We start from the raw sequence: 56,171 nt of genomic DNA, 5'->3' as shown, positions 1-56,171 counted from the left end.
CAGCGACTACCGCGTCGAGGCCGGCGGCCAGGGCTCCGGCACGCGGGTGCACTGGCGGTTCGCCGCGACGTCGAAGCGGGTGCGCGAGCAGGACGTCGAGGTCACCGAGCCCGACGGCACCCTCGTCGAGCGCGACACCCGCTCCTCGATGGTCACCACGTGGACGGTCACCCCGGCGGACTCCGGCAGCAGCACCGTGCGGGTGCGCACCACCTGGACCGGCGCGGGCGGCATCGGCGGCTTCTTCGAGCGGACCTTCGCCCCCAGGGGCCTGCGCCGGGTGTACGACGACCTGCTCGGCCGACTGGAGGGCCGGCTCACCTGACGACGGCGGCGCGGCGTGCGGCCACGGAGGACGATGGGCCGGTGACCGCCGCCCTCCCCGCCGTCCAGACCGCGGACGGCCTCGACGAGCTGGCCGGCCTAGTCGCCGACGGAGACGTCCTCGTCCTCTCCGGCGCCGGCCTGTCCACCGACTCCGGCATCCCCGACTACCGCGGCGCCACCGGCTCCCTGCGCCGGCACACGCCGATGACCTGGCAGACCTTCCGCCGCGACCCGCGCGGGCGGCACCGCTACTGGGCGCGCAGCTACGTCGGCTGGCCGCAGATGGCCGCCGCCCGCCCCAACGCCGGGCACTCCGCCGTCGCCCGGCTGCAGCGCGCCGGCCTGCTCGCCGGCGTCGTCACGCAGAACGTCGACGGGCTGCACCAGGCCGCCGGCGCCCGGGACGTCGTCGAGCTGCACGGCGGACTGGACCGGACGGTGTGCCTGGCCTGCGGGGACGTCGCCCGGCGGGACGAGCTGCACCGCCGGCTGCGGGCCGCCAACCCGGCCTTCGGCCCGCGCGCGGACGAGGTCAACCCCGACGGCGACGCCGAGCTGCCCGACGAGGTGCTCGACGGTTTCGTGATGGTCGGGTGCACCGCGTGCGGCGACGGGCCGCTCAAGCCCGACGTCGTGTTCTTCGGCGAGACCGTCCCCCGCGACCGGGTGGACACCTGCTTCCGGATGCTCGAGGAGTCCGCCGGCCTGCTCGTCCTCGGCTCCTCGCTGACCGTCATGAGCGGCTACCGGTTCGTGCTGCGCGCCGCCGAGCTGGGCATCCCGGTGGCGGTGGTCAACCTCGGCCCCACGCGCGGCGACGCCAAGGTCGACGTGAAGGTGGACGCGCCGCTCGGCGAGGTGCTGCCGGAGCTCGCCCGCCGCTGCGGCGCGTGACCCGCCGCGAGGTCGAGCACACCGACGACGGCCGCTGGGTCGTCGTCGACGGGCGACGGTGGCGGAAGGCGGACCCGTCCCTGCCCGACGACGTCCGCGCCCGGCTGCTGTCCCACCTGGGTGCGGCGCGCGCGGCGGTGCGCACGGCCCCGGACCCGGCCGCCGTCCGGGCCGCCCGGGACCGGGTGCAGCTGGCCAAGACCGGGCTGGGAGAGCGCGGTCCCGCCTGGTGGGAGCAGGACGGCGACGCCCGCCGCGCCCGCTGGGAGGCGGCGCTGGAGGCGCTCGGCGGTTGACCGCGCGCCCGACCGGGCAGGAACCGCCGCGATGCAGACCTTCCTGCCGGTGGCCGACTTCGAGGAGAGCGCGCGGCTGCTGGACTCACCGCGCCTGGGCAAGCAGCGGGTCGAGACGCTGCAGGTGCTGCGCGCCCTGGAGCTGCCCGACTACGGCTGGTCCTCGCACCCGGTCGTGCACATGTGGCGCGGGCGGACGGCGGCGCTGGTCGTCTACGGCCTGGCGATGGTGCGGGTCTGGCGCGAGCGCGGGTTCGCCGACAGCACGCACACGCTGATCGCCGAGTTCGCCCCCGACGTCGAGGGCGCCACGCAGGACGAGCTCGCCCGCGCCGGGATGCTGCCCTCCTGGGTCGGCGACGAGGCGCTGCACCTGTCCCACCGGTCGAACCTGCTCGCCAAGGAGCCGGACTTCTACCGGCCGCGGTTCGCCCCGCTGTTCGGCGACGAGCCCGACGACCTGCCCTACGTCTGGCCCGGTCCCGACGACGTCCCGCCGGCGGCCGAGCCCGAGGGCACCCGGGTGTGGGTCGTGCGGCCGCGGGCGCACAACGAGCTGGGCGCGTGCCTGGCCGCGGGCGTCGTGGGGCTGGGCACCCAGTCGGGGATCGACGTCGACGCCACGGGCCTGTCGCCGGCCGAGCTGCGCGCACTGGCCAAGGAGATCTCCGGGCGCCGGCCGAGCAAGGACCTGCGCCAGCTGTCGACCTTCCTCGACGAGATCCGCCCCGGCGACCCGGTGGCGCTGCCGATCGAGCACGGCGCCGGCCTGCTGGTCGGCGAGGTGCTCGGCGACTACCTGTTCGAGGGGCGCGAGCTGCTGCCGCACCGCCGCCCGGCCCGCTGGGACCACGTGGTCCCGCGCGCGGCTGCCCGCCCGCCCGCGACGCTGCAGGACCCGCGCGCGCTGTTCTCCGTGGTGCTCGACCCCGACGTGCTGCCGCCGTCGCTGGCCGGCACCACCTACCGGGAGCCCGCGCTGCCGCTCGTGTGACCCGCGCGGACGACGCTCGTCCACGCCCGCGCGTGCAGCCGGCGCAGCTCCAGCCACGGCGCGAGCTCGGCGTCGGACGGGCCGCCGGCCGCGTCGAGTGCGGCCCGCCCGTCCAGCCGGGAGGTGAGCCGCAGACAGGCGAGGTCCCACTTCGGCGGCCCGGCGCAGGTGTCCTCGAGGTCGGCCCACCGCCAGCCGTCGGGGGTGGCCAGCAGGTTGCCGGGGTGCGCGTCGCCGTGCAGCACCTGCACGCGCCCGCTCAGCCGGGGACGGAGGACCTCCACCTGCTCCGCCGTCCGCGCGCGGACGGCGGGCTCGACGCCCCAGGCGCCCGCCCGCTCGCTGAAGACCGCGAGGTCGTCGAGCGGGGTGTCCAGCGGGCGCCCGGTCACCGGCAGGCCGGCGAGCACCTCGTGCAGGCCGGCGAGCGCGGTGGCCACCTCGGCCGGGGTCGGCGTCCGCGGCAGCACCTCCACGCGGGTCCAGAAGGTGAGGGTCAGCCCGTCGTGCACGTGCGGCCCGGGCGGCAGCAGGTCGCTCGGCGGGACGACGGCGGCGCCGGCCGCGGCCAGGGCGCCGGCCAGCGCGACCTCCCGGCCGGACGGGCGGGCCGGGTCGGGGCGCAGCAGCGGCGTCAGCGTCGCCACCCGCGCCACGACCGGCGCCGGGGCCAGGTGCACGACGACGTTGACGCCGTCGTGCAGCACCCGCGTCCCGGCCGACCGGAGGCCGTGCGCGGCGGCCACCGCGGTGGCGGCGGCCGCCGCGCGCCCGGCCCGGTCGTTCACGCCCCCGGGAACGGCACGTTCTGCAGGCGCACCTGGCCGCGGGCGACGAGCTTGCCGTCCTCGGCGCGGGTGAGCTGCACCAGCCACAGCTGCAGGGTGCGGCCCTGCTGCACGGGCTCGGCGACGACGTCGAGCCGGCCGGCGGTGACCGGCCGCAGGAAGTCGGTGCTGTTGTTCACCCCGACGGCGAACTGGCCGCGGTCGGCGACGGCGGTGCTGGCGCCGATCGACGCCGCCGACTCGATCACCGCGCAGTAGACGCCGCCGTGCACGACGCCCCACGGGGTGTGGTGGTCCGGCCCCAGCTCGACGGTGCCGGTGACCCGGGTGCCGCTGACCTCGGCGACGTCGAACCCGGTGGCCGCGACGAACGCGCTGGCGGCGCTGCGGTCGACGTCGGGCACCTCGGCGCTCACGCGGCGTCCCACACCAGGCAGAACGGGTGACCCACCGGGTCGGCGTAGACGCGGAAGTCGCCCCCGCCGCCGGGCAGCTCCCGCGCGCCCAGGGCGAGCACCTTCGGCTCCGCCTCGTCGACGTCGGTCACGTAGACGTCGAGGTGGAACTGCTGCGGGCGCTGCGGGTCCGGCCAGTCCGGCGGGACCAGGTCCGGCGCCTGCTGGAACGCCAGCCGGTGCCCGCGGCCGCTGATCACGACCCAGTCGTCGCCCGGGCCGCCCTTGCTCACCTCCAGCCCCAGCAGCTCGGCGTAGAAGGTGGCGAGCGCGTGCGCGTCGGGTGCGTCGATCACGACGGAGTGCAACTGACCGATCATGGGCCCCATCCTGGCCGGTCGGCGCCGTCCCCACCGCCCGTGATCAGGCCGTCCGTCGCAGGGATCCGGCCAGGGGGCAGGATCGGGACGTGCCCGACCCGACCGACCAGCCCCCCGCCCTCGGCTCGCTGACCTGGGTGCCCGCCGCCTCGCGCCCCGACCTGCTCGCCGGCCCGGTCGCGGCCGCGCTTCCCGGCCTGCCCGGGCCCGCGTGGGTCGCCCCCGTCGACGACGCGCTCGCCGACACCGCCGCCTTCACCGAGGCGTACGGGGTGCCGCCGGAGGCCTCGGCCAACTGCGTCGTCGTGGCCGCGCGCCGGGCGGGGCAGACGACGCTGGTGGCCTGCGTCGTCCTCGCGACCACCCGCGCCGACGTCAACGGCCTGGTCCGGCGGCACCTGGGCGCGCGCAAGGCGTCGTTCGCGCCGCAGGACGTCGCCGTCGCCGAGAGCGGGATGGCCTACGGCGGGATCACCCCGATCGGGCTGCCCGCGTCGTGGCCGGTGCTGGTCGACGCCGCGGTGGCCGCCGCGGGGCTCGTCGTCGTCGGCTCGGGGACCCGTGGCGCGAAGCTCGCCGTCCCGGGGCCGGTGCTGGCCGGGCTGCCCTCGGCGGAGGTCCTCGACGGGCTCGGGGTGCCGGTGGCCGAGGCGCCCCCGCCGGCGCCGGCGGCCCCGGCCGAGCGGGCACCCGACGACCGCGACCTCGGCTGGGGCGAGCGCCCCGACGACCGCGACCCGGACCGCCGGTACCTGGAGGACCGGCCGCCGCACTGGGGCTCCGACTAGTCGAAGGACCCCGTCCTCCCCACCCCTCGCTCGCTCGGGGCGGTGCCCTGGACGGGGCCGTTCCGGAGCAGGTCGCGGATCTGGGCGAGCAGCTCCACCTCGGTCGGCTCCGCGGGCCCGGCCTCGACGCCGCGCCGCCGCGGCTCGGTGATGCGCTTCATCGGCACCACGACGACGAAGTAGACGACCGCCGCGGTCAGCACGAACGTGACCACCTGGCTGACGAACGCGCCGTAGGTGAACGTCTCGCCGTCGACGGTGAACTCGCCGCCGACGCCGCCGCCACCGGTGACCAGCGCGATCAGCGGGGTGAGGAACGAGTCGGTGAACGCGGTGACGACCGCGGTGAACGCGGTGCCGATGACCACCGCGACGGCCAGTTCGACGACGTTGCCGCGCAGCAGGAAGTCCTTGAAGCCCTTGAGCACGCGGCCATCCCCTCACGGCGACCGCGGCAGGCTCAACGTCAGCGTGGCGGTGGTGGCCGCAGCGGCGAGAGTGGCGGCCGTGGCCTCGTCGACGGCGAGCACGAGCAGCCCGCCGTCGTCCCCGCCGGACCGGGGTGCGGCCAGGACCAGCGCGCCGCGGGCCACCGCCTCGGCCCGCACCGCGCCCGGGGCGGTGGCCAGCACGTCGACGCGGTCCCCGGCGGCGGCCAGCCCCGCGACGGCCAGGTCGGCGAGCCGGACGGGCGCGGCCACCTGGCCCGCCGGCAGCAGCGCCGTCAGGCCCGGGCCGAGCAGCCGGACGTCGGTGACCGGCTCGCCGGCGCGCAGCGGCGCGGCGAGCACCCGGCCGGCCAGCTCCGCCGGGTCGGCCACGACGCCCGCCGGGACCGTGCCGGCCGGCAGCTCCGCGGTGGCGAGCAGGTCGGCGCCCAGGACCGTCCCGGCCGGCAGGTCGCCGGCGGCGGTGACCACCGGCGTGCCGGCGGCCGGGGCCGCGACCGGGGCCGGCGGCGGGCGCAGGGCGAGCAGCAGCGCGCCGACGGCGAGCGCCGCCGCCAGGCACCGGCGCAGCAGGAGGGCGGGGGAGCGGGGACGGCGGAGGCGGACCACCGGCCCAGGTTCGCCGCCCGGCGGCCCCGGCGGGGCCGGGGCGGGGGAGCTGTGGAGCGGCCGTCCGGCTGTGGACGGCCCGGGCTCAGCTCGCGGCGGCCTTGCTCCCGCCGCCCGAGGACGAGGACGAGGACGACGACGACGACGAGCCGCTGCCGGACGACGACGTCGAGGAGGACGACGAGTCCGAGGACGACGGGCTGGTGCTCTTCGACGAGTCGCCGGCGGACGAGCCGGACCGGCTGTCGGTGCGGTAGAAGCCCGAGCCCTTGAAGACCACGCCGACGGAGCCGTAGACCTTGCGCACGGGGGCGCCGCAGGTCGGGCACTCGGCCACGGCCGCGTCGGTGAAGGACTGCACCACCTCGAACTGGTGCTTGCCCTCGGGGTTGGTGCAGACGTACTGGTACGTGGGCACGGCGTGGCACTCCTGGTCGAGCGGGGGTGGGACGGGCCGACGCCGGCGGAGGCTGGCACTCCGGACCCTCGACTGCCAATGATGCGCCACGCCGCGACCCGCCGTCCACGGATGTCGGCGAGCGTCACGATTGCGGCGCGCGAGCACGGGATTGCGGCGGGCGCCGACCACCGGCTCTGGTCGGTGCTTGGCGAGGACCCGGCCGACGACCTCACCGGACTCCTGCGCGCCCACTGCGACCCGTGGCTGCCGCTGACCACCGCGACCGACCACTGGCGTGCGCAGCCGGCTGCCCCCCGCCCGCGGTCGACCCTGCGGGCCCGCCTGACCACCCGACGTCTCGAGCCCGACCGCGCCCCGCCACGCCATCGTCGAGGCGCCCGCGACGCCACCCCCGCCACCGCCTGGGCGTTGGAGGACGCGTACACCCGGGCCACCGTGCAGCCGGCATCCGGGCACTTCACCAGCTCGGCCTCACCGACGAGCGGCCCCAGGCCCGCGTGAAGGTCCGCGACCTCGCCGCCGACGCCTCAGAGCTCGCCGTCCCCGGTGGGCACACCGTGGCGGTCCCACACCGGCTGGGCGCCGCGCTGCTGCGGCAGCGGCTGCACGCCTGCATCGTCGGGCAGCGACCCAGTGATCAGCTGCTCACCTTTGACGGCTCCCCGACCGCGCCTTCGGCGCTGCTCCGGTACTGAGCCACAGGCGGCGTCATCCCGTCCGTGCCCACCGACGCGCCACACCGCCCGTGACGTGTTCCGGACCGTCGGACGAGCTCAGGGAGCCTCCTCATGGCCGTCGACGAGATGACCTCCTACGGCGTCCGGCACGGCACTCCGCCCGTAGCCGCTTCCGTAGGGGGCGGCGCGGCACGGTCACACGGCGGACCGGCCGGCAGTGTCGGACGTCGGCCCATCCGGTGTCCCTGGTGCCGCGGGGCGCGGCGTATCCGCCTCCTGGGCACGGAGCAGGCGACGCAACAGGAGCAGCCCGATCAGCGTCACCCCCGCTCCCATCGCGGTCGGCAGCACGTCGGGACCCAGCGGGGACGTGGTCGCGATGTCGAACCAGGAGTGGAACACCGCGACGACGAGCAGGCTGCCGCGGCCAATCCCGGACAGCCACGCGAAGATCCACGACGCCACCCAGATGCTCGCGGCGAACCCGACGAACCCGACCGCGGGCATCGCCCGGTAGCTGGGCGTGATGCCGAACAGTGGCAGATGCCAGCCCGCCCACACGATCGCCACGACGTTGGCCGCGGTCACCAGCGGGTAGCGACGCTCCAGCTGTGGCTGCAGGAACCCGCGCCAGCCGATCTCCTCACCGAAGCCGAAGAACACCAGGTTCGCGACCCAGAACACGCCCACCGGCAGCGCGGCGAACTCCTCCGACCGCCCGAACGCCGCCCAGTTCAAGTCCGTCGGGGACTGACTGGTCGCCCACGCCGCGGCGCTGCCGAAGACCAGCAGCAGCGCCGGCGGCACGCCGACCGCGAAGGCCCACGCCCGGCCCCGGCCGCGCCACGCGACCAGGCGCCGCCCCAGAGCGGCTAGCCCCGTGCGGCCGGTGACCGCGGCGGTGACCACGACCGCCGCGACGGCCGGGCCCAGGCTCCCCAGCAGGTGCAGCACCGGCCACGGACCGCCGCCGATCCAGCCCTGTGTCTGGGCGAGCAGCGGCAGCCACACCGCCCAGGACAACCCCACCGCCGACACCACGTGCGCGGTCACCGGCCGCCGCCGCATCCACCCGCTCATCGCCGGTCATCCTCACCCGACCGGACCCCGCTGCAGCACGAACCGAACTCCGCACAGGTCCGGCGTCACCCGCCGGCTGCGCCCCGCGAAGCACCACGACGGCGGAGCAGCGCCGCGCCGCCGGCGGCGCCGGCCACCAGCCACGGGTGGGCGCTGGCCCAGAGGGCGGCGCGCAGGGCACGGCGCAGCAGGTCGGCCTGGCGCGCCGAGGCGGGCGGTGCGTCCGCCGGCGTCCAGTCGAAGGTCCGCAGCCGCGCGAGGAAGCCCTGCCAGACGCAGCCCTCGAGGCTGTGCACGTAGATCTGGTCGGTGAAGCGCCGGGCCAGACGCAGATCGCGGGCGAACTCGTCCCAACTCTGGGTGGGCATCTGCGGATGCCCGGGGATGTCCGGGCCACCGCCGGTGGTGCCGACTGCGATGGCGGCCGCCTCGGGTCCGTAGCTCCACAGCAGCCCAGGCCCGATCCCGCGCATGAACGAGGTGTACTGCATGTACACCTCGCGGTCGGTGCGCACGTCGACCAGGCCGAGGAGGCGTTGCAGCAGGGTGGAGCCGGCCCGGCGCTCGTCGGCGATCGGCGGGAACTGGTAGTTCTCCACCGGCCAGCCGTCGGCGTGGATGCGCTCGACCAGGGCGGCGTAGTCGGCCCCCGCCCGGGCCGGCCGGGAGCGGTCGGTCAGCCGCGGGGCCAGCAGCGGGATCACCCCCCAGGGATTGCGCATCAGCTGCTGGTAGAAGGAGGCGTCGGGTTCGATGTCGAGGCCGACGGCATCCCAGGCCAGGCCGTGCTCCTTCGTCCAGGCGGTGAACCGGGCGTAGCTGGCCCGGGCCTGCGGCACGTTGTCCGGCGTGAAGTAGTAGCCCTGATCGGCCGGGAGCAGCGGCACGCCGACGACCGGGATCCCGGCGTCGTTCAACTGCGTCACGACCTCGGCCCGCTTGGGGTGGTAGTCGGACAGCATGAGCACGACGCGGGCCCGCAGAGCCTGCAGATCGGCGAGCACCGCGGGCTCGTCGAACAGGGCCGTGAGCCGGGTGACGTCCAGCTCACAGGCGAAGGTCAGGGTGGGTGGCTGCAAGCGCTGGCCTCCTGCGGTCGGTGGGGCGGCGTCCCGCTCGTGGGGCGGCGCGAACGCCGCCGCTTCCTGGGACGGGTGCCCGTCGGTGGCGCCGGGAGGGTGGAGTGCTTCCACGGTGTACCTCCGGCGTCGTCCGGCGCGGTCCGCGGGTCAGCGTCACACGCTGGCCGGGGCGGCGCCCCCCCACGAGTTGATCAGGGGCCGGCCTCAAGCCCGACCTCCGTGGCCGGGCTCTCCAGGCGGCGGCGGAGGTCGGCGCCGAACCGGGTGGCGGGGGCGCCGTCGACGAAGTTGTGGTCGACGGTCACCGTGAGGTCGAGGACGTCGCGTACGGCGATCTGCTCGCCGACGACCCGGGGGCGCCTGCTCAGGCCGCCGACGACGACCAGCACCGACGCGAGCATGGGGGCGCGAGGGCGAAGGCCCCGGCGCCGGCGCCGGCGCCGGCGAAGATGCCTACCTCGGTCACCTGCACGGTGCCGGTGAGCTGGTGGGCCTGCACCGAGCGGCGCATCACCGCGTACATCGCCGGGAACGACCCCTCCGCCGCCCGGCCCGAACCGCGGCGGTGACCGCCCGCCGGCTGGACGGGAACGGCAGCACCTCCACGCCACGGGAGCGGCCGGGGCCGGTCACCGGACCGGGCATCACGTCGACCTGCCCGACAGTTGCAGCCGGGTCACGTGCCGGCCTGCTCCGGCCTGCTCCGCACCCGCCAGCCGGCGGTGGCGGTCCGCCGTTCGGCCCGCTGCCGGATGCCGTGCAGCATCCGCCGGGTCATGACCAACGTCACCGGCTCACCGATCCGGGTGGCGATGCGCAGCCCTGGCTGCGGGGCGACCTCGGTGCGGGAGCGGGCCAGCAGCCGGCACCGCCCGTCGCCGACCGGAACGATGTGGAACGACCACACGCCGTTCCATGGGTGCTCCGGCGGCGCCTGACGCAACACCAGCGCCCGCGGCGGGTCGACCCGCGCGACGGTGAAGGCGTACCCGGCCGGCATCGGGCCGTAGCCCTCGGGAACGACCACGACGCGGTCGCCGGCGGCCAGGTGCTGCCACTCCCCGCGGATCTCCTCGGCGCTGTGGATGTGCAGCCCGATGAGGTTCTCCAGCCAGTCGTAGCTGTACATGCCGCCGCGGTTCTGGCCCATCTGCACCAACCAGGCCCACACCTGCACGGGAGGGGCGGCGACGGTCACCGCCAGCGTCGTGTTCTCGGCCGGAGGGGGCACGAGCTCGTCGCCGGGCAGCACCGCGGCCACCTCGTCGGCGGTCGCGCCCCAGTGCCGGCGGGCGTGCACGACCTGCAGGCCGACCGCCGCCGCGCCGGCGGCGAGGAGAAGCGGACGCAGCATGCGGGTCACCTCTACGGCGACACGTCGAGGTCGAGGTTCTGCAGGGCCATCTCGGCGTAGCGGTACTCCCCGTCGGGCAGGTGCCACACCGCCGCTCCGCCGGTCATCTGCGGCCGGCCGTCGACAACGGTCCAGCCGGCCACGGGAGTGCTCCACGGCGCCCGTACCGGGCCGCCGGGCAGGTCGGCCCAACGGTCCTCGCTGCGGAAGTCCCGCGGCCGGCCCGCCTCGTCGAGGAACACCTCCGCGCTGACCGTGTGGCCGGCGTCGGTCACCGCGACCCGGAAGCTGTGGTCGCCGGCGGCCTCCCAGGCGGTGCGCGGGTGCAGCAGCATGCCCGGGGCGAGGAGCACCGCGTCGTTGAGCCAGGTGGTCAGCTCGCCGATGTCGAACTCCGGTCCGGACCCGTCGGCGACGGTCACCAGGCCCAGCGCCTTGCCCATCATCCGCCCCGCGCCCGCCCGGTAGGTGTCCCAGCCCCACATCGGTAGCACGCGGGCGACCAGCAGTCGCATCCGGAACAGCCGGGCCACCTCAACGCCGGAGTTGTACTGCCAGGCGTTCAGCGGCAGCCACGGCTGATCCGGTCCGCGACGGAAGCGGCCGATGAAGTGGGCCCGTAGCGACCAGCTGCGCGGCCGGCCGACCACGCCCATCGCCCGCAGGTACCGCGCGACCACCGGTAGCAGCCCGGCCAAGTCGTCCTCGGTCACCGGGGCGGCGGTCGCCGGCCGGCCAGGCAGCCTCGCGGCGGCCAGGCTTCGGCGAAACGCCGGCGGTGGCCGGACGGCGGTGGCCCGTTCAGGCGTGAATGTCGACATGCTCCCCCGTCTGACCTGCCAGGAGTCGGTGCCTGGTCCGATCAGACTGTCTCGGAGGACCCGGGCAGCAGCAAGGCCTGACGGTCCTGTGCCGGGCTGAACCTCCGCCTCCAGCAGCGGCGGCCGGCTGCGTCCCCGGCCTCCCGTGGGCAGGGGCGCAGCAGTGACGGCCATCCGCGTTCGCGGCCGCCGGGTCAGACGCCCATCGCCGAACTGGCCGCCATCTGACACTCCCCGACGCAGAGCGAGCACTCGTGCAACCGCGATCCCGCACTCGCGACCGCACACCGGAGGCACACACCGATTGCGGTCGTCCTCATCGCGTACGCGAAGGTGACGCTCGCCGACAACGGATGTCGGCGAGCGTCACGTCCGCGTGGGTGCGCGGCGGGCCGATCCGTCGTCCCCCGGTGGCAGGGTGCCGGTGCCGCCGGGGTGGCGGCAGCAACGCGAGGGGGCGAGGCGGCATGCGGGACGTGGAGGTCCGCCGGCACGTGGCGGCGCCGGCGGAGCGGGTGTGGGCGGTGGTCACCGACCTCGCGGGCTCGCCGCAGGTGGTCCGGGGCATCCACGCGGTGGAGGTCCTGACACCGGGGGAGTTCGGCGTCGGGACGCGGTGGCGGGAGACCCGCACGGTGCTGGGGCGCTCGGCCACCGAGGAGATGACGGTCACCGCCGTGGAGCCGCAGCGGTCGTACACCACCGAGGCGGTGCGGCCGGGCGTCCGGTACCTGTCGACGGTCGCCGTGACGCCGGCCGGCGACGGCGGCAGCGACCTGGTGATGACGTTCGGGGCCCGGCCGACGTCCACGGTGACGCGGGTCCTCGGGGCGGTCACCGGCCCCCTGGGCCGGCGCGCGGTGACCCGGGCGCTGGAGGCGGACCTGGCCGACCTCGCCGCCGCGGCGGAGCGGTCCTGACGCGCTCGGCGCTCAGCGGCCGACGAAGCGCAGGACGGCGTCGTTCACGACCGCGGGGGCGTCCTCGTGCACCAGGTGGGAGGCGCCCGGCACGACCACCTGCTCGGCGGAGGGCAGCAGGTCGGCGAGCCAGTCGCCGAGTGCCCGGTTCACCGCCGGGCTCCGCTCGCCGGTGAGCAGCAGGGCCGGGGCGCGCACGGTGCGCAGCTCCGCCTCGGTCACCGGCAGGAACCCCGCGCGGAACTCGGCCTGCAGCGTGTCCGCGCTCTCCCGCATCTGCTGCCGGCGCTCGGGTGTCATGGCGGCCAGGGCCCGCCGGCCGAGCACGCCGCGGGCGAACAGCTCCAGCGCCCGCTCCGGGTCGCCGCGCCGGTACGCCCAGGCCACGGGTGCGGAGGTGCGCAGCCCGAACCCGAGCACCGCGAGCGTCGCGCGGGGCCGGCGGCGCAGGGCGCGCGCCAGGTCGGCCGGCCGCGGGCGGGCTCCCGGGCCGAGCACCAGCGGCAGCAGCGGCGGCTCCTCGAGGACCAGGCTGCGGACGACGTCCGGGTGCTGCAGCGCGGTGAGCAGGCAGACGTACGCGCCCCACGAGTTGCCGACCAGGTGCGCCGGCGAGGCGTCCAGCGCCCGCAGCAGCGCGACGAGGTCCGTGACGTGCACCGGCATCGGGTCCGGCGCGTCGGCGGGCAGCGGCGCGTTGGGGCGGGCGAAGCGGCGGCTGTAGGCGACGACCCGGCACCGCGCGCCGAGCGGCCCGAGCTGGGCGGCCCAGGTGCGCAGGTCACCGAGGCCGCCGTGGACGAGGACCACCGGCTCGCCGGTGCCCACCTCCCGGTATGCCAGCGACGCCCCGTCGACCGTCACGTGCCGCAGCGTCCCGAACCCGCTGCCCGGTGCCTGGATCCCGACCATGCCCGCTCCTCGGTCCCGCGGGCAGCCCAGCGTCCTCGCCGGCCGGTCCGGAGGGCAACCGGCGCGACCGCGGCTCAGCCGGGCAGCCGCGCCACCCGGCGCACCGCGGCCAGGCCGGCGTCGGTGCCCGGCCAGTGCCGGCGCACCGCGTCGGCGCCGGCGCGGCGGACCACGGAGCGCAGCACGAGGGCCACGGCGACCGCGTCGTCGGCGTACCCGATCACCGGGACGACGTCGGGCACGAGGTCGACCGGCAGCGCCAGGTAGCCCAGCAGCAGCCACAGCCGCACGCGGACCCCGCGGGGGAGGGACCGGTCGGCGGCCAGCCGGCGGACCAGCCGCAGCACGTCGGGCAGCAGCCGCACCAGCTCCCGCGCCCGCAGCTCGTCGGGCCGGGCCACCCAGAGCGCCGCGACCAGCGCCAGCCAGCACAGGAGCAGGCCCCCGCCGATCCCGACCAGCGTCCACGCCCACCCGGGCACCGCGTCCTCCTCGCGCCGGCGCGACGCTACGTCGCCGGCTGCGGCTCCACCACCGCGGACGGGCGGGGCGTCCCCGGTGCCGGCACGGGCACGGCCGGCTGCAGCCGCAGACAGAGCAGCACGACGTCGTCGTGCAGCCGCTGGCCGCCGGTGAGCTCGGCCATCACCGCGTCGCACCAGCCCCGGGGGTGGACGCCGTCGAGCCCGGCGGCGACCGACGCCAGGCGGGCGAGGCCGGCGTCGAGGTCGGCGTCGCGCCGCTCGACGAGGCCGTCGGAGTACCAGAGCAGCGTCGAGCCGGGCGGGACCTCGACCTCGTCCTCCGCGCGCGGCCCGGCGGCGGCCGACAGCGGCCGCGACCGCCCGCCGGTGAGGTACCGGGCCTGGCGGCCGGTCACCAGCAGCGGGGGCGGGTGGCCCGCGCAGGCGTAGCGCAGCCGGCAGGTGACCGGGTCGTACTCGCCGTAGCCGATCGTGGTGAGCGCCGCGCCGGGGACGGCCGCCGACGCCCGGTCCAGCGCCTCGAGGACCGCGGCGGGCCCGTCGTGCGGCGCGGCGGCCAGGACGCTCAGCGCCGAGTGCAGCCGGCCCATCGCCGCCGCGGCCCGCAGATCGTGGCCGACGACGTCGCCGACGGCGAACCCGACCCGGCCGAAGGGCAGCGGGAAGGCGTCGTACCAGTCGCCGCCGATGTCGTGCTGCTGGTCGGCGGGGCGGTAGCGGCCGGCGAGCACCGCGCCGGGCAGCTCGTCGGGCACGGCGGGCAGGAAGGCCCGCTGGAGCTGGTGGGCGGCGTCCCGCTCCTCCTCGTACAGCCGGGCCCGGTGCAGGGCGGGGCCCATGAGCTCGGCCAGCGTGCGCGCCATCGCCTCGACGTCGTCGTCGACCTCGTCGTCGGCGAAGCGGAAGCCGAGGGCCCCGAACGTCGTGCCGGCGACCCGCGCCGGCACCGCCAGCCCGGCGGGGGAGCGGGTCCGGACGGCGGCGCCGCGGCGGGCGGCGGTGGCCAGCGGGGACGGGTCGGCGAGCGGCAGCCCGGCCTCCCCGTCCCCGTCCGTGGTCCACACGCGCAGCCGTCCGCCCTCCCGGTCGACCACCCCGACGGTGCCCGAGTCGGCGAGCAGCGCGAGACCGGAGCGGACCAGCACCGCGGCGATCGCGTCGGTCGTCGCGGCGGTCGCGAGCCCGGCGGTCACCCGCTGCAGCGCCTCCACCCGGCGGCGGGCGGCGGCCTCGCGGCGGGACACCGACCGTGCCCGGTCCCGCTCGCCGATCTCCACGGCCAGCAGCCAGGCGCCGAGGACCGCGACGGCGATGAACGCCTGCAGGACGGCGGCCTCCACCTGCGGGGTGTCGTGGAACGGGGCCCACGGCCCGCGCCCGACCACGGTCATGACGTTGGCGGTGACCGCGACCACCAGACCGGCCTCGGTGACGACGGCGACCCCGTACCGGACCGCCAGCCAGGTGAGCCAGGGGATGGTCAGCCAGGCCACCGGCACGCCGACCGGCCAGAAGACGGCCGCCGTCACCGCGGCGGTCAGGAGCAGCAGCGCCGCCCGCCGGGCCGGGGCCGGCCGGCCCCGGCCCAGCCGCCAGGTCAGCACGGCCCCGCCCACGGTCAGCGCGCCGAGCCCGTCGCCGGCCCAGAACGGGACGAGGCCGTCGAGCACCGCGGGCCCCTGCGACAGGTGGATCGTCAGCGAGCCGACCAGCCCGCCGACCAGCGGGCCGGCCAGCACGCCGCAGAGCAGGAACGCCGTCAGGTCGCGGCGGCGGCCCAGGTCCGGGACCGGCGCGAACCGGCGCAGCAGGAGGGCGCCGACGAGGGGCTCGGCGGTGTTGGCCAGGGCGAACCCCCACGCGGCGACCGGGCCGATGCCCATGGCCCGGTCGATCACCACCTCGACCAGCGCGGCCGTGGCCAGGACCCAGGGCCACCGGCGCCGGTCGCTGAGCACCAGCGCGGAGAGGGTGACCCCGGCCGGCAGGAACAGGACGGCGCCGGTGCTCGACGCCTCGAACAGCAGGAACGAGGTGAGCGACCCGGCGGTGTACCCCGCAGCGACGGCGAGGACGAGCCGCCAGGGCACGGGCAGGCGCGTCATCCCGGCCTCCGACCAGTGGAGGGGCCCCGCGCGCCTGGTTCGACGGAGGCAGCCTCGGGCACGACCCTGGCAGGTGCGCGGCCGGAGCGGTAGGGGTGATCGTCGCGACCGGTCGGCGGACCGGGTCAGGCGACGGCGAGCTCCCCGCCGAGCTCCCGACCTGCGGTCCCGACGTCCCGGGTGGACCGGACGGCGGCGGCCACCGAGCCCGCGGCGGCCTGCAGCTGCTCGGCGGTGTGCGTGGCCATCACCGACAGCCGCAGCACCCCCTTGCCGCGCGGGACGGCGGGATAGGCGACGGCGTTGCAGTAGACCCCCGCCTCGTAGGCGGCCCGCCACGCGGCGGCGGTCGCCTCCTCGCTGCCGGTCGGGACCGCGATGACCGCGCCGCTCCCGGGCAGGGGCGGGGTGCCGGCGACGGAGAGCTCGACGCGCAGGCGGGCGCCGTTCTCCTGCAGCCGGTCCCGGCGTTCGGGCTCCTCACGGAGGATGCGCAGCGCGGCCAGTGCCGCGCCGACGCCGGCCGGCTCGTTGGCGGCGCTGAAGACGTAGGGCACGGCGCTGGCGCGGATGCCGTCGGCCACCGCCCTCGACGTCAGCACCGCCCCGCCCACGCTGGCCAGCGACTTGCTGAAGGCCAGCGTCACGGCGTCGACCCGGTCCAGGACGCCGCAGTGCTCGGCCGCGCCGCGGCCGTGCTCGCCGAGGACGCCGAGGCCGTGCGCCTCGTCGACCACCAGGCGCGCGCCGTACGCGGCGCAGAGGTCGGCGAGGCCGGCCAGCGGCGCGGTCGCGCCGGTCATCGAGTACACGCCGTCGACGACGACGACCGCGCCGGCCCGCGGGTCGAGCCGGTCCAGCCGCCGGGTCAGCGACTCGAGGTCGTTGTGCCGGAACCGGGTCACGGTGCCGCGGCTGGCGGCCGCCCCGGCGTGCACGCTGGCGTGCGCGTGCGCGTCGACCAGCAGCGCGTCGTCGGGACCGCAGGCGGTGGACAGCAGCGCGACGTTGGCGTTGACCCCGGAGGAGGTCAGCACGGCCGCCTCGACGCCGTAGTGGTCGGCGAGCTCCTCCTCCAGCTGCAGGTGCAGCCGGGTGGTGCCGTTGAGGACCCGGCTGCCCGAGGTGCTCGTGCCGAACCGGCGGACCGCGGCCACGGCCGCCTCGACGACCCGCGAGTCACCGGCCAGGCCGAGGTAGTTGTTGCTGCCCAGGTTCACCCGCGGGACGCCGTCGTCGTAGACGGTGACCGGCTCCGGGGCGCCCGCCGTCGGGACACCGTGGGTGCCCACCCCGGCGCGGTCGTGCTCGCGCAGCAGGGCGGCGAGGGGGTTGCCCAGCAGGGGGGCGAAGGCGTCGCGCCGCCCGGTCGCGGGGGTCGGTGCGGGCTTCTCGCCGTGGGGCACGAGGTCTCCGTTCAGGTGGTGCCGTTCAGGAACCGGCCGGTCCGTCGGCCGCTGCCCACCCTCGGTGGCCGGTGACTCTCCGTCAACGGTGCATCAGCTCACAGTCCGGGCGGGTGACACCCGTCCCCCGGCCAGGCGTCATGCGGTGGTCGGCCGCTCACAGTGCGTACCACCGGATCCGGTGGCGGGAGGATCATCCGGGTGACGACGCGCCGGTACCGTCGCCGCCGTGACCGCGCGCTGGCTCGACGACACGCAGCAGCGGGCCTGGCGTGCCTGGCTCACCCTCGCCGAGCTGCTCCCGCGCGAGCTCGACGCGCAGCTGCAGCGCGACGCCGGCCTCTCGCACGCCGCCTACGTCGTGCTCGCGATGCTGTCCGAGGCACCGGGCCGCAGCCGGCGGATGAGCGACCTCGCGCGGCGGGCCAACCAGTCGCAGAGCCGGCTCTCGCACACCGTGGCGCGGCTGGAGGACCGCGGCTGGGTCCGCCGCGAGCGCTCGCCCGAGGACGGCCGCGGGAACGTCGCCGTGCTCACCGACGCCGGCTGGGACCTCGTCCGCAGCGTCGCGCCCGGGCACGTGGACGCCGTCCGGGGTGCGCTGTTCGACCCGCTCACCGCCGAGCAGACGGAGCTGCTGCGCGAGGTGCTGGAGACCGTCGTCGAGCACCTCGACCCCGACCGCTCCCGCCGGGTGCCGCACGGCGCGGACGCCCCCGGCTGAGCGAGGGAGGCCGGGCCGGTCCCGGCGGCGTTGCGCGCGGTGGTGTCCGGGACCGCGCCCCCGAGCCGGCCGCGGCCACCGGCGCCGACGAGCCGGTGCTGTCGGCGTCCACCCACGGCGTCGCGGAGCGGGTCCGCAGCCTGAAGCTGGTCGCGGCGGCCTGGGCGCTGGTCCCGGAGGCCACCGCGGCCTATCGGCCCAGCCGGCGGTAGCGGTGCAGGCGGCTGCGGTGCCGCTCGGCGTCGTCGCGGCCGAGCAGCCCGGCCAGCTCCTCGCCGAGCACCCGCCCCAGCCGGCGGCAGAACTCGACCGGCTCGTCGGCGGCGTCGGGCCGCTCGGGCACCACGCGGTCGACGATCCCGGCGCGCCACAGGTCGGTCGCCCGCACGCCCTGGGCGGCGGCCATCTCCGGCGCCCGGTCGACGGTGCGGTGCACGATCGCCGCGGCGCCCTCCGGCGGCAGCGGGCCCAGCCAGCCGTTGGCCGCGGCGAGCACCCGGTCGGCGGGCACCAGCGCCAGCGCGCCGCCGCCGGTGCCCTGGCCGAGTAGCACCGCGAGCGTCGGGGCCTTGAGCGTCACCAGGTCCTCGAGGCAGCGGGCGATCTCCGCGGCCAGCCCGCCCTCCTCGGCCTCCACCGACAGCGCCGCGCCCGGCGTGTCGATGAGCGTCACCAGCGGCAGGTGCAGCTCGGCGGCCAGCCGCATGCCGCGCCGGGCCTCGCGCAGCGCCGCCGGGCCCAGCGGCGCCGACAGCGACTGCCCGCGCCGGTCCTGCCCGAGGACGACGCACGGCGCGCCGCCGAAGCGGGCCAGCGCCAGCAGCAGGCCGGGGTCCTTCTCGCCGGCACCGGTGCCCGAGAGCCCGACGACGTCGGTGGCCGCCGTCCGCAGCAGCCGCCGCACGCCCGGCCGGTCGGGCCGCCGGGACGCGGTGACGACGTCCCACGCGCTGCGGCCGTCCTCCGGGTCGTCGTCCTCGGTGCCGTCCTCCGGTGTCGGGCGCTCGGCGTCGCGGACGTCGGCGTGCCAGGTGCGCCGGGCCGACAGCACGGACAGCGCCCGGTCGGCGAGGTCGGCGACGTCCTCGTGCGGCACGACGGCGTCGATGAGCCCGCGCCGGGCGAGGTGGTCGGCGGTCTGCACGCCCGACGGGAACGGCTCGCCGTAGAGCGCCTCGTACACCCGCGGGCCGAGGAAGCCGACCGCCGCGCCGGGCTCGGCGATGGTCACGTGCCCGAGCGACCCCCACGAGGCGAGCACCCCGCCGAAGGTGGGGTCGCGCAGGTAGACCAGGTAGGGCAGGCCCGCGGCCTTGTGCCGGGCGATCGCCGCGGTGATGCCGACCATCTGCAGGAACGCGACCGTGCCCTCCTGCATCCGGGTGCCGCCGGACACCGGCGCGGCCAGCAGCGGCAGGCCCTCCTCGGTGGCCCGCTCGATCCCGGCGACCAGCCGCTCGGCCGTGGCCACCCCGATCGAGCCGGCGAGGAAGGCGAACTCCCCGGCGAGGACGGCCACCCGCCGGCCGCGCAGCCGGCCCTCGCCGGTGACGACGGCCTCGTCCTGGCGGCTGCGCTCGGCCGCGGCGCGCAGCTCGGCGGCGTACTGCGGGTCGACGTCGCGGGGGCCGATCGGCGCGTCCCAGCTCGTCCAGGAGCCGGGGTCGAGGACCAGGTCGCGCAGGGAGCGGGCGTCCAGCCTCCGCGTCACTGCGCCAGCCAGGCGCGGACCGCCTCGTCCGACCCGCCGAGCACCGGGGGAGCGGCGTGGTCGCGGCGGGTGGTCTCGGTCTCGCCGTCGGGACCCGCGGCGAAGAAGCGCAGCGGCGGGCCGGGCAGCTGCAGCCGGCCGAGGGTGGCGTGCTCGACGTCGACCAGCAGGCCCTGCGAGAGGGTCTGCTCCCAGCCGTAGACCTCGTCGATCGTGCGCACCTTGCCCGCCGGGACGCCGGCGGCGGCCAGCCGGGCCAGCAGCGTCTCGGCGTCGACGTCGGCGAAGGCGCGCTCGAGCAGCTCGATGACCTGCTGCCGGTTGCCCACCCGCTCGCCGTTGGTGGCCAGGCCCGGCGCCTCGGGGTCCAGGTCGAACTCGGCGCACAGCCGCCGCCACAGCGACTCCGACCCGCAGGACAGCTGCACGCTGCCGCCCTTGCAGTGGAACAGGCCGTACGGGGCGATCGAGGGGTGGTGGTTGCCCTGCGCGCGGCCGACCTGCCCGCCCACCGTCCACGCCGTCCCCTGGAAGGCGTGCACGCCGACGACGGCGGCCAGCAGCGACGTGCGCACCACCTGGCCGCGGCCGGTCCGCTCCCGCTCGTGCAGCGCGGCGAGCACGCCGTAGGCGCCGTACATGCCGGCCAGCAGGTCGCCGATCGGGACGCCGACGCGCTGCGGGTCGTCCGGGCCGGGGCCGGTCAGCGACATCAGCCCGGCCTCGCCCTGCGCGATCTGGTCGTAGCCGGCGCGGCCGCCCTCGGGGCCGTCGTGGCCGAAGCCCGAGATCGACAGGGTGACCAGCCGCGGGTTGAGCTCGGCGAGCACGGCGGTGCCGAAGCCGAGGCGCTCGAGCGTGCCGGGGCGGAAGTTCTCCATCAGCACGTCGGCCCGGCGGACGAGCTCGCGCAGCAGCTCCTTGTCGCCCTCGTCCTTCAGGTCGAGGGTCACCGACTCCTTGTTGCGGTTGGCCGACAGGAAGTACGTCGACTCCCGGTCGCCGGCCTCGGGCTGCACGAACGGCGGCCCCCACCCGCGGGTGTCGTCCCCGCCGCCGGGGCTCTCCACCTTGATCACCCGGGCGCCGAGGTCGCCGAGCATCATCGCGGCGTGCGGCCCGGCCAGCGCGCGCGTCAGGTCGACGACGAGCACGCCGTCCAGTGGTCCGGTCACGAGCCCTCTCCCGTCGGGGTCTAGAGCCAGCCGGGGACCACGAAGACCAGCCAGGCGAGGAACGGCCCGGCGGCCACGACGATCCCGGCGTAGGCCAGCATCTGCTTGTAGAAGCGGTCCCGGTCCACCCCCTGCGCGTTGGCCAGGACCAGCGCGCCGTTGGTCGAGAACGGGCTGACGTCGACGATCGTCGACGACACGGACAACGCCACCACGACCCCGACGGCGCCGATGTCCCCCGACTGCAGGAACGGCACCGCCAGTGCGATGGCGACGCCGATGATCGCGGTCGACGACGCGAACGCCGACACCACCCCTCCGATGTAGCAGAGCAGCAGCGCGATCAGCAGCGGGATCCCGAGGCCGATGACGGCCTCGCCGACGTAGTCGATCGTGCCGGCCTCCTGCAGCACGAACACGAAGGTGAGCACGCCGGCGATCAGCAGCACCGTCGACCAGCTGATCTGGCTGACCGCGCCCTTGTGCCGGGCGGCGGCGAACAGCGCGAGCACGGTGGCCACGGTGATCGACACGAAGCCGATGTCGAGGTCGAACACCAGCGCGAGGACGGCGACGGTCACCAGTCCGACCAGCGTGAGCACCTGGTCGAAGGTGACCGGCTGCGGTGCGGTCGCGCCGTCGTCCGGACCCTCGCCGGTGCCGTCGCCGCCGCCGGTGGTGTCGGGGCCGACGGCGGGGCCGGGGGGAGCGCCGTGCCCGCTGGCCACCGGCTCCTCGGCGCGCTCGGCGTGCGTGGGCACCGCCGTACCCACCCGGCGGCCGAGCAGCCGGCGCCCGCCGAACACGAGGAAGAGCACCACGCCGATCGCGAGGTTGAAGAACAGGCTGCCCAGGAAGACCGCGCCGGGGCTGGAGGGCAGCCCCTCGGCGTCGACGATCTCGTTGACGGTGACGCCGTAGACGCTGATCGGCGAGAAGCCGCCGCCCTGCGCGCCGTGGACGACCATCATCCCCATGAGCAGCGGGTTGATGTCGTAGCGCGAGGCGAACCCCAGCGCGATCGGCGCGACGATCGCCACCGCGGCGGGGGAGAGCGCGCCGATCGCGGTGAGCAGCGCGGTGACGGCGAACATGATCCACGGGATCGCCGCCACGTAGCCGCCGACCAGCCGAACGGCCCCGCGCACCAGCAGGTCGACCGTGCCGTTGTTCTGCGCGATCGCGAACAGGTAGGTGACGCCGATCAGCGTGACGACGAGCTCGGCCGGGAAGCCGGCGAGGATGTCGTCGGTGGTCAGCCCGACCGACAGCGTGCCCACGAGGAAGGCCGCGACGAACGCCAGCGCCCCCATGTTGATGGGCAGGAACGTGGCGATCGCGAAGATGGCGACCAGCGCCAGGATCGTGACGATCTCCGGGGACACGGGGAGCTCCTCGACGTCGGCGCTGACGGGTCGACCCACCGTGTCACCTACCGGCCGGTATCTCCTGCCAGCCGCCGGAGGGGGTGACGACGGCGGTCACCGGGCGGTCGTGCTCCAGGGCCGGCAGCCGGTCGACCAGCTCGTCGTCGAAGACCAGCGCCGCGACGACCGCGCCGGGGCGGGCGTGCTGCAGCGCGCGGTCGTAGTAGCCGCCGCCCCGGCCCAGCCGCACGCCGGTGCGGTCCACCGCCAGGGCCGGGACGACGACCACCTCCGCCGTCCCCAGCGCCGTCGGCCCCAGCCGCGGGCCCACCGGCTCCAGCAGCCCGAAGCGGCCCGGCGCCAGCCGGCCGGTGTCGACCGCCCAGCGCAGCTCGGCGCCGCTGTCCGGGACCACCGGCAGGAGCACCCGGGTCCCGAGCTGGGTGAACACCGCGGGCAGCCGCCCGTGGCCGGGCTCGGTCTCGTCGGGCACGAAGGCGGCCAGCAGCCGGACCCCGGCCAGGCGCTGGAGGAGCGCCGCGGCGACCGCGGCGGCCGCGGCGGCGCGCTCGGCGGCGGGACGGGCCCGGCGGCGGGCGGCGACCGCCTCGCGCAGCGCGGCCTTGGTCGCGTCGCCGTCCTGCGCGGAGGTCACCCGCGAAGGTTAGAGGCGGGGGACCGGGCCGCGGCCGGCTGGATAGGCTCCCACCCCATGTCGACCCCGACGCCGCGTCCGGCGCGCAAGGCCGTCATCCCCGTCGCGGGGATGGGGACCAGGTTCCTCCCCGCCACCAAGGCGGTGCCCAAGGAGCTGCTGCCCGTCGTTGACCGGCCGGCGCTGCAGTACATCGTCGAGGAGGCCGCCCGGGCCGGCCTCGCCGAGGTGCTCATGGTCACCGGCCGCAACAAGGCGGCGATCGAGGACTTCTTCGACCGCACCCCCGAGCTCGAGACCGCGCTGGAGAAGAAGGGCGACGCCGACCGGCTGGCCGCCGTCCACGAGTCCACCGAGGTCGCCCAGGTGCACTTCGTCCGGCAGGGCGAGGCGCGCGGGCTGGGCCACGCGGTGCTCCAGGCGGCCGCCTTCGTCGGCGACGAGCCCTTCGCCGTCCTGCTCGGCGACGACCTGATCGACGCCCGCGACCACCTGCTCGAGCAGATGCTCGCCGTCCAGGCCGAGCACGGCGGCTCGGTGATCGCCCTGCTCGACGTCGGCCGGGAGAACATCGACAAGTACGGCGCGGTCGCGGTCGAGCCGGGCTCGTCCGACGGCGTGGTGACGGTGACCGGCCTGGTGGAGAAGCCGCCGGTCGACGAGGCGCCGAGCAGCCTGGCGATCATCGGCCGCTACGTGCTCGCCCCCGAGGTGTTCGAGGTGCTGCGCGAGACCGCGCCCGGCCGCGGCGGGGAGATCCAGCTGACCGACGCGCTGGCCACGCTGGTCGAGCGCGGCGAGCCGCTGCACGGCGTGGTCTTCGACGGCCGCCGCTACGACACCGGCGACAAGCTCGACTACCTCAAGGCGGTCATCCGGCTGGCCGCCGAGCGCGAGGACCTCGGTCCCGCGCTGCGCTCCTGGCTGACCGAGTTCGTCGCCGACCTGCCCGCCGAGGGCGCGTCGCAGGCCTGACCCGCTCCCCGCAGGGGGGACGATCACAGCGATGAGCGAGAACGGCACGCCCGGGGCGCGGGACACCACGGCGCTGGACCTCCGCAGCGGGGCCACCCTCGACCCGCCGACGTCCTCGCGGTTGCCGGTGCACACCACCGCCGCGATCGGCCCCGACGCGGCGCTCCCGGCCCCGCCGGCGGCCGCCGAGCCCGAGACGCCGGCGCAGCGCACCGTCGAGACGCACCTGGACGAGATCCTCGCCGCGGTGCCGCAGCCGGAGCCGATCGAGCTGGCCGTCCTCGACGCCCAGGGCCTGCTCTGCGCCGAGGAGGTGGTCAGCGCCCGCGCGCTGCCCGCCTTCGACCAGGCCGCGCTCGACGGCTACGCCGTCCGGGCCGAGGACGTCGCCGCGGCCACCCCGGACGTGCCGGTGGAGCTGGCCGTGGTGGGGGAGACCGTCGCCGGCGCCGCGGGCCCGACCGCGCTCGCGCCGGGGCTGGCGCAGAAGGTGGGCGCCGGCGCGATGCTGCCCACCGGTGCCGACGTCGTCGTCCCGGCCGTGTGGACCGACGGCGGGCTGGTCCGGGTGCAGGTGCACGGCGCGCCCGAGGCCGGCAGCTACGTCCGGCGGGCCGGCGACGACGTCTCGCCCGGCACCGTCGCCGTCCGCACCGGCACACCGATCGGCCCGGCGCAGATCAGCCTGCTCGCCGCCGTCGGGCGCGACCGGGTGCAGGTCCGGCCCCGGCCGCGGGTCGCCGTCCTGTCCGCCGGCAGCGAGCTGGTCGACATCACCGCCCAGCCCACGCCCGGTCAGGTGGTCGACGTCAACACCTACGCCCTGGCCGCGGCCGCCCGCGACGCCGGGGCGGCCGCCTACCGCTGGGGGATCCTGCCCACCGACCGGCGCCGGCTGACCGAGGTGCTCGAGAGCCAGCTGCTGCGCAGCGACCTGGTGCTCATCGCCGGCACCTTCGCCGCCGAGGGCGACCTGGTGCAGGAGGTCCTCGCGGAGCTGGGCCCGATGCGCTTCCGTCAGGTGACGATGCACCCGGGACCGGTGCAGGGCTTCGGCCGGCTGGGCCGGGACGAGGTCCCGGTCATCTGCGTGCCCGGCGAGCCGGTGGCCGCGCTGGTGTCCTTCGAGGTCTTCGTGCGCCCGGCGATCCGCTCGATGCTGGGCAAGCGGCAGCTGTTCCGCCGCACCGTGCAGGCGATCTCGGCCGAGCGGCTGGTCTCGCCGCTGGGCTACCGGCAGTACCTGCACGGCCAGGTCATGCGCCACCCCGACGGCGGCTACGTCGTCGAGCCGCTCGGCGACGGCGACGAGGCGATGCTCGCCCGGATGGCGCGGGCCAACTGCCTCGTCGTCGTCGACGAGGACGTCACCGAGGTCGCCGAGGGCGGGCTCGTGACGGTCATGCCGCTGCTGCTGGGCGGCTGAGCTGGACCCGGCGCAGCACCCGGGCTGGCCCGCCCGCCTCGTCCACGGCCCGGTCGAGCTCCACCCGCTCCGCCGCGGCGACGCCGCCGAGTGGAGCCGGCTGCGGCTGGCCAACGAGTCCTGGCTGCGGCCCTGGGAGCCCTCGGCGGGGGTGGCCTGGTCGGTGCGGCACACCCCGGCGGCCTACCGCGCGATGCGCCGCTCGGTCGCCCACCGCGCCCGGGCCGGGGCGGCGATGCCGTTCGCCGTCCGGGTGGACGGGCGGCTGGCCGGGCAGGTCACGGTGGACAACGTCGTGCGCGGCGCGCTGCGGTCGGGGTCGCTGGGCTACTGGATCGACCGGGAGGTGGCCGGGCGGGGCATGGCCTCGCTCGCCGTGGCGCTGGTCTGCGACCACGCGTTCGGCCCCGGCGGGCTGCACCGGCTGCAGGCCGACATCCGCCCGGAGAACGGGCCGAGCCAGCGGCTGGTCGAGCGGCTGGGGTTCCGCCGGGAGGGGCTGCTGCGCCGGTACCTCGACATCGACGGCGACTGGCGCGACCACCTCGCGTACGCGCTGCTGGTCGAGGACGTGCCGCAGGGCGTGCTCGGGCTCTGGGCCTCTCGCTCACCTCGCTGACGCGTCGACATTCCATTCACGCTTCGTGAGCAGTCGACTACGAATCGACGCGCCGCTTGGCGAATCCCTTCCGTCACACGACCACTCGCGCGACACGCCCAGGAACCTCCCTCTAGCTGGGGATTCGCGTGCATAACCTGCCGCGGCAAGTGACTCGTGTGACGGGTGGTGTTCTCGATGGGGTCAGGCGTGCTTCTCGCCGCGCTGGTCGTGCTGTGGTTCGTCGTGCTGGTGCCGATGGTGGTGACCCGCGGCGACTCCTCGGCGACGCGCGCGGAGGTCACCCGGGGCCGGACGCTGCAGCGCCGGCGCGTGGGTGACCCGGTCCGCTCGGCGGAGACCGAGCGGGTCGCGGTGGACCGCGACCTGCTGCGGCAGACCGGCGAGCTGCGGATCGACGTGCACGCCGTGCGGCGGCGCACGCTGGCCGGGCTGCTGGCGCTGACGCTGCTGGCGCTGGTCGGCGCGCTGACCCTCACCCCGTGGCTGTGGGTGGCCCAGGGGGTGCTCGACGTCGCGCTGGTCGGCTACCTCGTGGTGCTGCGCGCCACCGTGCGCCGGGAGCGGGCCGCCGCCCGCCGGGCCGCGCGCACCGCCGCCCGCTCGGCCGCGCGGCCGGCCCCCCGGCCCGCGCCGAAGCCGGCGCCCCGGGTGGTCGAGCCGCTGGTCGCCGAGCCGGTGCTGGCCGACGAGCCGCTGCACCCGACGGTCGGCCTGCCGCACCCGAGCCTGCCGCTCGCGCCGGTGCACCCGCTGCGCCCGGCCCGCGTGGTGGCCGCCCGCCCGGTGCCGGCCGGCTGGCAGGACAGCGCCGTCGTCGGCCTGGACGACGACGACATCGGCTTCGCCGACATCGACCTGTACCAGCCGCGCGTGGTCAACGGCTGAGGCGCCGACCCCCCGGGTGCCACCCCGCTGGTGGCGCCCGGGGTCGCGGGCGGTAGTCTTGGGCCCGCAGTCAGGGGCTGTAGCGCAGTCCGGTAGCGCACCTCGTTCGCATCGAGGGGGTCAGGGGTTCAAATCCCCTCAGCTCCACCCAGACCGCACCACCGCCGACGCCGTCGGGGCACCCGCCCCGGCGGCGTCCGCCGTTCCGGGACCCGGACGACGGTCAGGCGGGCGTCGGCGCCATCTCCCACGGCGCCTCGGGCAGCACCTCGCCGGTCTCCAGCAGCGACTTGAGGTTGGCGCACACGGCCGGCCAGCCCTGGGAGACCTGGCCCAGCTCGGTCTCCCCGGCGAGGTTCTCGTGCGTCACCGTCAGCCGGACGATGCCGCCGTGCTCCTCGACGAGGAACGTCACGACCGAGTCCCCGCCCGGCGGCTCCACCCCGTCGGCCTCCCCGAAGGTCATCACCAGGCGCCGCGGGGGATCGGTCTCGAGCACCCGGCCGCCGGCGTCGGCGATCCCCGATCCGTCGGTGCGCCGGTGCTCCCAGCGCGAGCCGGGCTGCCAGTCCGAGACGTTCGCGTGGCCCCAGAAGCGGGCCGTGAGGTCGGCGTCGGTCAAGGCGCGCCAGACCTGCGCGGCCGAGGCGCGGACGTACGTGACGTAGACGTAGGTGGGGACCCGCTCGCTCATGGCGTGCTCCTCTGCTGCGGTGCGGATGGCGGACAGCGCCTGCAGGCGCGGCCGGTCGAAAGCCGCGATCCACCGCCGCTCGATCTCGGCGATCGGGACCGGGTTGAGGAAGTGCAGCCGCTCCCGGCCGCGGCGGACGGCGGTGACCAGCCCCGCGGAGACGAGGACGTCGAGGTGCTGCGTGGCCGACTGGCGCGCCATGCCGGTGCCCGCGCACAGCTCGCCGAGCGTCTGCCCGTCACGCTCCCGCAGGCGGTCCAGCAGGAGTCGCCGGGTGCGGTCGGCCAGCGCCTTGAAGACGGCGTCCTCGCCTCCGGGCTGCACGCCGCCGATCGTGCAGGCATCTACCTGCACGTGTCAACGCGCACGGACGCCGGGGCGCTCAGGCGCGGGCCCGCTCCGCGGTGACCTCGCGTTCGACCGCGGCCGGGGCGCCGCCGAACTCGTCGGCCAGCTCGCCGGCGACGTCGTCGACCGGGCCGTGCGCGTCCCCGACCGGGCCGGCGTCGGCGGCGGCCAGCATCCGGTGGCCGGTGGCCAGGACGCCGACGCCGAGGGCCACGGCACCCGCGCCGACGAGGAACGGCACGTGGATGTCCCAGGCGTCGACCATCTCGCCGGCGACGAAGGGGGCGAGCCCGCCGCCGATGAACCGCACGAAGCCGTAGGCGGCCGAGGCGACCGGCCGCTCCAAGGGCGCCACGAGCATGACCGCCTGGGTGGTCAGTGTGTTGTTGATGCCGACGACCGCGCCCGAGGCGATCACGCAGGTGATCAGCGCCCAGCGGACGTCGGTGAACAGGTCGATGAGCAGGAGCAGGACGGCGAAGGAGCCCAGCGCGCCGTAGAGCGAGGGGGCGGTCCCGAAGCGGGCCTGCAGCCTGGGGGCGGCCACCACGGAGAACAGCGCGACGAGCGAGCCCCAGGCGAAGAACACCCAGCCCAGGTCGATGGCGCCGAGCTCCATCGGGTAGGGCGCGTAGCCCAGCATCGTGAAGAAGCCCCAGTTGTAGAGCACCGCGGTGAGGCTCATGGTCAGCAGGCTGCGGTGCCGCAGCGCCCTGAGCGGCGCGGACAGCGGGGTCCGCCGCGCGGGCCCCGGCGTCTCGTCGAGCAGCACGACGGTGGCCAGCAGGGCGACCGCCATGAGGACGGCGACGCCGAAGAACGGACCGCGCCAGCTCACGTTCCCGAGCAGCCCGCCGACGAGCGGGCCGGCCGCGATGCCGAGGCCGAGCGCCGCCTCGTAGAGCACGATCGCGCCGGCGAAGCCGCCGGTGGCCGAGGCGACGATGACCGCCAGCGAGGTGGCGATGAACAGGGCGTTGCCCAGGCCCCAGCCGGCGCGGAAGCCGACGATCCCGTCGATGGAGTCCGACAGCCCGGCCAGGGCCGCGAAGACCACGATGATCGCGAGGCCGGTGATCAGCGTCCTCTTGGCGCCGATCCGGCTGGACACCCAGCCGGTGCCGAGCATGGCCACCGCGGTCACCACCAGGTAGCTGGTGAACAGCAGGCTGACCTGGCTCGGCGTCGCGTCGAGCTGCTCGGACAGCGCCGGCAGGATCGGGTCGACCAGGCCGATGCCCATGAAGCTCACGACGCAGGCGGAGGCGACGGCGTAGACCGCCTTCGGCTGCCTCCAGGTGCTGGATCCGGCGGCGGAGCTCACCGGGTCACCTCCGGGGTGGGTTCGTGCCGGCGCAGTGCTCCGGCGAGACGGTCGAGGGCCGGCAGCGCGTCGGCGACGCGGCGGACCTCGTCGGGGGAGAGGGCGGCCAGGGCGGCGTCCACGCGACGGGCCCGCCGGGCACGGCGCTGCGCCAGGCGGTGGGCACCCTCGGCGGTGAGGCCGAGCAGGACGACCCGTGCGTCGGCGGGGTCACCGCCGCGGCGCACCAGGCCCTGCGCGGCCGGGCGCGCGGCGAGGGCGCTCATCGAGGGCTGGGTGACGCCCTCGGCGGCGGCGGGCTCGGTGACCCGGGTGGGGCCCCGGCGCTCGAGGCGCGACAGCGCCGCCGCGGCGGTGCGGGACAGGCCGTCGTCGGGGTCGGTGAGGACGCCGAGCCGCAGGACGACGTCGGCGAGCCGGTCGTCGAGGGTCGGGGCGCTCACGCATTCAGTTGTACGCCCCAACTATCTGTCGCGGTGCGGGCACCTCAGAACCACGACGGGAACCACATCCGCAGCAGCCAGTCGGCGTGCGACAGCGGGCGCCCGGTGAGCACCGGGTAGAAGAAGACGAAGGTGCCGGCCACCACGGCGACGTAGCCGCTGACCGCGGCCAGACCGGCGCTGCGCCGCCACTCCGGAGCGCCCGGGCGGCCGAGGACGTCCTGCAGCACCAGGGTCACGGCCAGCACGAAGAACGGCAGCACCGGCGCCATGTAGAAGACGAACATCGTGCGCTCGGGGTTGAGGAACCAGGTGCCCCAGCCGGCGGCGACCGTGACGGCGACCAGCAGCGCGGCCGGGTCGCGGCGGGCGACGACCCGCCAGAGCGTCCAGGCCAGCGCTGGCGCGAACGCCAGCCACAGCGTCGGCGTCCCGACCATGAGGATGTAGCGGACCACCTGGTCGCCCGCGGCGTCGGTGAGGCCCTGCGGGTTCCACAGCAGGATCGGCCGGCCGTTCACCAGCCAGGTCCAGGGGCCCGACTCCCACGGGTGCGGCGTGGACAGGCCGTTGTGGAAGGTCCACCACTCGGCGTGCATGTGCCACCAGGAGCGCAGCACGTCGGGGATCCACGGGAACGCAGTCTCCGGGTTGCGCTGCGCCCACCAGCGCCCCTGCGCCGTCTCGCCGAGGAACCACCCGGCGAAGCTCGCGACGTAGGTGAGCACCGGGACGGCGGCCAGCGCCCAGGTCGCGCCGGGCAGGCCGCGGCGCAGCGCCGTCGCCGTCGGCCTCGGGACCCCGGCCTCCCGCCACGCCTGCCGGTCCCACCACAGCGACAGCACGGCGCAGAACGCCAGGAACCAGATGCCGCTCCACTTCACCGAGCAGGCGCAGCCGAAGAGGAACCCGGCCGCGATCCGCCAGCCTCGCGGACCGAGGCGGAACCCGGTGGCCGGGACCGGCCGCGAACCGGCGACCCGGGCGCGCACACGCTCGCGGTCGACCACCAGGCAGGCGACCGCGGCCAGCACGAGCACCTGCAGGAAGACGTCGAGCAGGCCGATGCGGGAGACGGTGAACGCGAAGCCGTCCAGCGCCAGCAGCAGCCCGGCGACCAGGCCGAGCAGCGTGGAGCCGGTCAGCCGCCGGGCCAGCCGGGTGAGCAGGACGACGGCGAGCGCGCCTGCCACCGCCGAGGGGAACCGCCAGCCCAGGCTCGTGTAGCCGAACACCTGCTCGCCGGCGGCGATCAGCCACTTGCCCAGCGGCGGGTGGACGATGAACGTGTAGCCGCGGTTGTACTCGTGGCCCCAGACCAGCAGGTCGTGCGCCTCGGGCGGGTAGTAGGCCTCGTCGAACAGCAGCGTGTCGGGGTAGCTGATGCCGACCAGCCGGCTGACCAGCGTCGCGACGCCGAGCACCGCGGCCAGGACCCACGACAGCAGCCGGTCGCCGGGCAGCGGCGGGACGCGGTCCACCCGCGGCCGGGGTGCCGGCCAGCGGCGCGCGGGACGGGCGGGGACGTCGTCCGGCGGGTCCCCGGCGCCCGTGCGCTCGGGAGCCAGGACCGCCATGCGCCTCAGGGTATGTGGGACGGCGGTGCGCCCCGGCGTGACAGGCTCGTCGTCGTGACCGGACGGCTCGTGCTCGGTGGTGCGCCCCTCGGCCAGCCCGGCGACGTCGGCCCGCGGCTGCGGCGGGTCATGGCCGAGGCCGACGTGCTCGCCGTCGAGGACACCCGCCGGCTGCACCGGCTGGCCACCGACCTCGAGGTCACGCTCACCGGCCGGGTGGTCACCTTCCACGAGTCGGTGGAGCGCCAGCGGCTGCCCGGGCTCATGGCGGCGCTCGCCGACGGCGCGACCGTCCTGCTGCTCACCGACGCCGGCATGCCCTCGGTCTCCGACCCCGGGTACACGCTGGTGCGGGCCGCGATCGACGCCGGCGTGGAGGTCACCTCGGTGCCCGGGCCGTCCGCGGTGACGACGGCGCTGGCCGTGTCGGGGTTGCCGGTCGACCGGTTCTGCTTCGAGGGGTTCCTGCCGCGGAAGGCGGGGGAGCGGCGGTCGCGCCTGGCCTCGCTGGCCGACGAGCGCCGCACGATGGTCTTCTTCGAGTCGCCGCACCGGCTGGCCGAGGCGCTGACCGACTGCGCGGCCGCGTTCGGCGACTCCCGGCCGGCCGCGGTGTGCCGGGAGCTGACCAAGACGCACGAGGAGGTCCGGCGCGGGCCGCTGTCCGCGCTGGCGGAGTGGGCCGCCGACGGCGTGCGCGGGGAGATCACCCTCGTCGTCGCGGGAGCCACGCCGGAGCCGGTGTCGCTGTCGCCCGCCGAGCTGGCCGCGCTGGTGGCGGGGGAGGAGGCCGCGGGCGCCACCCGCAAGGACGCCATCCGCGCCGTCGTCACCCGCACCGGCCTGCCCCGCCGCACCGTCTACGACGCCGTCGTCGCCGCCAAGCCCTGACGGGCTGACCCGCGCCGTGTGCACACACCGCGGGTCCTGAGGCGCCCAGGCACCTCGCCTGGCCGGCACCGCGGGTCGCGGTCGAGTACGACGGCGCGTGGCACGCCGAGCCCGGCCGGTTCGCCCGCGACCGGCGGCGGCTCAACGCCCTGCAGGCAGCGGGGTGGACCGTCGTCTTCGTGACCGCGGCCGACCTGCGGGATCCCGTCCGGCTGCTCGCGACGATCCGGGCGGCGCTGCGGCGATGAGCAGGACGTGCACACGACGCGCTCCCGGCGCGGTCGTTCCCGCGCCGTGTGCACCCGGCGCGACCAGGAGCGCTAGAGCCAGCCGTTGCGCTTGAAGCCGCGGTAGAGCAGGGAGCAGGTCACGAGGATGACCAGCCAGACCATCGCGTAGCCCCAGCGCCAGTGCAGCTCCGGCATGTGCTCGAAGTTCATCCCGTAGATCCCGGCGATCGCGGTCGGGACCGCCACGATGGCCGCCCACGCCGAGATCTTCCGCATGTCCTCGTTGTCGGCCATCGACGTCCGCGCGAGCGAGGCCTGCAGGATCGACGACAGCAGCTCGTCGAGCCCGGCCACCTGGTCGCGCACCCGGATCGCGTGGTCGAGGACGTCGCGGAAGTAGGACCGCATCGGCTGCGGGACCGACTCGACCTGCCGCTCGGCCAGCTTGTGCAGCGGCACCTCCAGCGGCCCGACCGCCCGCCGCAGCGACATGAGCTCGCGCTTGAGCTGGTACAGCCGGCCGATGTCGTCGGTGCGCTCGGGGCTGAACACCGACGCCTCCAGCTCGTCGACGTCGTCCTGCACCTGCTCGGCGACGTCGACGAAGGTGTCGACGACGTGGTCGGCCACCGCGTACAGCACCGCCGACGGGCCCAGGCACAGCAGGTCGCGCTGCTCCTCCAGCCGCTGCCGCAGCTCGGTCAGGTCGTTGTGGTCGCCGTGCCGCACGGTGATCACGTGGCGCGGGCCGACGAACACCATGACCTCGCCGGTGTCGACCACCTCGCTGGTCGCGGTCAGCTGCTCGTGCTCCACGTAGCGCGCCGTCTTGAGCACCATGAACAGGTCGTCGTCGTAGCGCTCCAGCTTGGGCCGCTGGTGGGCGTAGACGGCGTCCTCGACGGCGAGCGGGTGCAGCCCGTAGCGCTCGGCGATCGCGCCGAGCTCCGCCTCGGTCGGCTCGAACAGCCCGAGCCAGACGAAGCCGCCCCGCTCGACGGCGGCCTCCAGCGCCACCATCGGGTCCACCGGCGGCTCCCGGCGTCCCTGCACGTAGACGGCGCAGTCGACGATCGCGTCGACGCCCGCCGACCGCGTCGTCACCGGCCGCGGCGCCCCGGCCGGCCGCGGCCGCGTGGTCGGCACGAACGGCCCGGGAGGGGCGTCCTCCCGCTGGTCGGTCACCGGTGGGCCTCCTCCCGTCCCGCCGCCGCGACGGGGCGACAGAAGCGTAGGCGTGCGGGCTCGCGGCCCTCGTGCCACGCTGCCCGTGGGGCCGCCGCCGGTACCACCCGAGGAGGACGCCGTGGCCGCAGACTCGCGCCGGGTCAAGTCCGTCGAGGAGTCCATCCGCGACACCGACGAACCCGAACACCGGCTCAAGAAGAACCTCTCCGGCCTGGACCTGGCGGTCTTCGGCGTCGGGGTGATCATCGGCACGGGTATCTTCGTGCTCACCGGTGTGGTCGCGCGCAACCAGGCCGGACCCGCGGTGGCGGTCTCCTTCGTCGTCGCGGGCGTCGTCTGCGGGCTGGCCGCGCTCTGCTACGCCGAGTTCGCCTCCACCGTCCCGGTGGCCGGCTCGGCGTACACCTTCTCCTACGCGACCTTCGGCGAGTTCGTCGCCTGGATCATCGGCTGGGACCTCGTCCTCGAGCTGGCGCTGGGAGCGGCCACGGTGGCCGTGGGGTGGTCGGGGTACCTCAACCAGCTCCTGGACGACGTCGGCCTGGCGCTCCCGACGTCGATCGCGGGGGAGACGGCGTCGTTCAACGTCCCGGCGATCGTGATCGTGCTGGCGATGACCGCCGTCCTGGTGCTCGGCATCAAGCTGTCCTCGCGGGTCACCGCGGTGATCGTGGCCATCAAGCTGGCCGTCGTCCTGCTGGTGATCGTGGTCGGCGCGTTCTACCTCGTCGCCGACAACTACTCGCCGTTCGTGCCGCCCGCCGAGAACGCGGCCGACGGCGGCGAGAGCTGGCTGGACACCCCGCTGATCTCGGTGCTCACCGGCTTCAGCCAGGGCACCTTCGGCTGGGGCGGCGTCCTGGCCGGCGCGGCCATCGTGTTCTTCGCCTTCATCGGCTTCGACATCGTGGCCACCGCCGCCGAGGAGACCCGCAACCCGGCGCGCGACCTGCCCCGCGGCATCATCGGCTCGCTGGCCATCTGCACGCTGCTCTACGTCGCCGTGTCGCTGGTGGTCGTCGGCATGCAGAACTACACCGAGCTCAGCGAGAGCGCGCCGCTCGCCGGGGCGTTCGCCGCGAACGGGCTCACCTTCTTCTCCAGCATCATCTCGCTGGGTGCGCTCGCCGGGCTGACGTCCGTGGTGATGATCCTGATGCTCGGCCAGTCGCGGGTGCTGTTCGCGATGAGCCGCGACGCGCTGCTGCCGCGGTCGATCGGGACCGTGCACCCGCGGTACGGCACGCCCTACAAGATCACCGTCGGCACCGGGATCGTCGTCGCCGTCCTGGCCGGGCTGGTGCCGCTCTCCGAGCTGGCCGAGCTGGTGAACATCGGGACCCTGTTCGCCTTCTTCCTCGTCTCCATCGGCGTGTGGATCCTGCGGCGCACCCGCCCGGAGCTGCCCCGCTCGTTCCGCGTGCCCCTGGTGCCGCTGCTGCCGATCGTCTCGGCGCTGGCCAGCCTGTGGCTCATGGCCAACCTGCCCACCGAGACCTGGCTGCGGTTCCTCGTGTGGATGGCCGTCGGCGTCGTCATGTACTTCGTCTACGGACGGCAGCGCAGCCGCTTCGCCACCGGCTCGGCACGGGCGGGGACCGGCAAGCGCCTCTGACGCTCACCCCGGGGGGTGAGGAGAGCTCCGCCGTCCCTCCTGCGCCGGCCCGCGCGGGACGACCTGACCGGTGACCGACGTCCCCGGCCAGGAGCAGACCCGTGGCGACCAGCGTCCTCGACGCACCCCTCCCCGCACCCGCACCGTCCGCGCCCCGGCGGTGGCCGGCGGCCGTGCTCGCGCTGGCCGCCGTCTGCGGGCTGGAGGCCGCGGCGCTGCTCGCGGCCGGGCTGACCGGGCTCGACGGGCTGTTCGCCGCCGCGTCGCGGCCGCCGGCGCCGGTCGTCGTCGCGGTGCTCGGCGGGCTGGCCGGCTGGATCGTGCTGTGCGCGGGCAGCGGCCTGGCGGCCCTCGAGGGCGGACGGCGTCTCGCGAACGGCCTGGCCTGCGCGGAGATCGTGGGCGTGGCGGCCCTGTTCGCCGTCAGCCTGGTCACCCCGCTGGTCGGCGACCTGCCGACGACGCTGCCGCTGCCGGCCGTCGCGCTGCTCGCGCTGGCGGTGCCGGTCGGCAAGCTGCTGCTCACCTCGGCGCCGGCCACCCTCGCCTGGGCCGCCGCGGTCCCGCCGCGCACCCGCCTGGCCGCCCCGGCGCGCCACCCGCGGCTGCGCGTGGCCACCGTCGCGGTGATCGGCGTCGCCCTCGGCGTCGTCGCGCTGAGCACGCCCGTCGCCGGCGAGCTCCCGCCCGCGAGCACCGTCGCCGGTCACTGACCGGGCGGGTGGCTGCCGCTCACTACGCTCGGTGTCGTGAGTGATCGGCACATCCTGACCGCCGTGGCCTGGCCCTACGCCAACGGCCCGCGGCACATCGGCCACGTCTCCGGCTTCGGCGTCCCCTCCGACGTCTTCAGCCGCTACCACCGCATGGCCGGGGACCGCGTCCTCATGGTCGGCGGCACCGACGAGCACGGCACGCCGATCACCGTCGCCGCCGACGCGGAGGGGGTGAGCCCACGCGAGATCGCCGACCGGAACAACCGGCTGATCGTGGGCGACCTGCAGGCCCTCGGCCTGTCCTACGACCTGTTCACCCGCACCACCACGGTCAACCACGCCCGGGTCAGCCAGGAGATCTTCCTCGGCCTGCTCAAGAATGGGTACGTCTTCCCGCAGACGACGCTCGGCGCGATCAGCCCGTCCACCGGCCGCACGCTGCCCGACCGCTACATCGAGGGCACCTGCCCGATCTGCGGCTACGACGGCGCCCGCGGCGACCAGTGCGACAACTGCGGCAACCAGCTCGACCCCACCGACCTGATCAACCCGGTCAGCCGGATCAACGGCGAGACGCCGCGCTTCGTCGAGAGCGAGCACTACTTCCTCGACCTGCCCGCCTTCACCCGGTCCCTCGGCGACTGGCTCGACAGCCGCCGGGGCTGGCGGCCCAACGTGCTCAACTTCGCCAAGAACCTGCTCGAGGACCTCAAGCCGCGCAGCTACACCCGCGACATCGACTGGGGCGTGCCGATCCCGCTCGACGGCTGGCGCGACCGGCCCGACAAGCGCATCTACGTCTGGTTCGACGCCGTCGTCGGCTACCTGTCGGCGTCCATCGAGTGGGCCCGCCGGTCCGGGGACCCCGACGCCTGGCGCCAGTGGTGGCAGTCGCCCGACGCCGACGCCTATTACTTCATGGGCAAGGACAACATCGTCTTCCACGCCGAGATCTGGCCCGCGCAGCTGCAGGGCTACAACGGCGAGGGTGACAGGGGCGGCAGCCCCGGCTCGCTGGGCCGGCTGGCGCTGCCCACCGAGGTGGTCTCCAGCGAGTTCCTGACCATGGAGGGCCGCAAGTTCTCCTCGTCGCGGCAGGTGGTCATCTACGTCCGCGACTTCCTCGCCCGCTACGACGCCGACGCGCTGCGCTACTTCGTCGCCGTCGCCGGCCCCGAGACGCAGGACACCGACTTCACCTGGGCGGAGTTCCTCCGGCGGAACAACGACGAGCTGGTCGCCGGCTGGGGCAACCTGGTCAACCGGACGGTGTCGATGGCGGCGAAGAACGTCGGCGCCGTCCCGACGCCGGGGGAGCTGACCGACGCCGACCGCGCCCTGCTGGCCTCGACGTCGTCGGCGTTCGGGCCGATCGGCGACCTGCTGGCCCGCAACCGGCAGAAGGCGGCGGCCACCGAGGCGATGCGGGTGGTCGGCGAGGCGAACAAGTACCTGTCCGACCAGGCGCCGTGGAAGCTCAAGGAGGACCCGGCCCGCCGGGACACCGTGCTGCACACCGCGCTGCAGGCGGTCAGCGACTGCAACGCGCTGCTCACGCCGTTCCTCCCGCACTCGGCGCAGAAGGTGCACGAGCTGCTCGGCGGCACCGGCGTGTGGTCGCCGGCGCCGCGCGTCGAGGAGGTCACCGACCTCGACGACGGCTCGCCGTACCCGGTCATCACCGGCGACTACGGCGACGCGCAGGCGGTGTGGGCCTCCCGCCCGCTGCCGTCGGGCACGCCGCTGTCCCCGCCCACCCCGGTGTTCCGCAAGCTCGACGAGTCGATCGTGGCCGAGGAGCTGGCGCGCCTGGAGGACGGGACGAAGTGAGTCGCTCCGCCGCGTCCCGCGCCAACCGGCGGGGCGAGCCGCCGCCGTCCCCGGACCCGCTGCCGGCCCCGGCGGTCGACAGCCACACCCACCTCGACATCGTCCTGAACGGCTTCCGCACCGACGAGCCCGCGGACGACGACGCGGTGGACGCCGAGATCGCCGCCGCGGCCGCCGTGGGGGTCCCGCGGCTGGTGCAGGTCGGCGTCGACGTGCCGTCCTCGCGGTGGTCGGCGGAGCTGGCGGCCCGGCACCCGGGTGTGCTGGCCGCCGTCGCCGTCCACCCCAACGAGGCCGGGGAGGGCGCCGCCGACGACGACGCGCTGGCCGAGATCGACCGCCTGGCGGCGCTGCCACGGGTGCGGGCGGTGGGGGAGACCGGGCTGGACCGCTTCCGCACCGGCCCCGAGGGCTGGGCGGCGCAGGAGGCCTCCTTCCGGGCGCACGTCCGGATCGCCAAGGAGCACGGGGTCGCGCTGGTCGTCCACGACCGCGACGCGCACGAGGAGGTGCTGCGGGTCGTCGACGACGAGGGCGCGCCGGAGCACGTGGTCATGCACTGCTTCTCCGGCGACGCCGCGTTCGCGACGGCGTGCGTCGAGCGCGGCTTCGTGCTGTCCTTCGCCGGGACGCTCACCTTCGGCAACGCCGGCTACCTCCGCGAGGCCGCCGCCCTCACGCCGCTGGACCAGCTGCTCGTCGAGACCGACTCGCCCTTCCTCACGCCGGTGCCGCACCGTGGCCGGCCCAACGCCTCGCGCCTGGTGCCGCACACCGTCCGGGCGCTGGCCGAGGTCACCGGCGTGGAGGTCGCGCAGCTCTGCGACGCCCTGACCCGGAACGCCGAGCGGGTCTTCGGGACCTGGGAGACCGGCCGGGGCGACTGACCCCGTCGGCGTTGCACACTGGTCTGCGTGGGTCGCCTCATCGCCGTCGTGCTGTTCATCGCCGTCCTGGTGCCCGGCGTGCTGCTCGCCCGCGCGTGGGCCCTGGCCGCCGGCCGCCGCGCCGTCGCGTCGGCGGCGATCGACTTCGCCACGCCCACCCCCGGGGGCGTGGCGACGCTGCAGCGGCAGGCCCAGCACGGCCGCCGCGTCCGCCGGCTGGGGTTGCTGCTCGGCGTCGTGGGGATCGTCGCCAGCGTCGTGATGTTCGCCGAGGCGTCGGTGTTCCTCTGGCTGCCCGCTCTCGTCGTCGGCCTGCTCACCGGCGTGCTGCTCGCGGAGGCGACCCGCCCGCGGCCGCGCTGGCGGCTGTCCGACCCCGCCCGCCGGCCGCGGCGCGGCGAGCAGGTCTCGCCGTGGCTGCTGTGGACCACGCGCGCCGTCGTGCTCGCGGAGGTCCTCGTGACCGTCCTGATGTGGCAGCGCGGCGAGCTCGCCGACACCGTCGCCTGGGTCGCGCTCCTGGTCCCGCTCGTGGCGTGGCTGCTGGCCGAGACGGCGCTGCTGCGGGTCCTCGTCCGCCCGCTGCCGGCCGAGGGCGCCGACGTGCCGGTCGACGAGGCGCTGCGCACCTGGACCGCGCACCTGGTCAGCGCGGCGACGAGCGTGCTCGCGCTGCTGCCCCTCGGCACCCTGCTGCTGGTCGCCGGCATCGACCTCGGCGACCGGGTGACCGAGAACGTCGACCTGCTGCCGGTCGCGCTGGTCGCCGGTGGGTTCGCGAGCCTGGCCGCGGGCCTCGCCGTCGCCGGCTTCCTGCTCACCTGGCTGCGCCCGGTGCGGGCGAACGAGCGGGCGCTCGCCGGCTGAGGCCTGCTGCGCTGCCCGGCCGGGGTACCGGTCACACCGTGACGTCAGTCACCGGCTGACCTCACCCACCGCATCCGTCACCGCTGTCACGCGCGGCGCGTCCCTCACGGTTCGTGTCGGCGCGGCTGCATGTCGACGTGTCGTCCCTCTGGTTCACTTCCTGCGCACCGTTGCTAGACGTGGCGCACTCGTTATCGTGTCGTGACTGACAGCCGGGGTGGGATCGCCGGACGGCGTCCGACGGTCCCGGGAGCCCCCGTGCTGTCGGCTGCCGCTCGGGTGTGCGACCCCCTGCCCGGTCCCTCGACCCCGTGGAAGTGTCGTGCCCCGAACGCTGAAGCTCGCCCTGTTCGCCCTGGTCCTGCTCGGGCTGGTCGGCGGCTCCGTGGCCTGGTCCGCCGCGCAGAAGTCGCTCACGCTCACCGTCGACGGGCAGGCCCGCGAGGTCAGCACCCACGCCGACACCGTCGGGGAGGTCCTCGAGGAGGAGGGCCTGCGGACGCAGTCGCACGACGTCGTCCTCCCGCGCCCCGCGGCCGCGGTGGCCGACGGCGACACGGTCGTGGTCAACCGCGCCCGTCCGCTGCAGCTCACCGTCGACGGCGTCACCCGCGAGGTCTACGTGACCGCGCTGTCGGTGGACGAGGCGCTCGACCAGCTCGGCTACCGCGCCGAGGACATGGTGCTGTCGGCCAGCCGCAGCGAGCGGCTCCCGCTCGACGGCATGGCGCTGTCGATCACCACCCCGAAGGCCGTCACGCTCGTCGTCGACGGCGCCACCCGCGTGGTGACCACCACCGCCGCCACCGCCGGCGACCTGCTCGCCGAGCAGGGCGTGACCCTCGGCGAGCACGACCGGACCAGCCTGTTCGCGACCCAGCCGCTGCTCAACGCCATGCGGCTGCAGGTCTACCGTGTGCAGGTGACCGAGCAGGTGGTCACCGCCCCGATCCCGCACCAGACGGTGCGCACCGACGACCCGGAGGCCTTCGAGGGCGACGAGACCGTCACCCGGCCCGGCGTCGACGGGGAGCAGGCCACCACCTTCCGCGTGACCGTCACCGACGGCGTCGAGACCGCCCGCGAGCAGCTGAACACCACGGTCACCCGCCCGGCGGTCGACGAGCAGGTCAGCGTCGGCACGAAGGAGCGCCCGGCCCCGGAGCCCTCCACCAGCGGCCTGGACTGGGACGCGCTGGCGCGGTGCGAGGCCGGCGGCAACTGGTCCATCAACACCGGCAACGGCTACTACGGCGGCCTGCAGTTCAACCAGAGCACCTGGCTGTCCAACGGCGGCGGCCAGTACGCCCAGTACCCGCACCAGGCCACCCGGGAGCAGCAGATCGACATCGGGGAGCGGCTCTACGCCGCCCGCGGCGCCTCGCCGTGGCCGCACTGCGGTCGCCACCTCTGACCCCTGGAGAACACCCCGCTGAGCACTCCTCACGAGCAGGCCGACGGGCTGCTGGGCCCGGCCGCGATCCGCGAGCTGGCCCAGCAGCTCGACCTGCGCCCCACCAAGACGCTGGGGCAGAACTTCCTGCACGACGCGAACACCATCCGCCGGATCGTGCGCACCGCCGAGCTGCGGCCCGACGACGTCGTCCTCGAGGTCGGGCCGGGCCTGGGCTCGCTGACCCTCGGGCTGCTGCCGGCCGCCGCCGCGGTCACCGCCGTCGAGATCGACCCGCGGCTGGCCGCCCTCCTGCCGGCCACGGTGGCCGCCCGCCGGCCCGACCTCGCCGGCCGGCTGACCGTCGTCGAGGCCGACGCGCTGCGGGTGACCGAGCTGCCCGGGCCGCCTCCCACGGCGCTGGTGGCCAATCTCCCGTACAACGTGGCCGTGCCCGTCCTGCTGCACCTGCTCGAGCTGCTGCCCTCCCTGCGCCGGGCGCTGGTGCTCGTCCAGGCGGAGGTCGCCGAGCGGCTGGCGGCCCCGCCGGGCGGCGCCGCCTACGGCGTGCCGTCGGTGAAGGCGGCCTGGTACGGCACCGCCCGGCGGGCCGGCAACGTCGGCCGCCGCGTCTTCTGGCCCGAGCCCAACGTGGACTCCGGGCTCGTCGCGCTGGACCGGCACGACCCGCCGCCCGGCGACCGGGCCGCCACCTTCGCCGTCGTCGACGCCGCGTTCGCGATGCGCCGCAAGGGCCTGCGCGCGGCGCTGGCCCGCTGGGCCGGCAGCCCGGCCGCCGCCGAGGCCCGGCTGCGGGCGGCGGGCATCGACCCCGCGACCCGCGGCGAGCAGCTGTCGGTGGCCGACTTCGCCCGGCTGGCGGCGACCGCTCCGTGAGCTGGTCCTCCCCGGGCGGCCCCGGGCACACCCGCGGCGACGGCTCCGTGGCCGCGCACGCCCCCGCCAAGGTCAACGTGTCGCTGGCGGTCGGCCCGCTGCGCGAGGACGGCTTCCACGACCTGCAGACGGTCTACCTCGCCGTCTCCCTGCTGGACACGGTGACGGTGCGCCCCGGCGAGGGGCTGTCGGTGACGGTGACCGGCGAGGGCGCCGGTGGCCCCGACCCGGTGCCCACCGACCGGCGCAACCTCGTGTGGCGGGCCGCCGAGCTGCTCGCCGAGCACGCCGGGGTCGCCGCCGACGCCGCCATCGCCGTCGACAAGGCCATCCCGGCCGCCGCGGGGCTCGCCGGCGGCAGCGCCGACGCCGCGGCCGCGCTGGTGGCCCTCGACGCGCTGTGGGGGACCCGGGCCACCCGCGGTGACCTCACCGCGCTGGCCGCGCAGCTGGGCAGCGACGTGCCGTTCTCGCTGGCCGGCGGGGTCGCGCTCGGCAGTGGCCGCGGCGAGCGGCTCACCCCCGTCCTGGCCCGGCGGCCGTCGCACTGGGTGCTCGGCATCGCCGAGGGCGGGCTGTCGACGCCGGCCGTCTACGCCGAGCTCGACCGGCTGCGCGCCCAGGGCCGGGTGCCCGACGGCGCCGCGTTCCCCTCGCCCGAGCCGGTGGTGGCCGCCCTGCGCAGCGGCCCCGTGGACGCCCTCGCCGCGGCCCTGACCAACGACCTGCAGGCGCCCGCCGTCTCGCTGCGCCCGGCGCTGCGCCGCGCCCTGCGGGGGGCCGTCGACGCCGGCGCCGCCGCCGCGGTGGTCAGCGGGTCGGGCCCGACCGTGGCCGCGCTGGCCCCCGACGAGGACGCGGCGGTGCGGCTGGCCGCCGTCCTGGCGGGGGAGGGCCTGTTCCGCACCGTCCGCGTGGTGCACGGGCCGGTGCCGGGGGCCCGCCTGGTCGGCTGAGCCTCAGCCGTCCCGGTGCCGCAGCGCCGGGTCGGGGTCCAGGTGCGCGAGCCCGTTGTAGGCGAGGTCCACCAGCCGGGCGGCCACCTCCGCCTTCCCCGGCGAGCGGGTCTCCAGCCACCAGTGGCCCACCTGCGCGACCATCCCGACCAGCGCCTGGCTGTAGAGCTCGGCCAGCCGCGGGTCGTGGCCGCGCGCGCCGAACTGCTCGCCGAGCGGGTGCTCGACCCGGCGGGCCAGCTCGCCGATCAGCGACGAGTACGAACCGGGGGAGTCGCGGGAGAGCACGCGGAACCCGTCGGTGTCCTCCTCGACGTAGTCCAGCAGCGCCAGCGCCGCCCGCTCCAGCAGCGCCCGCGGGCTGCCGCCGGCGGCCAGGGCCGAGGTGAACCGCTCGAGCACCCGCGCCATCTCCCGGTCGACGACGGCGGCGTAGAGCCGCTCCTTGCCGCCGAAGTGCTCGTAGAGGACCGGCTTGCTCACGTCGGCGCGGGCGGCCAACTCCTCGATCGAGGTGGCCGCGTAGCCGCGCTGCGCGAACACCTCCCGGCCGACCGCCACCAGCTGCTCGCGCCGCTGGGAGCGGTCCATCCGCGCGCGTCGCCGGGGCGCGCCGGCGGTCAGGACGACACGGCGCCGGCGGCCGGGACCCGCCGCTTGGCCGCCAGCCGGACCGGGTCGGGCCACTTGACCGAGTGCGCCCACCCGAGCTTCTCGAAGACCCAGATGACCCGGGCGCTGATGTCGACCTGCCCGCGCAGCACGCCGTGCCGGGCGCAGGTCGGGTCGGCGTGGTGCAGGTTGTGCCAGGACTCGCCCGCGCTCAGGACCGCCAGCGGCCAGAAGTTGGTGGCGCGGTCCCGGGAGGCGAAGGGCCGGCTGCCCACCACGTGGCAGATCGAGTTGATCGACCAGGTCACGTGGTGCAGCAGCGCGACGCGCACCAGCCCGGCCCAGAAGAACGCCGTCCAGGCGCCGGTCCAGCTGCCGGTCACCAGGCCGCCGACCGCCGTCGGCACGGCCAGGCTGAGGAACGCCCAGAGGACGAACAGCCGGCTGGTGATCCGCAGGCCGCGGTCCTTGAGCAGGTCGGGGGCGTAGCGCTCGGCGTTGGTCTGGCGCCGGTCGAACAGCCAGCCGAGGTGGGCGTGCCACATGCCCTTGAGCAGCGCGCGGGTGTCGGTGCCGTACCGCCACGGCGAGTGCGGGTCGCCCTCGCGGTCGGAGAAGGCGTGGTGGCGGCGGTGGTCGGCCACCCACTGCACCACCGGGCCCTGCACGGCCATGCAGCCGACGACCGCCAGCGCGATCCGCAGCGGGCGGCGGGCCTTGAACGAGCCGTGCGTGAAGTACCGGTGGTAGCCGACGGTCACCCCGAGCAGGGTGAGGAAGTAGAAGCCGACGGCCAGGCCGACGTCGAGCCAGGACAGCCCCCAGCCCCATGCCGCCGGCACGACCGCCGCCAGCGCGAGGAACGGCACGACGACGAACGCGTAGAGCGTGACCTGCTCCAGGTGCCCCTTCTCCTTGCCCAGCGCGTTGGGCGGCAGGCCCTTGTCCGGGTCTGCGGGACGGAAGGCCGTCGGCCGGGTGAGGGAAGGGGCGGACACGTGGCCTCCAGGGGTCGTCCGTCGCGGGCCGCGGTTCGACGTCCGGCGGCTCCGGGGCCGTAACCTACGTCACCGTAGGGAGGGCCGCTCCCCGAGGGGACGACGCGGTCCGGGCGGCTCCCGTGCCCGCCTCGGACGCGCCCCCTAGGCTCGTCCCACGCGCTGCCGTGCGGAGACGGCGCGCGGTGGGGGATGGGGTAATCGGCAGCCCGCCGGCCTTTGGAGCCGGGAGGTCTCGGTTCGAGTCCGAGTCCCCCAGCGACGTCCCACCCGGTCCCACCCGTCGTCGAGGAGATCCGTGAGCCCGCAGCAGTCCGTCGCCGCCGTCGTCGTCCTCGCCGCCGGTCAGGGGACCCGGATGCGGTCGACCACCCCGAAGGTGCTGCACGAGCTCGGCGGGCGCAGCATGCTCGGCCACGTCCTCGCCGCGACCGCACCACTGGCGGCGGGCACCACGCTGGTCGTCGTCGGGTCCGGCCGCGAGGCGGTCGAGGAGCACCTGGCCGCCGTCGCCCCGGACGCCCGCGCCGTCGTGCAGGAGGAGCAGCGCGGGTCGGGGCACGCGGCGCAGGTGGCGCTGGAGGCCGTGCCCGACCTCGAGGGCCCGGTGCTCGTCGTCAACGGCGACTCGCCGCTGCTCACCACCGGCACCCTGGCCGCGCTCGTGGCGGCCCACCACGAGGCGGGCAGCGTCTTCACCGTGCTGACCGCCGAGGTCGGGGACCCCACCGGCCTCGGCCGGATCGTCCGGGGGGAGGACGGCGCGCCGCGGGCCATCGTCGAGGAGAAGGACGCGACCGCGCAGCAGCGGGCGATCCGCGAGGTCAACGCCGGCGTGTACGTCGCGAACGCCGCCACGCTGCGGCGGGTCCTCGCCGGGCTGTCCACCGACAACGCCCAGGGGGAGCAGTACCTGACCGACGCGCTGGCGCCGCTGGTCGAGGGGGGCGCCCCGGTGGCCGCCGTCGCGGCGCAGGACCCGGTCGACGTCCTCGGCTGCAACGACCAGCGGGAGCTCGCCGCGCGGCGGCGCACCCTCAACGACCGCGTCCTCGACGCGCTCATGGTCGCGGGCGTCACCGTCGTGGACCCGGCCACCACGTGGGTCGACGTCACCGCCTCCGTGCTGCCGGGGGCCCGGCTGCTGCCCGGCGTCCAGCTGCACGGGACGACGACGGTCGCGGCCGGCGCCGCCGTCGGCCCGGACACCACGCTGACCGACTGCACGGTGGGGGAGGGCGCCACCGTGGTGCGCACGCACGCCACCGGGGCCGAGATCGGGCCCGGGGCGGCGGTCGGCCCGTTCAGCTACCTGCGGCCGGGCACCCGGCTGGCGGCGCGGTCCAAGGTGGGCGCCTTCGTCGAGACGAAGAACGCCGTGGTCGGCGAGGGGTCGAAGGTGCCGCACCTGTCCTACGTCGGCGACGCCACGATCGGCCGCGGGGCGAACATCGGCGCGGCGACCGTCTTCGTCAACTACGACGGCGTGGCCAAGCACCACACGACGATCGGCGACGCCGTCCGTGTGGGGTCGGACACGATGCTGGTCGCGCCGGTCACCGTCGGGGACGGTGCCTACACGGCCGCGGGCTCGGTGATCACCCAGGACGTCCCGCCGGGGGCCATGGGTGTGGCGCGGGCCAAGCAGCGCAATGTGGCAGGCTGGGTGGGACGCCGTCGCCCGGGCTCCGCAGCCGCGCAGGCCGCGGCGGCAGCGACAGCAGCAGCGGCCGAGGACCCGGCCGGGAGCCGGCCCGCGGGCGACGCACCGGACCGGCCGGCGGACCCCGAGGCCACCCACGAGCAGTGAGGCAGTGAGCCGATGAGTGCGATCCGGCAGACCACCAGCAAGAGCCTGATGCTCTTCTCCGGCCGGGCGTACCCCGAGCTGACGGCCGAGATCGCCGGGCACCTGGGGGTCACGCCGACGCCGACGGCGTCCTACGAGTTCGCCAACGGCGAGCTGTTCGTGCGCTTCGAGGAGTCCGTCCGCGGCTGCGACGCCTTCATCGTCCAGAGCCACACGGCACCGATCAACACCTGGCTCATGGAGCAGCTGCTGATGGTCGACGCCGCCAAGCGCGCCTCGGCCAAGCGGATCACCGTCGTCGCGCCGTTCTTCCCCTACGCCCGGCAGGACAAGAAGCACCGCGGCCGCGAGCCCATCTCCGCCCGCCTGGTCGCCGACCTGTTCAAGACCGCCGGCGCCGACCGGCTGATGACGGTCGACCTGCACACCGCGCAGATCCAGGGCTTCTTCGACGGCCCGGTCGACCACCTCTTCGCCCTCGACCTGCTCGTCGACCACGTCAAGGAGCGCTGGGGCGACCGCGACATCACCGTCGTGTCGCCGGACTCCGGGCGGGTGCGCGTCTCCGAGCGGTGGAGCGACAAGCTCGGTGGCGTCCCGCTGGCCTTCATCCACAAGACCCGCGACCCGATGCGGCCCAACGAGGTCGTCGCCAACCGCGTCGTCGGCGAGGTCGAGGGCCGCGTCTGCATCCTGGTCGACGACATGATCGACACCGGTGGCACGATCGTGAAGGCCGCCGAGACGCTGTTCGAGGCCGGCGCCGCCGACGTCATCGTCTGTGCCACCCACGGCGTCCTCTCCGGCGCCGCGGTCGACCGGCTGAAGAACAGCAAGATCAGCGAGGTCATCGTGACCAACACGCTGCCGATCGAGCCGGCCCGCCAGTTCGACAAGCTCACCGTCCTCTCGATCGCCCCGCTGCTGGCCCGGGCGATCAAGGAGGTCTTCGAGGACGGCTCGGTCACCAGCCTCTTCGGCGGCGCCAGCTGAGCACCGGGTACGCTGGTCGGCGCCCGGCGAGGGAGACGGTCGCCCGTACTCCGTGATCGACGTGCGTGTGCTCCTGCGAGGTGTGCCGCGCCCGGCCGCCGGCCCCAGGCCCACCCGCTGTTGAGGAGCACACCACCGTGGCTGACTTCCGCCTCGTCGCCGAGGCCCGCACCGAGTTCGGCAAGGGCAGCGCCCGCCGGACCCGCCGCGCGGGCCGCGTCCCGGCCGTCCTGTACGGGCACGGCCAGGACGTCGTCCACCTGTCGCTGCCGGCCCGCGAGTTCGCCGCGGTGCTGCGCAACGGCGGCACCAACGCCCTGATCACCGTCGTCCTCGACGGTCAGGAGCAGCTGGCGCTCACCAAGTCGGTGCAGCGCGACCCGCTGACCCGCCAGCACGAGCACGTCGACCTGCTGGTCGTCCGCCGGGGCGAGCGCGTCACCGTCGACGTCCCCGTCGTCACCGTCGGCGAGTCCGGCCCCGAGACCCTGCTCAGCGTGGAGCTGAACACCGTCTCCGTCGAGGCCGAGGCCACCGCCATCCCCGAGACCATCGAGGTCGACGTCACCGGCCGCGGTGCCGGTGAGGGCGTGACCGCCGGCGACCTCCCGCTGCCGTCCGGTGCCACCCTGCTGACCGACCCCGAGGCCCTCGTCGTCAACGTCATGGGCGCCCCGACCGCCGAGCAGCTCGACGCCGAGCTCAGCGGGGCCGAGGCCGAGGCCGGCATCGAGCGCGAGGAGTCCGCGCCGGCCCAGGAGGCCGCCGGCGAGGGCGACGTCGTCCCCGAGCCGCTCGAGCAGGGCAGCGGCGAGTCGATCGAGTCGACCGAGAACAGCTGAGGTCCCCACTGACCGAGAGCACGACCCGCAGGGGCGCCGGCACCGCCGGCGCCCCTGCGGCGTCCGCACCCTCCGAGGGGCCCTTCCTCGTCGTGGGGCTGGGCAACCCCGGCCCCTCCTACGCCGGCAACCGGCACAACGTCGGCGCCATGGTGCTCGACGAGCTCGCCGCCCGGGCCGGCGTGAAGCTCACCGCCGGCAAGGGCGCCCGCGCCCGGGCGCTGGCCGGTGAGGGGCGCCTGGCCGGCCGCCGCGTCGTCCTGGCCCGGCCGACGACGTACATGAACGAGTCCGGCGGCCCCGTGCGAGGGCTGCTCGACTACCACAAGCTGCCGGTGACCGACCTCGTCGTCGTGCACGACGAGCTCGACATCCCCTTCGCCGCCGTGCGCCTCAAGCGCGGCGGCGGGGAGGGCGGGCACAACGGGCTGCGCTCGATCAGCCGCTCCGCCGGGACGAGGGACTACCTGCGCGTGCGGGTCGGCATCGGCCGGCCGCCGGGCCGCCAGGACCCCGCGGACTTCGTGCTGCGCGACTTCTCGGCCACCGAGCGCAAGGAGCTCGACCTGCTGGTCGCCGAGGCGGCCGACGCCACCGAGGAGCTGCTCACCCTCGGTCTCGAGGCGGCGCAGAACGTCGTCCACCCGCGCACCTGACCCTCCCCTTCGGGTGAACCGTCACTCTCCGCATTGACCCTTCCATGACGCTCTGTGAGTGTCCTCTGGGTATCGGGGGACACGATGCGGCTCAAGGCGTCGTGACGATGCACCGTCAGTGACGGTCGTCTCCTCCGTGCACCCAGAGTGACAGGGGGAGACGTGCTGCTGGACCACTCCGGTTCCGGGTCGGGGACCGTCACGGGGGCTCTGCCCGTCCCGCGCCGGGCCGCCGAACCGCGGCAGGCCCTGCGCGCCGTCGGCCGTCCCGTCACCCGCCGCTGGGCCGGGCGCTACTCCGCCGTCCTGCACCTGCTCGACCTCACCGCGGCGGTCCTGGCCACCGGCGCCGTCGTGCTGGCCCACCCGGCCGGCACGTCGCCCGCCTCTCCCGTGGTCCTCACCGCCGCCACGCTCGTCCTCGCCTGGCCCCTCCTGCTGGTGGGCACCGGCGCGCACGAGGAGCGGGTGTTCGGCACGGGCAGCGACGAGTACCGCCGCGTCGGCCGCGCGGGTTTCCTGCTCCTGGCCCTGACCTGCGTCGTCTCGTTCCTCGGGCAGCTGCAGCCCAGCCACGCGCTGGTGCTGCTGGGCGTCCCGGGGCTCACCGTCCTCACGCTCGCCGGGCGGTACGCCGCGCGGTGCGGACTGCGCCGGCTGCGTGCCCGCGGCGCGTGCACCAAGCGGGTCGTCGTCGTCGGCCGCGGCGGCGCCGTGGTCGAGCTGGCCACCGCGGTGCGTCGTCAGGGCTTCGCCGGGCTCGAGGTGGTGGGCGCCTGCGTCACCCCGGACAGCCGGGCGCGGGTCGCCGGCACCCTGGGCGTCCCGGTCGCGGGGCTCGACGACGTCGTCGCCACCGCCGCCCGGCTGGGGGCCGACACCGTCGCGGTGACCTCCGCCAGCGAGACCGCCGCCGAGTACCTGCGCCGGCTGTCCTGGCAGCTGGAGGGGACCGGCATCGAGCTGCTCGTCGCGCCCGGCCTCATCGAGGTCGCCGGCCCGCGGCTGCACATCCGTCCCTTCGAGGGGCTCCCGCTGCTGTCGGTCGAGCAGCCGCGGTTCCGCGGCTGGGGCCGGCTGGTCAAGGGCGGCGTCGACCGCGCCGCCGCCGCGGTCGCGCTGCTGCTCCTCGCGCCGGTCCTGCTCGCACTGGCCGTGGCGGTGAAGCTGGACAGCGCGGGACCGGTCCTCTACCGCCAGGAGCGGGTGGGCGTGAACGGCCGCAGGTTCACCATCCTCAAGTTCCGCAGCATGACCGTCGACGCCGACCGCCGGCTGGGCGAGCTGCTCGAGCGCAACGAGGGCGACGGGCTGCTGTTCAAGATGCGGGACGACCCCCGCGTCACCCGCGTCGGGCGCTGGTTGCGGCGGTTCTCCCTCGACGAGCTGCCCCAGCTGTTCAACGTGCTCGGCGGGTCGATGTCGTTGGTCGGGCCGCGGCCGCCGCTGCCGGCCGAGGTCGAGCGCTACGACTCCTCGGTGAGCCGCCGGCTGCTGGTCAAGCCGGGCCTGACCGGCCTGTGGCAGGTCTCCGGCCGCAGCGACCTGTCCTGGGAGGAGGCCGTGCGCCTCGACCTCCGCTACGTGGAGAACTGGTCGCTCGCCCTCGACACGCTGATCCTCGCCAAGACCGTCCGCGCGGTCGTCACCAGCTCCGGCGCCTACTGAGCCGTCCTCACCCCCGCCTCACCCCCGACCCACCCGGCCGGGGGACGAGCCCGGACCCCCTCGCTCACCAGCATCGACGTCGGACCTCCTGCGGAGGTCCGACGTACCGACCGTGCGCCCGCGAGGCGCCGCACCCCCGGAGGACCGACCGATGGCCCGCACGAGCATCGCCATGGTGGGGACCCGTGGCGTCCCCGCCCGCTACGGCGGCTTCGAGACGGCGGTCGAGGAGGTGGGCCGCCGGCTCGTCGAGCGCGGGCACCGGGTGGTCGTCTACTGCCGCACGGTCCCCGGCGCTGCCGGGCCGCCGCCGGCCGGGCACCTCGGCATGGAGCTGGTGCACCTGCCCGCCGCCCGCCGCCGGTCGCTGGAGACCCTCAGCCACACCGCCCTGTCGGTCCGGCACCTGCTGGCCCACCGCACCGACGCCGCGATCGTCTTCAACGCGGCCAACGCCCCGCTGCTGCCGCTGCTGCGCGCCGCCCGCATCCCGGTCGCCACGCACGTCGACGGCCTCGAGTGGAAGCGCGCCAAGTGGGGCGGCGCCGGCCGCCGCTACTACCGGACCGCCGAGGCGCTGGCCGTGCGCTGGTCCGACGTCCTCATCGCCGACGCCGAGGGCATCGCCGAGTACTACCGCGAGGCCTTCGCCGCGCCGACGACGCTGCTCACCTACGGCGCCCCGCTGATCGCCCCGGGCGCGCACCGGCTCGCCGAGGTCGGCCTCGAGCCCGGCGGCTACCACCTGGTGGTGGCCCGGTTCGAGCCGGAGAACCACGTCGACGTCATCGTCGAGGGCTACGCCGCCAGCGACGCCGCCAAGCCGCTGGTCGTCGTCGGCTCGGCGCCCTACAGCGACGACTACACGCGCCGGGTGCACGCACTCGCCGACGAGCGGGTCCGCTTCCTCGGCGGCGTCTGGGACCAGGAGCTGCTCGACCAGCTCTACGCCAACTGCGCGACCTACCTCCACGGCCACTCGGTCGGCGGCACCAACCCCTCGCTGCTGCGCGCCATCGGCGCCGGCGCGGCGGTCACCGCCTTCGACGTGTCCTTCAACCGCGAGGTCGTCGCCGACGCCGGCCGCTTCTTCCGGACCCCGGCCGACGTCGCCCGCGAGCTGGCCGCCGCCGAGGCCGACCCCGAGGGCGTCGCGCGCGACGGCGCCCGCTCCCGTGAGCTGGCCGCCGGCTACGACTGGGACCTGGTGGCCGAGGGCTACGAGCGGCTGGCCCTGGACCTGGCGGCCCGCCGCTTCCCGGCGCGCCGGCCCAGCGGCCGCCGGGCCGGGACCGACGCCGACCGGCCGCTCGCGCGCCCGGCGCCCGAGCCGCCGCGCGGCACCGTGGTGCCGCTCCCCGTCCCCGCGCCGTCGCCGGCGTGGGACGAGCTGCGGGCGGCGCAGCGGTGACCGGGGACGACGCCCGCCGCGGGCGGGGCAGGGGGGAGGACGCCGTGACGGGCCCGGGAGGGAAGGGGACCGCGCGGTCGCGACGGCGGCTGCTGCTCGGCGCCGGGGGCGCCGTGCTGGTCGCCCTGGTGGCGCTGGTGCTGGTGCTGACCGGCGGCGGGGGCGACGACGGCACGGCCACGGCCGCCACACCGGGCGCCTCGACGACGGCCGCACCCGCCGCGCCGACGACGACGGCACCGGGGGAGACGGTCGCCCCGCCGCCCGCGACGCCGACACCGACCGGCCCGACCGAGGACGTCGACGAGCCACCGCCGTCCTCGCCGGAGGTGCCGCTGGACGCCCCGGCGGCGGTGGGCAACGGCATCGTCGCCACCATCGGCGCGATCGAGGCGATCGACGGGACCGCGGTCGGCCCGGGCAACATCGCCGGCCCGGCGCTGCGGGTGACCGTGCGCATCGAGAACGGCACCGCCGAGGCCGTGTCGCTCGACGGTGTCGCGGTGAACCTCTCGTACGGCCCCGAGCGCACCCCGGCCTCCCCGCTGGACGACCCCTCGCAGGTGCCCTTCGTGGGGTCGGTGGAGCCGGGGTCGACCGGTGAGGGCGTGTACGTCTTCAGCGTGCCGGCCGACGTCCGCGACTCCGTCACCGTCGAGGTCGGCTACCAGGCCGGCGCCCCGCTGCTGCTCTTCACCGGCGCGGTCTGACCCGCGCCTCCCGCACGACTCGACGACCCGTCGCCGCACCCGCGGCGACGGGTCGTCGGCGTTCCCGGGACCTCCCCCCACGGGGTCAGCTCCGGTGACGTTCGGTGACGAGCCGGGAGGGTCCCGGCTGCGAAGACGCAGCTGACCACCGTATCGGGTGTCACCTTCACCCCTTGCTGCCGCCGTGATCGTCACGGACAGTGTTCGCCGACCGTCCCATCGGACGTGGTCGCAGCGGAACTGAGCGGGGGGACTCATGCGAGTCGTGGGGAGAGGCGTGCGCACGCGCGCCATGGCGGCGATGGCGGCGCTGGGGGTGACCGCAGCCAGCTGGGCCCTCGTGGTCCCGGGCACCGCGCACGCCGACTCGGCGCCGGCGCCGGTGGCGGCGACGAACCCGACCACGGTGTCGGCCGACGGGCTGCCGACGGTGCAGATCAACGGCGTCGTCTGGTCACAGGTCGTCGTCGGCAACACGGTCTACGCGGCCGGGCAGTTCACCCGGGCCCGTCCCGCCGGGTCGGCGCCGGGCGTCAACGAGACGGTGCGCAACAACCTGCTCGCCTACGACATCCGGACCGGCGAGCTCGTCGCGGGCTTCGCACCGAGCCTCAACGCGCAGGCGATGGTCGTGGCCGCCTCCCCGGACGGCACCCGGCTCTACGTCGGCGGTGACTTCACCACCGTCAACGGCGTGACCCGCAACCGCATCGCGGCCTTCGACACCCGCACCGGCGCGCTGGTCGACACGTTCCGGCCCAGCGTCAACGCCCAGGTGCGCGCGATCGCCGCCACCGACACCACCGTCTACTTCGGCGGCAGCCTCACCGCGGTCGGCAGCGTCAGCCGGACCCGGCTGGCCGCCGTCCGCGCGTCCGACGGCGGCCTGCTGCCCTGGGCGCCGACGCCGGGCGTCGGCCCGACCGGCCGGCCGTGGAACCGCGACGGCAACACCGCCACGAGCAACGCGGCGATGGCGCTGGTCGTGACCGGCAACGGCTCGCAGGTCGTCGCCGCCGGCCGCTGGGACACGATGGGCGGGGTGCGCGCCACGGCGATCACCGCGCTCGACCCGGTCACCGGCGCCAACCGCGGCTACCAGATCAACACGATCCTGACCAACCAGGGGATCAACTCGGCCGTCTACAGCCTGTCGACCGACGGCGCCAACGTGTACGGCACCGCCTACGACTACTGGGGTCCGGGCAACCTCGAGGGGTCCTTCTCGGTCCGCGCCACCGACGGTGCGATCAACTGGGTGAGCACCTGCTTCGGCGACTCGTACTCGAGCTTCCCGATGAACGGCGCGCTGTACCACGCCGCCCACCCGCACCACTGCGCCGAGATCGACGGGTTCCCCGAGCAGGCGCCGCGGGTCAACAAGTTCGCCATGGCCGTCTCGCTGGCCCCGGCCAGCAGCGGCGGCGCCGCGCACCGGCTCTACGGCGGTGCCTGGGTCGGCAAGCCGGCGCCGGCGCAGCTCGCCTGGTTCCCGAGCATGCCCAGCGGCACGTACACCGGTCAGTACCAGGCCGGCTGGAGCGTCAGCGGCAACGGCCAGTACGTCGTCTACGGCGGTGAGTTCCAGCGGGTCAACGGCGTCGCGCAGCAGGGTCTCGTGCGCTTCGCGCTCCCGTCGTCGGCGCCGAACCGGATCGGTCCCGAGGTCGGCCCCGTGCTCAACCCGGCCGTCACGTCGCCGGCCGTCGGCACCGTGCGCGTGGCCTGGCGGGCGACGTCCGACCCGGACAACGCGAACCTGACCTACCGCGTCATGCGCTCGGACCGCACCGCGCCGGTGTTCACGACCACCGCCGCCTCGATGTGGTGGGACCGGCCGGGGCTGGCCTGGGTGGACCGGGACGTCGTCCCCGGGCAGACCTACACCTACCGGATCGTCGCGGTCGACCCGTTCGGCAACACCGCGTCCGGCACGAACGCCACCGTCACGGTCGCCTCGGCCGCCCCGGCCGGCAGCGCCTACGCCGGCACCGTCCTCGCCGACGCGCCGCGGCACTACTGGCGGCTCGACGAGGCCGCCGGTGCGCGCCGCTCCGCCGACCAGGCCGGCACCGACGACCTGCTGTTCGGCACCGGCGTGACCCAGGGTGGCGCCGGGGCGCTGGGCGGCGCCGTGCCCGGGGCCTCGGCGACCTTCAACGGCACCGAGCAGGGCACCGGTGCCCAGTCCACCCGCAGCCAGGCGCCGGACACGATGAGCGCCGAGCTGTGGTTCAGCACCCGGTCGACCACCGGGGGCGTGCTCATGGACTTCACCAACGTCGAGACCGGCAGCACCGGCGGCGCGCACGACCGGATGATCCACCTGGACCCCTCCGGCCGGCTGCTGTTCTCGGTGTGGCCGGGGTCGGTCGCCACCGTCTCGAGCACCCAGGCGTACAACGACGGCGCGTGGCACCACGCCGTCGCGACGATGGGCCCGGCCGGGATGGCCCTGTACGTCGACGGCGCCCTGGTCGGCACCAAGGCGGACACGCGCTCCGGACAGGTCTTCCGCGGCCTGTGGCGGGTCGGCGGTGACGGCCGCTGGGTCGGCAGCACCGACTGGTTCAACGGACGGCTCGACGAGGTCGCCGTCTACGGGACCCAGCTGACCGCGGCGCAGGTGCAGCGGCACTGGACCGTGGGCCGGACCGGCACCGGTGGCGCCAACGCCGCCCCGACGGCGTCGTTCACCCCGGCCGCCACCGGGCTGACCGCGTCCTTCGACGGCCGCGCCTCGGTGGACCCGGACGGCACGATCGCCCGGTACGACTGGACCTTCGGCGACGGGACGACCGGCACCGGGGCCACGGCCGAGCACACCTACGCGGCCGGCGGCACCTACACGGTGCGGCTGACCGTCACCGACGCGGCCGGCGCGACCGGCTCCACCGAGCGGACGATCACGGTCACCGCGCCGGCGGCCAACCAGCCGCCGACCGCGGCGTTCACCGCCTCGGCGACCGGCCTGACCGCGGCGGCGAGCGCGGCGGACTCCACCGACCCCGACGGCACGCTGACCGGGTACGCCTGGCAGTGGGGTGACGGAGCCACCGGCACCGGCGTCTCCGCCACGCACACCTACGCGGCGGCCGGCACCTACACGGTCGGGCTCACGGTCACCGACGACCGGGGCGCGACGGCGACCACCACCCGCGAGGTCACGGTCACCGCACCGGCCGGCCCGGCGGTGCTGGCCGGTGACACCTTCACCCGCACGGTGAACGGCGGCTGGGGCAGCGCCGACGTCGGTGGCGCCTGGACGGCGACGGCGGGGGCGACCCGGCTGTCCGTCACCCCCGGCGCGGCGGCGCTGAACCTGCCGGCGGCCGGCAACAACACCGGCGCGCAGCTGGCCGGCGTCTCCGCCACGGCGGTCGACGTCCGGACCGCCTTCACCCTGGCCGCCACCCCCACCGGCAACGGCACCTACGTGTACGTCGGTGGCCGGCGGGTCGGCGCCGACGAGTACCGCGTGGGCGTCCGGGTGCTGCCCGACGGCCGGGTCGGCCTGACGCTGTCGCGGCTGGCCGGCGGCACGGAGGCCTGGCCGGGCGGTGAGGTCCTGCTCCCGGCGGGCACCTGGACGGCCGGGAACGCGCTCAACGTGCGCGTCCAGGTGAGCGGCACCGGCACCACGACCGTCCGCGCGACGGTGTGGGGTGCGGGCACCGCCGAGCCGGCCGCGCCGCAGCTGACCCGCACCGACACCACGGCCTCCCTGCAGGCCCCGGGGTCGGTGAGCCTGGCGGCCTACCGGCCGTCCGCCGCGACCGCCGCCCAGGTGGTGCGCTTCACCTCCTACTCGGTGACCGCCGGGCAGTGAGCACCCTCCCGGGGGGGGCGGCCCGCGCCCGCCCCCCCCCGCCCCCCCCACCCACCCCCCACA

The 56,171-nt window shown here is 75.9% G+C and carries 57 protein-coding genes, 2 tRNA genes and 1 pseudogene (1 of these 60 running past the window's edge); 33 read left to right on the top strand and 27 right to left on the bottom strand.

Going from position 1 to position 56,171, the window contains the following annotated elements; all coding sequences use genetic code 11:
• The 4 genes in view from ACI79Z_RS03150 to ACI79Z_RS03135 are tightly spaced (at most 41 nt apart) and all read left to right on the top strand, a layout consistent with a single transcriptional unit that may run on beyond the window.
• Positions 1-325, top strand: partial view of an SRPBCC family protein gene (locus ACI79Z_RS03150; RefSeq protein ID WP_387987972.1) — the 3' portion only. Its footprint begins 113 nt before the window's first position; the window shows 325 of its 438 coding nt (coding positions 114-438); its start codon lies off the left edge, out of view; the stop codon is at positions 323-325.
• A gap of 41 nt (positions 326-366) precedes the next feature.
• Positions 367-1,221: an NAD-dependent protein deacetylase gene (locus ACI79Z_RS03145; protein WP_456901670.1), complete on the top strand. Its 855-nt coding sequence runs from the start codon at positions 367-369 to the stop codon at positions 1,219-1,221.
• Positions 1,218-1,517: a biopolymer transporter Tol gene (locus tag ACI79Z_RS03140; RefSeq protein ID WP_387987970.1), complete on the top strand. Its 300-nt coding sequence runs from the start codon at positions 1,218-1,220 to the stop codon at positions 1,515-1,517. The genes ACI79Z_RS03145 and ACI79Z_RS03140 overlap by 4 nt, the downstream gene beginning before the upstream one ends.
• Positions 1,518-1,548: 31 nt before the next feature.
• Complete coding sequence (locus ACI79Z_RS03135; protein ID WP_456901669.1) at positions 1,549-2,511, top strand: MSMEG_6728 family protein; 963 nt, start codon at positions 1,549-1,551, stop codon at positions 2,509-2,511.
• Here the strand turns inward: ACI79Z_RS03135 and ACI79Z_RS03130 are convergent.
• From ACI79Z_RS03130 to ACI79Z_RS03120, 3 genes are read right to left on the bottom strand one after another with little or no spacing between them, the layout of a single operon-like run.
• Entirely contained in the window at positions 2,481-3,299 is an 819-nt protein-coding gene (locus ACI79Z_RS03130) for a phosphotransferase (RefSeq protein ID WP_456901668.1), read from the bottom strand. The genes ACI79Z_RS03135 and ACI79Z_RS03130 overlap by 31 nt on opposite strands.
• On the bottom strand, positions 3,296-3,715 hold the full coding sequence (locus tag ACI79Z_RS03125; RefSeq protein ID WP_387987967.1) for a PaaI family thioesterase: 420 nt from the start codon (positions 3,713-3,715) through the stop codon (positions 3,296-3,298). Before ACI79Z_RS03125 ends, ACI79Z_RS03130 begins: the two co-directional genes overlap by 4 nt.
• On the bottom strand, positions 3,712-4,074 hold the full coding sequence (locus ACI79Z_RS03120; RefSeq protein WP_456901667.1) for a VOC family protein: 363 nt from the start codon (positions 4,072-4,074) through the stop codon (positions 3,712-3,714). The genes ACI79Z_RS03125 and ACI79Z_RS03120 overlap by 4 nt, the downstream gene beginning before the upstream one ends.
• An 89-nt stretch (positions 4,075-4,163) precedes the next feature.
• Between ACI79Z_RS03120 and ACI79Z_RS03115 the strand changes: the two genes are divergently transcribed.
• Positions 4,164-4,862: a YbaK/EbsC family protein gene (locus ACI79Z_RS03115; RefSeq protein WP_387987965.1), complete on the top strand. Its 699-nt coding sequence runs from the start codon at positions 4,164-4,166 to the stop codon at positions 4,860-4,862.
• On the opposite strand, the gene mscL is transcribed toward ACI79Z_RS03115, so the two are convergent.
• The 3 genes from mscL to ACI79Z_RS03100 form a co-directional block, all read right to left on the bottom strand.
• Positions 4,859-5,290, bottom strand: a complete 432-nt coding sequence (gene mscL, locus ACI79Z_RS03110) for a large conductance mechanosensitive channel protein MscL (RefSeq protein ID WP_456901666.1) — start codon at positions 5,288-5,290, stop codon at positions 4,859-4,861. The two genes, ACI79Z_RS03115 and mscL, sit on opposite strands and share 4 nt — an antisense overlap.
• A 12-nt stretch (positions 5,291-5,302) precedes the next feature.
• Positions 5,303-5,920, bottom strand: a complete 618-nt coding sequence (gene cpaB, locus ACI79Z_RS03105) for a Flp pilus assembly protein CpaB (protein ID WP_456901665.1) — start codon at positions 5,918-5,920, stop codon at positions 5,303-5,305.
• An 85-nt stretch (positions 5,921-6,005) separates the two neighbouring features.
• On the bottom strand, positions 6,006-6,338 hold the full coding sequence (locus tag ACI79Z_RS03100; protein WP_456901664.1) for an FmdB family zinc ribbon protein: 333 nt from the start codon (positions 6,336-6,338) through the stop codon (positions 6,006-6,008).
• A 111-nt stretch (positions 6,339-6,449) separates the two neighbouring features.
• Between ACI79Z_RS03100 and ACI79Z_RS03095 the strand changes: the two genes are divergently transcribed.
• The gene (locus ACI79Z_RS03095; RefSeq protein WP_387987961.1) at positions 6,450-6,842 is read left to right on the top strand and encodes a hypothetical protein; all 393 of its coding nucleotides are present in this window, start codon (positions 6,450-6,452) and stop codon (positions 6,840-6,842) included.
• Positions 6,839-7,036 carry a hypothetical protein gene (locus ACI79Z_RS03090; protein ID WP_387987960.1) on the top strand — a complete coding sequence of 66 codons (198 nt, stop codon included), beginning with the start codon at positions 6,839-6,841 and terminating at the stop codon, positions 7,034-7,036. The genes ACI79Z_RS03095 and ACI79Z_RS03090 overlap by 4 nt, the downstream gene beginning before the upstream one ends.
• A 177-nt stretch (positions 7,037-7,213) precedes the next feature.
• Here ACI79Z_RS03090 and ACI79Z_RS03085 read toward each other — a convergent pair whose 3' ends face one another.
• From ACI79Z_RS03085 to ACI79Z_RS03060, 6 genes are all read right to left on the bottom strand, one after another.
• Positions 7,214-8,098: a CPBP family intramembrane glutamic endopeptidase gene (locus ACI79Z_RS03085; RefSeq protein WP_456901663.1), complete on the bottom strand. Its 885-nt coding sequence runs from the start codon at positions 8,096-8,098 to the stop codon at positions 7,214-7,216.
• 65 nt (positions 8,099-8,163) lie between these two features.
• On the bottom strand, positions 8,164-9,177 hold the full coding sequence (locus ACI79Z_RS03080; protein WP_456901662.1) for a hypothetical protein: 1,014 nt from the start codon (positions 9,175-9,177) through the stop codon (positions 8,164-8,166).
• Positions 9,178-9,371: 194 nt separating this feature from the next.
• Positions 9,372-9,569, bottom strand: a complete 198-nt coding sequence (locus tag ACI79Z_RS03075; RefSeq protein WP_387987957.1) for a 2-oxo acid dehydrogenase subunit E2 — start codon at positions 9,567-9,569, stop codon at positions 9,372-9,374.
• Positions 9,545-9,703: a hypothetical protein gene (locus tag ACI79Z_RS03070; RefSeq protein WP_456901661.1), complete on the bottom strand. Its 159-nt coding sequence runs from the start codon at positions 9,701-9,703 to the stop codon at positions 9,545-9,547. Before ACI79Z_RS03070 ends, ACI79Z_RS03075 begins: the two co-directional genes overlap by 25 nt.
• Before the next feature lie 153 nt (positions 9,704-9,856).
• Positions 9,857-10,534, bottom strand: a complete 678-nt coding sequence (locus tag ACI79Z_RS03065) for an SRPBCC family protein (protein ID WP_387987955.1) — start codon at positions 10,532-10,534, stop codon at positions 9,857-9,859.
• 11 nt (positions 10,535-10,545) lie between these two features.
• Entirely contained in the window at positions 10,546-11,247 is a 702-nt protein-coding gene (locus tag ACI79Z_RS03060) for a DUF6544 family protein (protein ID WP_387987954.1), read from the bottom strand.
• 575 nt (positions 11,248-11,822) lie between these two features.
• Here ACI79Z_RS03060 and ACI79Z_RS03055 point away from each other — a divergent pair.
• Positions 11,823-12,275 (top strand): SRPBCC family protein, encoded by a 453-nt coding sequence (locus tag ACI79Z_RS03055; protein WP_387987953.1) that lies wholly within the window; start codon positions 11,823-11,825, stop codon positions 12,273-12,275.
• A 12-nt stretch (positions 12,276-12,287) separates the two neighbouring features.
• Here ACI79Z_RS03055 and ACI79Z_RS03050 read toward each other — a convergent pair whose 3' ends face one another.
• The 4 genes from ACI79Z_RS03050 to ACI79Z_RS03035 all read right to left on the bottom strand — a co-directional run bounded on the left by ACI79Z_RS03050 (position 12,288) and on the right by ACI79Z_RS03035 (position 17,183).
• Entirely contained in the window at positions 12,288-13,187 is a 900-nt protein-coding gene (locus tag ACI79Z_RS03050) for an alpha/beta fold hydrolase (RefSeq protein WP_456901660.1), read from the bottom strand.
• 74 nt (positions 13,188-13,261) lie between these two features.
• On the bottom strand, positions 13,262-13,669 hold the full coding sequence (locus tag ACI79Z_RS03045) for a DUF1232 domain-containing protein (RefSeq protein WP_456901659.1): 408 nt from the start codon (positions 13,667-13,669) through the stop codon (positions 13,262-13,264).
• 26 nt (positions 13,670-13,695) lie between these two features.
• Positions 13,696-15,777 carry a SpoIIE family protein phosphatase gene (locus ACI79Z_RS03040; RefSeq protein WP_387987950.1) on the bottom strand — a complete coding sequence of 694 codons (2,082 nt, stop codon included), beginning with the start codon at positions 15,775-15,777 and terminating at the stop codon, positions 13,696-13,698.
• Between the two features lie 125 nt (positions 15,778-15,902).
• Positions 15,903-17,183, bottom strand: coding sequence for an aminotransferase class I/II-fold pyridoxal phosphate-dependent enzyme (locus tag ACI79Z_RS03035; RefSeq protein ID WP_456901658.1), 1,281 nt, complete (start codon positions 17,181-17,183; stop codon positions 15,903-15,905).
• Positions 17,184-17,412: 229 nt separating this feature from the next.
• Between ACI79Z_RS03035 and ACI79Z_RS03030 the strand changes: the two genes are divergently transcribed.
• The gene (locus ACI79Z_RS03030; RefSeq protein ID WP_387987948.1) at positions 17,413-17,907 is read left to right on the top strand and encodes a MarR family winged helix-turn-helix transcriptional regulator; all 495 of its coding nucleotides are present in this window, start codon (positions 17,413-17,415) and stop codon (positions 17,905-17,907) included.
• A 190-nt stretch (positions 17,908-18,097) separates the two neighbouring features.
• Here the strand turns inward: ACI79Z_RS03030 and ACI79Z_RS03025 are convergent, their stop codons facing one another.
• The 4 genes from ACI79Z_RS03025 to ACI79Z_RS03010 are packed head-to-tail and all read right to left on the bottom strand — an operon-like array spanning position 18,098 to position 22,815.
• A complete protein-coding gene (locus ACI79Z_RS03025) occupies positions 18,098-19,618 on the bottom strand; it encodes a carboxyl transferase domain-containing protein (protein ID WP_387987947.1) in 1,521 nt (506 codons plus the stop codon).
• Positions 19,615-20,793 carry a CaiB/BaiF CoA transferase family protein gene (locus tag ACI79Z_RS03020; protein ID WP_456901657.1) on the bottom strand — a complete coding sequence of 393 codons (1,179 nt, stop codon included), beginning with the start codon at positions 20,791-20,793 and terminating at the stop codon, positions 19,615-19,617. The genes ACI79Z_RS03025 and ACI79Z_RS03020 overlap by 4 nt, the downstream gene beginning before the upstream one ends.
• A 20-nt stretch (positions 20,794-20,813) precedes the next feature.
• Entirely contained in the window at positions 20,814-22,217 is a 1,404-nt protein-coding gene (locus ACI79Z_RS03015) for an SLC13 family permease (protein ID WP_456901656.1), read from the bottom strand.
• 4 nt (positions 22,218-22,221) lie between these two features.
• Positions 22,222-22,815, bottom strand: a complete 594-nt coding sequence (locus ACI79Z_RS03010; protein ID WP_456901655.1) for a 5-formyltetrahydrofolate cyclo-ligase — start codon at positions 22,813-22,815, stop codon at positions 22,222-22,224.
• Positions 22,816-22,872: 57 nt separating this feature from the next.
• Here ACI79Z_RS03010 and galU point away from each other — a divergent pair, with 57 nt between their 5' ends.
• From galU to ACI79Z_RS02985, 5 genes are all read left to right on the top strand, one after another.
• Complete coding sequence (gene galU, locus ACI79Z_RS03005; protein WP_387987943.1) at positions 22,873-23,790, top strand: UTP--glucose-1-phosphate uridylyltransferase GalU; 918 nt, start codon at positions 22,873-22,875, stop codon at positions 23,788-23,790.
• Between the two features lie 31 nt (positions 23,791-23,821).
• A complete protein-coding gene (gene glp, locus ACI79Z_RS03000) occupies positions 23,822-25,216 on the top strand; it encodes a molybdotransferase-like divisome protein Glp (protein WP_456901654.1) in 1,395 nt (464 codons plus the stop codon).
• A 1-nt stretch (position 25,217) separates the two neighbouring features.
• The gene (locus ACI79Z_RS02995; protein WP_387988041.1) at positions 25,218-25,835 is read left to right on the top strand and encodes a GNAT family N-acetyltransferase; all 618 of its coding nucleotides are present in this window, start codon (positions 25,218-25,220) and stop codon (positions 25,833-25,835) included.
• 189 nt (positions 25,836-26,024) lie between these two features.
• Complete coding sequence (gene sepX / locus ACI79Z_RS02990) at positions 26,025-26,723, top strand: divisome protein SepX/GlpR (protein WP_387987941.1); 699 nt, start codon at positions 26,025-26,027, stop codon at positions 26,721-26,723.
• 73 nt (positions 26,724-26,796) lie between these two features.
• Positions 26,797-26,870 (top strand) — tRNA-Ala (locus tag ACI79Z_RS02985).
• A gap of 76 nt (positions 26,871-26,946) precedes the next feature.
• Here the strand turns inward: ACI79Z_RS02985 and ACI79Z_RS02980 are convergent.
• From ACI79Z_RS02980 to ACI79Z_RS02965, 4 genes are read right to left on the bottom strand one after another with little or no spacing between them, the layout of a single operon-like run.
• Positions 26,947-27,741: an ArsR/SmtB family transcription factor gene (locus ACI79Z_RS02980; protein WP_387987940.1), complete on the bottom strand. Its 795-nt coding sequence runs from the start codon at positions 27,739-27,741 to the stop codon at positions 26,947-26,949.
• A 58-nt stretch (positions 27,742-27,799) separates the two neighbouring features.
• Positions 27,800-29,089, bottom strand: a complete 1,290-nt coding sequence (locus tag ACI79Z_RS02975) for an MFS transporter (protein ID WP_456901653.1) — start codon at positions 29,087-29,089, stop codon at positions 27,800-27,802.
• A complete protein-coding gene (locus tag ACI79Z_RS02970) occupies positions 29,086-29,532 on the bottom strand; it encodes a MarR family winged helix-turn-helix transcriptional regulator (RefSeq protein ID WP_387987938.1) in 447 nt (148 codons plus the stop codon). Before ACI79Z_RS02970 ends, ACI79Z_RS02975 begins: the two co-directional genes overlap by 4 nt.
• Before the next feature lie 44 nt (positions 29,533-29,576).
• A complete protein-coding gene (locus ACI79Z_RS02965; RefSeq protein ID WP_387987937.1) occupies positions 29,577-31,109 on the bottom strand; it encodes a dolichyl-phosphate-mannose--protein mannosyltransferase in 1,533 nt (510 codons plus the stop codon).
• Positions 31,110-31,163: 54 nt separating this feature from the next.
• Here ACI79Z_RS02965 and rsmI point away from each other — a divergent pair, with 54 nt between their 5' ends.
• Positions 31,164-32,000, top strand: a complete 837-nt coding sequence (gene rsmI, locus ACI79Z_RS02960) for a 16S rRNA (cytidine(1402)-2'-O)-methyltransferase (RefSeq protein WP_387987936.1) — start codon at positions 31,164-31,166, stop codon at positions 31,998-32,000.
• 80 nt (positions 32,001-32,080) lie between these two features.
• Positions 32,081-32,248, top strand: a pseudogene (locus ACI79Z_RS02955) (endonuclease domain-containing protein); the annotation flags it as partial.
• Between the two features lie 72 nt (positions 32,249-32,320).
• Here the strand turns inward: ACI79Z_RS02955 and corA are convergent.
• Entirely contained in the window at positions 32,321-33,415 is a 1,095-nt protein-coding gene (gene corA / locus ACI79Z_RS02950) for a magnesium/cobalt transporter CorA (protein WP_387987935.1), read from the bottom strand.
• A gap of 121 nt (positions 33,416-33,536) precedes the next feature.
• Between corA and ACI79Z_RS02945 the strand changes: the two genes are divergently transcribed.
• From ACI79Z_RS02945 to ACI79Z_RS02910, 8 genes are all read left to right on the top strand, one after another.
• On the top strand, positions 33,537-35,033 hold the full coding sequence (locus tag ACI79Z_RS02945; protein WP_456901652.1) for an amino acid permease: 1,497 nt from the start codon (positions 33,537-33,539) through the stop codon (positions 35,031-35,033).
• Positions 35,034-35,134: 101 nt separating this feature from the next.
• The gene (locus ACI79Z_RS02940) at positions 35,135-35,746 is read left to right on the top strand and encodes a hypothetical protein (protein WP_456901651.1); all 612 of its coding nucleotides are present in this window, start codon (positions 35,135-35,137) and stop codon (positions 35,744-35,746) included.
• A gap of 36 nt (positions 35,747-35,782) precedes the next feature.
• Complete coding sequence (metG, locus tag ACI79Z_RS02935; RefSeq protein ID WP_456901650.1) at positions 35,783-37,579, top strand: methionine--tRNA ligase; 1,797 nt, start codon at positions 35,783-35,785, stop codon at positions 37,577-37,579.
• The gene (locus ACI79Z_RS02930) at positions 37,576-38,466 is read left to right on the top strand and encodes a TatD family hydrolase (RefSeq protein ID WP_456901649.1); all 891 of its coding nucleotides are present in this window, start codon (positions 37,576-37,578) and stop codon (positions 38,464-38,466) included. The genes metG and ACI79Z_RS02930 overlap by 4 nt, the downstream gene beginning before the upstream one ends.
• Before the next feature lie 27 nt (positions 38,467-38,493).
• Complete coding sequence (locus ACI79Z_RS02925) at positions 38,494-39,333, top strand: hypothetical protein (RefSeq protein ID WP_456901648.1); 840 nt, start codon at positions 38,494-38,496, stop codon at positions 39,331-39,333.
• A gap of 322 nt (positions 39,334-39,655) precedes the next feature.
• Positions 39,656-40,747: a transglycosylase family protein gene (locus ACI79Z_RS02920; RefSeq protein WP_456901647.1), complete on the top strand. Its 1,092-nt coding sequence runs from the start codon at positions 39,656-39,658 to the stop codon at positions 40,745-40,747.
• Between the two features lie 156 nt (positions 40,748-40,903).
• A complete protein-coding gene (rsmA, locus tag ACI79Z_RS02915; RefSeq protein ID WP_456901646.1) occupies positions 40,904-41,623 on the top strand; it encodes a 16S rRNA (adenine(1518)-N(6)/adenine(1519)-N(6))-dimethyltransferase RsmA in 720 nt (239 codons plus the stop codon).
• A complete protein-coding gene (locus tag ACI79Z_RS02910; RefSeq protein ID WP_387987927.1) occupies positions 41,620-42,579 on the top strand; it encodes a 4-(cytidine 5'-diphospho)-2-C-methyl-D-erythritol kinase in 960 nt (319 codons plus the stop codon). The genes rsmA and ACI79Z_RS02910 overlap by 4 nt, the downstream gene beginning before the upstream one ends.
• A 3-nt stretch (positions 42,580-42,582) precedes the next feature.
• Here the strand turns inward: ACI79Z_RS02910 and ACI79Z_RS02905 are convergent, their stop codons facing one another.
• Positions 42,583-43,170 carry a TetR family transcriptional regulator gene (locus ACI79Z_RS02905; RefSeq protein ID WP_387987926.1) on the bottom strand — a complete coding sequence of 196 codons (588 nt, stop codon included), beginning with the start codon at positions 43,168-43,170 and terminating at the stop codon, positions 42,583-42,585.
• Positions 43,171-43,199: 29 nt separating this feature from the next.
• Positions 43,200-44,189: an acyl-CoA desaturase gene (locus tag ACI79Z_RS02900; RefSeq protein ID WP_387987925.1), complete on the bottom strand. Its 990-nt coding sequence runs from the start codon at positions 44,187-44,189 to the stop codon at positions 43,200-43,202.
• Between the two features lie 186 nt (positions 44,190-44,375).
• Between ACI79Z_RS02900 and ACI79Z_RS02895 the strand changes: the two genes are divergently transcribed.
• The 9 genes from ACI79Z_RS02895 to ACI79Z_RS02855 all read left to right on the top strand — a co-directional run bounded on the left by ACI79Z_RS02895 (position 44,376) and on the right by ACI79Z_RS02855 (position 56,108).
• A tRNA-Gln gene (locus ACI79Z_RS02895) sits at positions 44,376-44,448 on the top strand.
• 39 nt (positions 44,449-44,487) lie between these two features.
• Positions 44,488-45,999 carry a bifunctional UDP-N-acetylglucosamine diphosphorylase/glucosamine-1-phosphate N-acetyltransferase GlmU gene (gene glmU, locus ACI79Z_RS02890; protein ID WP_387987924.1) on the top strand — a complete coding sequence of 504 codons (1,512 nt, stop codon included), beginning with the start codon at positions 44,488-44,490 and terminating at the stop codon, positions 45,997-45,999.
• 12 nt (positions 46,000-46,011) lie between these two features.
• Entirely contained in the window at positions 46,012-46,992 is a 981-nt protein-coding gene (locus ACI79Z_RS02885) for a ribose-phosphate diphosphokinase (RefSeq protein ID WP_387987923.1), read from the top strand.
• Between the two features lie 137 nt (positions 46,993-47,129).
• Complete coding sequence (locus ACI79Z_RS02880) at positions 47,130-47,834, top strand: 50S ribosomal protein L25/general stress protein Ctc (RefSeq protein WP_456901645.1); 705 nt, start codon at positions 47,130-47,132, stop codon at positions 47,832-47,834.
• Between the two features lie 92 nt (positions 47,835-47,926).
• Positions 47,927-48,490 (top strand): aminoacyl-tRNA hydrolase, encoded by a 564-nt coding sequence (pth, locus tag ACI79Z_RS02875; RefSeq protein ID WP_456901644.1) that lies wholly within the window; start codon positions 47,927-47,929, stop codon positions 48,488-48,490.
• A 162-nt stretch (positions 48,491-48,652) separates the two neighbouring features.
• Positions 48,653-50,158, top strand: a complete 1,506-nt coding sequence (locus ACI79Z_RS02870; protein ID WP_456901643.1) for a sugar transferase — start codon at positions 48,653-48,655, stop codon at positions 50,156-50,158.
• A 151-nt stretch (positions 50,159-50,309) separates the two neighbouring features.
• Positions 50,310-51,569, top strand: coding sequence for a DUF1972 domain-containing protein (locus ACI79Z_RS02865; protein WP_456901642.1), 1,260 nt, complete (start codon positions 50,310-50,312; stop codon positions 51,567-51,569).
• A gap of 44 nt (positions 51,570-51,613) precedes the next feature.
• The gene (locus ACI79Z_RS02860) at positions 51,614-52,279 is read left to right on the top strand and encodes a hypothetical protein (RefSeq protein WP_456901641.1); all 666 of its coding nucleotides are present in this window, start codon (positions 51,614-51,616) and stop codon (positions 52,277-52,279) included.
• 277 nt (positions 52,280-52,556) lie between these two features.
• Positions 52,557-56,108 carry a PKD domain-containing protein gene (locus tag ACI79Z_RS02855; protein ID WP_456901640.1) on the top strand — a complete coding sequence of 1,184 codons (3,552 nt, stop codon included), beginning with the start codon at positions 52,557-52,559 and terminating at the stop codon, positions 56,106-56,108.
• Positions 56,109-56,171 lie beyond the last annotated feature (63 nt).

This window comes from Geodermatophilus sp. SYSU D00663, assembly GCF_054050655.1.
The sequence above is the reverse complement of the archived record's forward strand: the minus strand, read 5'-3'. Positions and strand labels throughout refer to the sequence as shown.

Coding starts and splice junctions, on each gene's coding strand:
- ACI79Z_RS02865 (WP_456901642.1), top strand. CDS start 50,310: ATGGCCCGCACGAGCATCGCCATGGTGGGGACCCGTGGCGTCCCCGCC.
- ACI79Z_RS02965 (WP_387987937.1), bottom strand. CDS start 31,109: ATGGCGGTCCTGGCTCCCGAGCGCACGGGCGCCGGGGACCCGCCGGAC.
- galU (WP_387987943.1), top strand. CDS start 22,873: ATGTCGACCCCGACGCCGCGTCCGGCGCGCAAGGCCGTCATCCCCGTC.
- ACI79Z_RS03095 (WP_387987961.1), top strand. CDS start 6,450: ATGTCGGCGAGCGTCACGATTGCGGCGCGCGAGCACGGGATTGCGGCG.
- ACI79Z_RS03135 (WP_456901669.1), top strand. CDS start 1,549: ATGCAGACCTTCCTGCCGGTGGCCGACTTCGAGGAGAGCGCGCGGCTG.
- ACI79Z_RS02885 (WP_387987923.1), top strand. CDS start 46,012: ATGAGTGCGATCCGGCAGACCACCAGCAAGAGCCTGATGCTCTTCTCC.
- ACI79Z_RS03050 (WP_456901660.1), bottom strand. CDS start 13,187: ATGGTCGGGATCCAGGCACCGGGCAGCGGGTTCGGGACGCTGCGGCAC.
- ACI79Z_RS03065 (WP_387987955.1), bottom strand. CDS start 10,534: ATGCTGCGTCCGCTTCTCCTCGCCGCCGGCGCGGCGGCGGTCGGCCTG.
- ACI79Z_RS02905 (WP_387987926.1), bottom strand. CDS start 43,170: ATGGACCGCTCCCAGCGGCGCGAGCAGCTGGTGGCGGTCGGCCGGGAG.
- ACI79Z_RS03085 (WP_456901663.1), bottom strand. CDS start 8,098: ATGAGCGGGTGGATGCGGCGGCGGCCGGTGACCGCGCACGTGGTGTCG.
- ACI79Z_RS03120 (WP_456901667.1), bottom strand. CDS start 4,074: ATGATCGGTCAGTTGCACTCCGTCGTGATCGACGCACCCGACGCGCAC.
- ACI79Z_RS03055 (WP_387987953.1), top strand. CDS start 11,823: ATGCGGGACGTGGAGGTCCGCCGGCACGTGGCGGCGCCGGCGGAGCGG.
- ACI79Z_RS03070 (WP_456901661.1), bottom strand. CDS start 9,703: ATGTACGCGGTGATGCGCCGCTCGGTGCAGGCCCACCAGCTCACCGGC.
- glp (WP_456901654.1), top strand. CDS start 23,822: ATGAGCGAGAACGGCACGCCCGGGGCGCGGGACACCACGGCGCTGGAC.
- ACI79Z_RS03040 (WP_387987950.1), bottom strand. CDS start 15,777: ATGACGCGCCTGCCCGTGCCCTGGCGGCTCGTCCTCGCCGTCGCTGCG.